The sequence below is a fragment of the Nocardia tenerifensis NBRC 101015 genome, from assembly GCF_000308715.1.
In the GTDB taxonomy this organism is placed as follows: Bacteria; Actinomycetota; Actinomycetes; order Mycobacteriales; family Mycobacteriaceae; genus Nocardia; species Nocardia tenerifensis.
Genome location: NZ_BAGH01000119.1, coordinates 1 through 57,315, shown reverse-complemented (window position 1 = coordinate 57,315; position 57,315 = coordinate 1). Strand labels below are relative to the sequence as shown.

At 64.9% G+C, this 57,315-nt stretch carries 53 protein-coding genes, 2 tRNA genes and 3 pseudogenes (1 of these 58 only partly in view); 25 read left to right on the top strand and 33 right to left on the bottom strand.

What is annotated here, in order from left to right:
- Positions 1-104: the 3' portion of a pentapeptide repeat-containing protein gene (locus tag ON39_RS45745; RefSeq protein WP_146251255.1), read on the top strand. 994 nt of this gene lie to the left of the window's left edge; 104 of the gene's 1,098 nt are visible here — the last part of the coding sequence; the start codon falls outside the window, past its left edge; the stop codon is at positions 102-104.
- Positions 105-134: 30 nt separating this feature from the next.
- On the opposite strand, the gene ON39_RS51730 is transcribed toward ON39_RS45745, so the two are convergent.
- Positions 135-824, bottom strand: coding sequence for a Gp37-like protein (locus ON39_RS51730; RefSeq protein WP_484192930.1), 690 nt, complete (start codon positions 822-824; stop codon positions 135-137).
- 255 nt (positions 825-1,079) lie between these two features.
- Between ON39_RS51730 and ON39_RS09815 the strand changes: the two genes are divergently transcribed.
- Genes ON39_RS09815 through ON39_RS09795 form a run of 5 tightly spaced genes read left to right on the top strand, consistent with a single transcriptional unit; the run spans position 1,080 to position 3,818 of the window.
- Positions 1,080-1,388, top strand: coding sequence for a WXG100 family type VII secretion target (locus ON39_RS09815; RefSeq protein WP_040733079.1), 309 nt, complete (start codon positions 1,080-1,082; stop codon positions 1,386-1,388).
- 9 nt (positions 1,389-1,397) lie between these two features.
- Entirely contained in the window at positions 1,398-1,697 is a 300-nt protein-coding gene (locus tag ON39_RS09810; protein WP_040733078.1) for a WXG100 family type VII secretion target, read from the top strand.
- The gene (locus ON39_RS09805; protein ID WP_040733075.1) at positions 1,697-3,097 is read left to right on the top strand and encodes a WXG100-like domain-containing protein; all 1,401 of its coding nucleotides are present in this window, start codon (positions 1,697-1,699) and stop codon (positions 3,095-3,097) included. The genes ON39_RS09810 and ON39_RS09805 overlap by 1 nt, the downstream gene beginning before the upstream one ends.
- Entirely contained in the window at positions 3,097-3,381 is a 285-nt protein-coding gene (locus tag ON39_RS09800; protein ID WP_040733074.1) for a hypothetical protein, read from the top strand. The genes ON39_RS09805 and ON39_RS09800 overlap by 1 nt, the downstream gene beginning before the upstream one ends.
- A complete protein-coding gene (locus tag ON39_RS09795; protein ID WP_040733072.1) occupies positions 3,378-3,818 on the top strand; it encodes a YbaB/EbfC family nucleoid-associated protein in 441 nt (146 codons plus the stop codon). Before ON39_RS09800 ends, ON39_RS09795 begins: the two co-directional genes overlap by 4 nt.
- Positions 3,819-4,890: 1,072 nt before the next feature.
- Here ON39_RS09795 and ON39_RS09790 read toward each other — a convergent pair.
- Positions 4,891-4,964 (bottom strand) — tRNA-Ile (locus ON39_RS09790).
- A gap of 118 nt (positions 4,965-5,082) precedes the next feature.
- Here ON39_RS09790 and ON39_RS09785 point away from each other — a divergent pair.
- Positions 5,083-5,514, top strand: a complete 432-nt coding sequence (locus tag ON39_RS09785) for a nitroreductase family deazaflavin-dependent oxidoreductase (protein WP_040733070.1) — start codon at positions 5,083-5,085, stop codon at positions 5,512-5,514.
- Between the two features lie 7 nt (positions 5,515-5,521).
- Here ON39_RS09785 and ON39_RS48590 read toward each other — a convergent pair whose 3' ends face one another.
- Both ON39_RS48590 and ON39_RS09780 read right to left on the bottom strand, forming a co-directional pair.
- Complete coding sequence (locus ON39_RS48590) at positions 5,522-5,671, bottom strand: hypothetical protein (protein ID WP_157195432.1); 150 nt, start codon at positions 5,669-5,671, stop codon at positions 5,522-5,524.
- Between the two features lie 54 nt (positions 5,672-5,725).
- Positions 5,726-6,733, bottom strand: a complete 1,008-nt coding sequence (locus tag ON39_RS09780; protein WP_040733067.1) for a zinc-binding dehydrogenase — start codon at positions 6,731-6,733, stop codon at positions 5,726-5,728.
- A gap of 547 nt (positions 6,734-7,280) precedes the next feature.
- Between ON39_RS09780 and ON39_RS09775 the strand changes: the two genes are divergently transcribed.
- Entirely contained in the window at positions 7,281-7,793 is a 513-nt protein-coding gene (locus ON39_RS09775; RefSeq protein ID WP_040733066.1) for a UCP032817 domain-containing protein, read from the top strand.
- A 13-nt stretch (positions 7,794-7,806) separates the two neighbouring features.
- Here the strand turns inward: ON39_RS09775 and ON39_RS09770 are convergent, their stop codons facing one another.
- The 3 genes from ON39_RS09770 to ON39_RS09760 all read right to left on the bottom strand — a co-directional run bounded on the left by ON39_RS09770 (position 7,807) and on the right by ON39_RS09760 (position 11,681).
- Entirely contained in the window at positions 7,807-9,582 is a 1,776-nt protein-coding gene (locus tag ON39_RS09770) for an SDR family oxidoreductase (RefSeq protein WP_051186478.1), read from the bottom strand.
- A gap of 25 nt (positions 9,583-9,607) precedes the next feature.
- A complete protein-coding gene (locus tag ON39_RS09765; RefSeq protein ID WP_040733163.1) occupies positions 9,608-10,717 on the bottom strand; it encodes a PDR/VanB family oxidoreductase in 1,110 nt (369 codons plus the stop codon).
- A gap of 61 nt (positions 10,718-10,778) precedes the next feature.
- A complete protein-coding gene (locus ON39_RS09760; RefSeq protein WP_040733063.1) occupies positions 10,779-11,681 on the bottom strand; it encodes a metal-dependent hydrolase in 903 nt (300 codons plus the stop codon).
- A 250-nt stretch (positions 11,682-11,931) separates the two neighbouring features.
- Between ON39_RS09760 and ON39_RS09755 the strand changes: the two genes are divergently transcribed.
- Positions 11,932-13,323: a WS/DGAT/MGAT family O-acyltransferase gene (locus tag ON39_RS09755; RefSeq protein WP_040733061.1), complete on the top strand. Its 1,392-nt coding sequence runs from the start codon at positions 11,932-11,934 to the stop codon at positions 13,321-13,323.
- 43 nt (positions 13,324-13,366) lie between these two features.
- Here the strand turns inward: ON39_RS09755 and ON39_RS09750 are convergent, their stop codons facing one another.
- The gene (locus ON39_RS09750) at positions 13,367-14,263 is read right to left on the bottom strand and encodes an alpha/beta fold hydrolase (protein ID WP_051186461.1); all 897 of its coding nucleotides are present in this window, start codon (positions 14,261-14,263) and stop codon (positions 13,367-13,369) included.
- Between the two features lie 220 nt (positions 14,264-14,483).
- On the bottom strand, positions 14,484-14,942 hold the full coding sequence (locus ON39_RS09745; protein ID WP_040733060.1) for a MaoC family dehydratase: 459 nt from the start codon (positions 14,940-14,942) through the stop codon (positions 14,484-14,486).
- Between the two features lie 137 nt (positions 14,943-15,079).
- Here ON39_RS09745 and ON39_RS09740 point away from each other — a divergent pair, with 137 nt between their 5' ends.
- The gene (locus ON39_RS09740; protein ID WP_040733059.1) at positions 15,080-15,826 is read left to right on the top strand and encodes a glucose 1-dehydrogenase; all 747 of its coding nucleotides are present in this window, start codon (positions 15,080-15,082) and stop codon (positions 15,824-15,826) included.
- An 8-nt stretch (positions 15,827-15,834) separates the two neighbouring features.
- Here the strand turns inward: ON39_RS09740 and ON39_RS09735 are convergent, their stop codons facing one another.
- Positions 15,835-16,854: a YdcF family protein gene (locus ON39_RS09735; protein ID WP_246003073.1), complete on the bottom strand. Its 1,020-nt coding sequence runs from the start codon at positions 16,852-16,854 to the stop codon at positions 15,835-15,837.
- 238 nt (positions 16,855-17,092) lie between these two features.
- Here ON39_RS09735 and ON39_RS09730 point away from each other — a divergent pair, with 238 nt between their 5' ends.
- On the top strand, positions 17,093-18,307 hold the full coding sequence (locus ON39_RS09730) for a lipase family protein (protein WP_040733056.1): 1,215 nt from the start codon (positions 17,093-17,095) through the stop codon (positions 18,305-18,307).
- Positions 18,308-18,367: 60 nt separating this feature from the next.
- On the top strand, positions 18,368-19,390 hold the full coding sequence (locus tag ON39_RS09725) for an FAD-dependent oxidoreductase (protein WP_040733055.1): 1,023 nt from the start codon (positions 18,368-18,370) through the stop codon (positions 19,388-19,390).
- 50 nt (positions 19,391-19,440) lie between these two features.
- Here ON39_RS09725 and mbp1 read toward each other — a convergent pair whose 3' ends face one another.
- Both mbp1 and ON39_RS09715 read right to left on the bottom strand, forming a co-directional pair.
- A complete protein-coding gene (gene mbp1 / locus ON39_RS09720) occupies positions 19,441-19,692 on the bottom strand; it encodes a microaggregate-binding protein 1 (protein WP_040733157.1) in 252 nt (83 codons plus the stop codon).
- 183 nt (positions 19,693-19,875) lie between these two features.
- Positions 19,876-20,508, bottom strand: a complete 633-nt coding sequence (locus ON39_RS09715) for a LysE/ArgO family amino acid transporter (RefSeq protein ID WP_246003068.1) — start codon at positions 20,506-20,508, stop codon at positions 19,876-19,878.
- A 73-nt stretch (positions 20,509-20,581) separates the two neighbouring features.
- On the opposite strand from ON39_RS09715, the gene ON39_RS09710 reads away from it, so the two are divergent.
- The 3 genes from ON39_RS09710 to ON39_RS09700 all read left to right on the top strand — a co-directional run bounded on the left by ON39_RS09710 (position 20,582) and on the right by ON39_RS09700 (position 22,828).
- Entirely contained in the window at positions 20,582-21,454 is an 873-nt protein-coding gene (locus tag ON39_RS09710; RefSeq protein ID WP_040733053.1) for a LysR family transcriptional regulator ArgP, read from the top strand.
- A gap of 131 nt (positions 21,455-21,585) precedes the next feature.
- On the top strand, positions 21,586-21,918 hold the full coding sequence (locus ON39_RS09705; RefSeq protein ID WP_040733052.1) for a histone-like nucleoid-structuring protein Lsr2: 333 nt from the start codon (positions 21,586-21,588) through the stop codon (positions 21,916-21,918).
- 178 nt (positions 21,919-22,096) lie between these two features.
- Complete coding sequence (locus ON39_RS09700; RefSeq protein ID WP_040733156.1) at positions 22,097-22,828, top strand: PaaX family transcriptional regulator C-terminal domain-containing protein; 732 nt, start codon at positions 22,097-22,099, stop codon at positions 22,826-22,828.
- Between the two features lie 33 nt (positions 22,829-22,861).
- Here the strand turns inward: ON39_RS09700 and ON39_RS09695 are convergent, their stop codons facing one another.
- Positions 22,862-24,493 carry an acyl-CoA dehydrogenase family protein gene (locus ON39_RS09695; RefSeq protein WP_040733049.1) on the bottom strand — a complete coding sequence of 544 codons (1,632 nt, stop codon included), beginning with the start codon at positions 24,491-24,493 and terminating at the stop codon, positions 22,862-22,864.
- 85 nt (positions 24,494-24,578) lie between these two features.
- On the opposite strand from ON39_RS09695, the gene ON39_RS09690 reads away from it, so the two are divergent.
- On the top strand, positions 24,579-25,598 hold the full coding sequence (locus tag ON39_RS09690; RefSeq protein WP_040733048.1) for a crotonase/enoyl-CoA hydratase family protein: 1,020 nt from the start codon (positions 24,579-24,581) through the stop codon (positions 25,596-25,598).
- Positions 25,599-25,600: 2 nt separating this feature from the next.
- Here ON39_RS09690 and ON39_RS09685 read toward each other — a convergent pair whose 3' ends face one another.
- The gene (locus ON39_RS09685; RefSeq protein WP_040733047.1) at positions 25,601-26,329 is read right to left on the bottom strand and encodes an AraC family transcriptional regulator; all 729 of its coding nucleotides are present in this window, start codon (positions 26,327-26,329) and stop codon (positions 25,601-25,603) included.
- A gap of 53 nt (positions 26,330-26,382) precedes the next feature.
- Here ON39_RS09685 and ON39_RS09680 point away from each other — a divergent pair.
- Positions 26,383-27,551, top strand: a pseudogene (locus tag ON39_RS09680) (MFS transporter).
- 2 nt (positions 27,552-27,553) lie between these two features.
- Here ON39_RS09680 and ON39_RS09675 read toward each other — a convergent pair.
- The 4 genes from ON39_RS09675 to ON39_RS09660 form a co-directional block, all read right to left on the bottom strand.
- Positions 27,554-28,495, bottom strand: a complete 942-nt coding sequence (locus tag ON39_RS09675; protein WP_040733045.1) for an enoyl-CoA hydratase/isomerase family protein — start codon at positions 28,493-28,495, stop codon at positions 27,554-27,556.
- Entirely contained in the window at positions 28,492-29,379 is an 888-nt protein-coding gene (locus tag ON39_RS09670; protein ID WP_246003066.1) for an SDR family NAD(P)-dependent oxidoreductase, read from the bottom strand. The genes ON39_RS09675 and ON39_RS09670 overlap by 4 nt, the downstream gene beginning before the upstream one ends.
- Before the next feature lie 187 nt (positions 29,380-29,566).
- The gene (locus ON39_RS09665) at positions 29,567-30,658 is read right to left on the bottom strand and encodes an IS630 family transposase (protein ID WP_040733153.1); all 1,092 of its coding nucleotides are present in this window, start codon (positions 30,656-30,658) and stop codon (positions 29,567-29,569) included.
- A gap of 42 nt (positions 30,659-30,700) precedes the next feature.
- Positions 30,701-31,162, bottom strand: a complete 462-nt coding sequence (locus ON39_RS09660; protein ID WP_083894349.1) for a GntR family transcriptional regulator — start codon at positions 31,160-31,162, stop codon at positions 30,701-30,703.
- Between the two features lie 311 nt (positions 31,163-31,473).
- Here ON39_RS09660 and ON39_RS47150 point away from each other — a divergent pair, with 311 nt between their 5' ends.
- The gene (locus ON39_RS47150) at positions 31,474-31,860 is read left to right on the top strand and encodes a VOC family protein (protein ID WP_083894348.1); all 387 of its coding nucleotides are present in this window, start codon (positions 31,474-31,476) and stop codon (positions 31,858-31,860) included.
- 613 nt (positions 31,861-32,473) lie between these two features.
- Here the strand turns inward: ON39_RS47150 and ON39_RS09650 are convergent.
- The 6 genes from ON39_RS09650 to ON39_RS09625 form a co-directional block, all read right to left on the bottom strand.
- Positions 32,474-34,006, bottom strand: a complete 1,533-nt coding sequence (locus ON39_RS09650; protein WP_040733042.1) for a PIN-like domain-containing protein — start codon at positions 34,004-34,006, stop codon at positions 32,474-32,476.
- A 58-nt stretch (positions 34,007-34,064) separates the two neighbouring features.
- The gene (locus ON39_RS47145) at positions 34,065-34,949 is read right to left on the bottom strand and encodes a protein NO VEIN domain-containing protein (protein WP_157195431.1); all 885 of its coding nucleotides are present in this window, start codon (positions 34,947-34,949) and stop codon (positions 34,065-34,067) included.
- A 38-nt stretch (positions 34,950-34,987) separates the two neighbouring features.
- Positions 34,988-36,826, bottom strand: a complete 1,839-nt coding sequence (locus ON39_RS47140) for an SNF2-related protein (protein WP_169335872.1) — start codon at positions 36,824-36,826, stop codon at positions 34,988-34,990.
- Positions 36,827-36,874: 48 nt separating this feature from the next.
- Positions 36,875-37,888: a hypothetical protein gene (locus ON39_RS09635; protein WP_157195430.1), complete on the bottom strand. Its 1,014-nt coding sequence runs from the start codon at positions 37,886-37,888 to the stop codon at positions 36,875-36,877.
- A 288-nt stretch (positions 37,889-38,176) separates the two neighbouring features.
- Positions 38,177-38,953 carry a hypothetical protein gene (locus ON39_RS09630; RefSeq protein ID WP_040733037.1) on the bottom strand — a complete coding sequence of 259 codons (777 nt, stop codon included), beginning with the start codon at positions 38,951-38,953 and terminating at the stop codon, positions 38,177-38,179.
- Positions 38,954-40,133: 1,180 nt separating this feature from the next.
- The gene (locus ON39_RS09625) at positions 40,134-40,970 is read right to left on the bottom strand and encodes a GIY-YIG nuclease family protein (protein WP_051186459.1); all 837 of its coding nucleotides are present in this window, start codon (positions 40,968-40,970) and stop codon (positions 40,134-40,136) included.
- A 233-nt stretch (positions 40,971-41,203) separates the two neighbouring features.
- Here ON39_RS09625 and ON39_RS47135 point away from each other — a divergent pair.
- A protein-coding gene (locus ON39_RS47135) for an IS5 family transposase (RefSeq protein ID WP_211336408.1) occupies positions 41,204-42,015 on the top strand; the annotation gives its coding sequence in 2 pieces (ribosomal slippage) (positions 41,204-41,534 and positions 41,534-42,015; 813 coding nt in all).
- 32 nt (positions 42,016-42,047) lie between these two features.
- On the opposite strand, the gene ON39_RS51400 is transcribed toward ON39_RS47135, so the two are convergent.
- Together ON39_RS51400 and ON39_RS47125 are read right to left on the bottom strand one after the other, a co-directional pair.
- A complete protein-coding gene (locus tag ON39_RS51400) occupies positions 42,048-42,488 on the bottom strand; it encodes a DNA mismatch endonuclease Vsr (protein WP_083894345.1) in 441 nt (146 codons plus the stop codon).
- 211 nt (positions 42,489-42,699) lie between these two features.
- Complete coding sequence (locus tag ON39_RS47125; protein ID WP_211336402.1) at positions 42,700-43,986, bottom strand: DNA cytosine methyltransferase; 1,287 nt, start codon at positions 43,984-43,986, stop codon at positions 42,700-42,702.
- A gap of 468 nt (positions 43,987-44,454) precedes the next feature.
- Here ON39_RS47125 and ON39_RS09605 point away from each other — a divergent pair.
- From ON39_RS09605 to ON39_RS09595, 3 genes and pseudogenes are all read left to right on the top strand, one after another.
- Positions 44,455-44,928 (top strand): annotated as a pseudogene (locus tag ON39_RS09605) (IS256 family transposase); the annotation flags it as partial.
- Positions 44,929-45,150: 222 nt separating this feature from the next.
- A complete protein-coding gene (locus tag ON39_RS09600) occupies positions 45,151-46,350 on the top strand; it encodes an IS110 family RNA-guided transposase (protein ID WP_040733031.1) in 1,200 nt (399 codons plus the stop codon).
- 16 nt (positions 46,351-46,366) lie between these two features.
- Positions 46,367-47,161, top strand: a pseudogene (locus tag ON39_RS09595) (IS256 family transposase); the annotation flags it as partial.
- A gap of 163 nt (positions 47,162-47,324) precedes the next feature.
- Here the strand turns inward: ON39_RS09595 and ON39_RS09590 are convergent.
- Both ON39_RS09590 and ON39_RS09585 read right to left on the bottom strand, forming a co-directional pair.
- A tRNA-Asn gene (locus ON39_RS09590) sits at positions 47,325-47,397 on the bottom strand.
- A gap of 21 nt (positions 47,398-47,418) precedes the next feature.
- Positions 47,419-48,372 carry an endonuclease/exonuclease/phosphatase family protein gene (locus ON39_RS09585; protein WP_157195429.1) on the bottom strand — a complete coding sequence of 318 codons (954 nt, stop codon included), beginning with the start codon at positions 48,370-48,372 and terminating at the stop codon, positions 47,419-47,421.
- A 158-nt stretch (positions 48,373-48,530) separates the two neighbouring features.
- Between ON39_RS09585 and ON39_RS48585 the strand changes: the two genes are divergently transcribed.
- Positions 48,531-48,671: a hypothetical protein gene (locus tag ON39_RS48585; RefSeq protein WP_157195428.1), complete on the top strand. Its 141-nt coding sequence runs from the start codon at positions 48,531-48,533 to the stop codon at positions 48,669-48,671.
- Positions 48,672-48,700: 29 nt separating this feature from the next.
- Here ON39_RS48585 and ON39_RS09580 read toward each other — a convergent pair whose 3' ends face one another.
- On the bottom strand, positions 48,701-49,483 hold the full coding sequence (locus ON39_RS09580; RefSeq protein ID WP_040733030.1) for a class I SAM-dependent methyltransferase: 783 nt from the start codon (positions 49,481-49,483) through the stop codon (positions 48,701-48,703).
- Positions 49,484-49,614: 131 nt separating this feature from the next.
- Here ON39_RS09580 and ON39_RS09575 point away from each other — a divergent pair, with 131 nt between their 5' ends.
- The gene (locus ON39_RS09575; protein ID WP_040733029.1) at positions 49,615-49,860 is read left to right on the top strand and encodes a hypothetical protein; all 246 of its coding nucleotides are present in this window, start codon (positions 49,615-49,617) and stop codon (positions 49,858-49,860) included.
- Between the two features lie 463 nt (positions 49,861-50,323).
- Here the strand turns inward: ON39_RS09575 and dnaG are convergent, their stop codons facing one another.
- The 4 genes from dnaG to ON39_RS09555 form a co-directional block, all read right to left on the bottom strand.
- The gene (dnaG, locus tag ON39_RS09570) at positions 50,324-52,249 is read right to left on the bottom strand and encodes a DNA primase (protein ID WP_040733027.1); all 1,926 of its coding nucleotides are present in this window, start codon (positions 52,247-52,249) and stop codon (positions 50,324-50,326) included.
- Positions 52,250-52,375: 126 nt separating this feature from the next.
- Entirely contained in the window at positions 52,376-53,635 is a 1,260-nt protein-coding gene (locus ON39_RS09565) for a deoxyguanosinetriphosphate triphosphohydrolase (protein WP_040733026.1), read from the bottom strand.
- Positions 53,635-54,315 (bottom strand): YdcF family protein, encoded by a 681-nt coding sequence (locus tag ON39_RS09560; RefSeq protein WP_040733025.1) that lies wholly within the window; start codon positions 54,313-54,315, stop codon positions 53,635-53,637. Before ON39_RS09560 ends, ON39_RS09565 begins: the two co-directional genes overlap by 1 nt.
- An 82-nt stretch (positions 54,316-54,397) precedes the next feature.
- A complete protein-coding gene (locus ON39_RS09555; RefSeq protein WP_040733024.1) occupies positions 54,398-55,075 on the bottom strand; it encodes an MBL fold metallo-hydrolase in 678 nt (225 codons plus the stop codon).
- A gap of 726 nt (positions 55,076-55,801) precedes the next feature.
- Here ON39_RS09555 and ON39_RS09550 point away from each other — a divergent pair.
- The coding region (locus ON39_RS09550) for a TPM domain-containing protein (RefSeq protein ID WP_051186456.1) at positions 55,802-57,315 on the top strand (1,514 nt) is incomplete at its 3' end.

The window sequence follows — 57,315 nt, the reverse complement described above, 5'->3', positions numbered from 1 at the left end:
GGGATCCCGTCAACCCTGCCCCTGAGCAGTGCCTGACATTTGTCCCTGATCCGCTGGCGCGGCAACAGCGCATTGACCGTCTGCGTTCCACGGTCGATCCGTAGCGGCGACAGCAACCAGCGGCGACCAAGGTCTCATGCAAGCACCCCCAATTCGTGTACACCAGCGACGAGGTCGGAGACCATGCGAGGGTGCGTTGGCCGCGGTCTTTGTTGCCGGTGGGATCGCCGACGACGGGGGCGCCATTCGGGGTATTGGTCACGATCCCAGGCCAAAGTGAGTTCGCGGACGCGGTCGAGGCGGATGGAGTAGGTGTCATCACCTGGCGCGGTGGCGCCGATGCGGTCACCGATGAACCAGTGCCCGCCCTCGCCGATGACGAAGGGTGCGCCGTCGCGCACGGTGATCTCGTGGGAGAACCACGAACGGGTGTCGTGGAAGCCTTTGCGCAGGGCCATCATTGCCGCGATCGTGTAGGCACGGCCCGGTGAGGCGGCGAGGTATTCGAACAGCCTGGACCAGCCCCAGTTCTGTTCTCTGGCAGTGGATTTGACCGCATGCCAGGCCAGCAGCGCCACTTGGTACAAATGGCGCAACAATGCGTCGGTGGCTTCCCCCGATTGGCGGGAGCACGATGGCGGCGGCCAGGAGATCGCCGGCCATCTGTATGGAGGCTGAGAGCCGCTCGTCGGCAGAGTGTTCCGGCGGCGAGGTCGTCGGCGAAGCTGGGCGGTGCGACGACGACCGACCAGGTCGACATGTCCAAACCGACCCCGCCCACGGCCACCCGCGAAGACGACTCCGTGGTCATATGCGTCGCCCACGCATTCCGCCGACACGGGCGCCTTCGGCGACAGCGCCGCCGCCGGTGTGAGCGTGATTAGCCAGCGGCGCCGGGGTGTCTTTCAGGCGGGGACCTTGACCGACGACCCCGGACGAAACCGCGCCCACGCCCGTACGGTCGACAGCGGGTTCCCCGCTTGCGCAGCAAGGTGAGGTACGAGTTGGAACCCGGCGGCCCAGTGGTGCGTCCTATAGTTCGTAGGCGCTGTTTCGCCTGCCCTACGAGGGGAGACTGCATGTCCGATGAACTCCAGGTCGAAGTAGCCCGGCTCCGTGATGCTGCTCGGTTCATCGCAGACAAAGCCCAGACCATCAAAGATGGGGTTGTGCGGCTGGATAACACCATCGGCAAGGAGCTTCTCGCCGATGGCTGGCAGGGCAAGGCCGCCTCTGCATACGACGAGTCCTGGGTCGAGTGGAAGCAGGGGGCGGAAGAGATCGTCGCTGCGCTCGAGGCCTCGGCGCGGAATCTGGTCGATGCGGCAATCCGATACGAGATGCGGGACGTCGGCAATAAGGACGCGATCGTCCGAGCTGGTGAGTAGGAGTAGATCATGGCGGGCGAGGACTACAGCTACCGGGTGAATCTCACCCAGCTCGACGACGCGATCGCAACGATGGCAAAATTCGGTGCCGACGTCGAGGGTTGGCTCCGTGAAGTGGACCAACACGTCGCAGATCTGCATTTGTCGTGGTCGAGCCAAGCCGCCACCGCGCAGCGTGCGGCGCACGATCGGTGGATGGCCGGTGCCGACGAGATGCGCGAGAACCTCGACGAACTGCGCGCGGTGGCGCGCCGGGCGCACACGAACTACACCGGAGCCGCTGAAACGAACTATGGGATGTGGCCTTAGTGGCACCGACGTTCCCGATCATCGTGTGTCGGCACGAGGACTACAACTCTGCCGGTGCAGCCTTCGGATCGGTCCGCGACGGCGGCACCGAGGTGCACTCAGCGCTGGTGCGGACGCTAACCGGCTACGCGGGAATGGCTGGCACCGATGACGCGGGCACCGAATGGGCCACGGCATACGACGAGGCGGTGGACCTTGCGTTGAAGGCGTCGGCGAAGCTGGTCGCCGCGTGCGGGCGTACCGGCGATCTACTTATCGCTGGTGCCTACAACCATGCATCGGGCGAAGCGGGTGCCAATCTCGGTGCGGTTTCTCCTCCTGCGACACCGACGTTGAGTTCTGAGCCGTGCCTGGCGCTGTTCACACCCTCGGCGTCCGGGGCGAGTGGTGATGAGCCGTTCGGTTGGTCGCTGGTCAAGGCTGCCGCCGGGTTGGCGTGGCCCGACGGTCATCAAGATCAGCTGCGCGAGGCGAAGACCGTGTGGTACGACGCGGCCGCGGCCCTGGGCAACTCCGCCACACCGATACCGGGGGCTATCGGGCTGCTCGAAAACCAGCAGTCACCCGAGATCCCCAACGCGATCAGAACATGCAACGAGATGGGAGTAGATCTCGACCAGCTGGCTTCGTCCTATCGGGCGATCGGTGACGCTTGCGGTGAGTACGCACAACACCTCGACGACGCTCATCACGAGATCTTGGCTGAGCTCCGGCAGATGCTGATCGAGACCGCGGCCGTGGAGTCCGTTATTTCGGTCGGTGCGTTCTTCACCGCAGGGCTGTCGGAGCTGGGTAACTTCGGTGTGGCGGCGCGAATCAGCATGTACACCGCGCGGATCGGCAGGATTATCACGGAGCTCGTCGCCAAGGTTGCTGTAGTCGCCCGCCGCGTGAGCAGTGTCATCTCCAGCCCACTCAAGGCGATGTTCGCCAGACTCGGCCGGTGGCTCGAACAGGCCGTCGCGAAAATCTGGCGGGGCAATGAGGCAGCACCCCAGTTGTTCTCCCGGAGTGCGGCAAGAACAAACATGGAGGTTTTGGAGCACGGCGGTGACGTGGCCATGACCGAAGAGTCGATCATTGCGCTCGCCCAGAAGGCCGGGATCGACATGACCGGAGTGGAGATCAACATCGTCCGCGACACCGAACAGGCCCGCTATCTCGATTATTGGGATGCTTGTGCGCAGACCCCGACCGAACGAGCGGGGCGCCAGATCCGCTTCGGCCCCGCATCTTTCATGGACGAGGAGACCATGGTGGCAACGATCGCACACGAAATGACTCACGTCCGTCAGCTACGTGAAGGGGTGGACCTCGGCACCGGGGCGATACGCGATCTCGAGGCCGAGGCATATGCCAGTGAAGCCGGTCCACTGGCCCGATTCAGAGGAGCGAAGTGATGAATGATGTCGACTTCACCGTCACCCACGTGTGGGATATCAAAGACCGCGCTGGACTATTGGTCACCGGCCGACTGGCCTCCGGTGACATCAAGGTAGGCGATGTCCTCTACGACTCGGCCAACGGCGCGACAGTGAGTGTGATCGGGGTCGAGTTCCATGGCGGGCGACATCCGGGAGAATTCACACTCGTTGTCGACCGTCGCGACACCAGTAACGTGCGGATCGGCCAGCTGCTGGTCAGTCAGCCCAGTCACGCATCAACCGATCCCCAGACACCATGACCAGCCTCGCCGAGTGGAACGAACGCACGCAACGTGAACTCGCCGAGATCCGCCGCGAAGGCGACCGCCTGGCGAAAGCCGCCACTGCCATCCGTGGCCGCGGTGAGGCCCGGGGCGTCGTCGTCGAGGTGAACGCCGAAGGCGACATCACCAACTTGCAGATCGCACCCGGTGTAATGCGGTGGTCGAGTACGCAACTGACCAGCACGCTGCTCGATTGCCATCGACAGGCTCGCGCGAACGCGGCAGCCGAAGCCGAAAGGATTTTAAAGGCCGTTGATCCCCGGCTGCAGAACCAGATCCGAGAACTAAAGGGCGAGACGACTCGACTTCCTCGCCGGGATGACTCCGGTCGGCCGATGACCGAGGAACAGATCCAGGCAGCCGATGATGCCTATTTCGACCGGATGAACCAAGGGTGGGGACACAGCCGCTGACCTGACGGACCGGCAGCCGATGCCGGGAACCGAGCGAACGGAGCTGGTGAGTGCAACGCGTCGAGTCGATCTCTGTCGACGGGCTGAGACTGGACACTGTGATCCACCCCGCATCTGGCGAAATGGACCGAGGGACGGCGCTCTTGGTGCATGGCATCGCCGTGGACATGGACGAGGGCGGCGGAATGTTCGTGCGATTGGCCGAGCAGCTATCAGTTGCAGGACACGATGTGGTGCGGTTCTCCTTCCGCGGCCACGGAAACAGCGGCGGTACACAACATCGTCGCCGTCGGAGATTGATCAGTCGCCATGAGGCGGCTGGGTGGCGAGGGCGACCGGCTCGCTCGACAGCAACACAATATGAACAAAATAGATACTGACTTCGCGTACGAAACCTCAAATCCGCCTAGCCGGGGCTGGACCTTGGTTCAACCCGTGCGGTACGGCAACGTTGCGGCCCGAGTAAAAGAACGACGGATCAGGAAAGAACGGATACGGGGAACCCCCACGCAGGTTACCTACGTCCGCCGTTCGCGGTCCCTGTCCACGGGCTTGTTGCTTCGGCAGGAGAACGGGCGACCACTTTCGATCGATGAGTTGCGGAAGTCTCTGCGTGCGTCGTGTCGGATCGCGTATGTCGGCGAGGGCAAGCAACGGCGACGCGTGCAACATGTGACCCCCTACCTGTATCGGCACCGGTATGCCAAGCGCATGAAGGCAGGCCAGGCACCGACTGCCCCATAAGGCCCGCATTTCCGCGTAAAGCTCACGCGTCATGGGTGGCCTGCGGGGTCATCGCCGACGGGGACGCATAGCGCCCTTGAGACGTGAGGGCGGCGGCGTTTACGGCGTAGCGCTTCCGTCACCACGACACGACTACAACTCGGTGTTTCGGTTCGACGACGAGATGATCGTTCAATATGCACGCCTACGGCTTGCCAGATGCCTACACACCGGCTGTGCATCTCCGTCAACTACCCGCCTTCTACTCGCAAAATGCATTGGTGAGTCAGCGTTGTTCTGGACAACACTCGCTGTCACAGCGAGCATCTTCGCTGGTAGATGGCCATTGTGGGGCGGGCGGGGCTCGAACCCGCGACCAATGGATTATGAGTCCACGGCTCTAACCGACTGAGCTACCGCCCCTCTTCTGCGGGTGTACCGCAGGCGTGGGGGATGCTACCGGCTCGGGTGGGGCTTGCACCACTTGGACCCGGGTGGCGGTTAGGGTTGGGGTCCGGCAATTGTTCTGGAGGGGTCGACCATGGCGAGTGTGTTCGCGAATGTGCTGAAGGCGCATCAGTGGGTGTATGAGCACAGTGGCGGGTGGGTGGGGCATCGGTTGCTGTTCGGCAACCCGACGCTGCTGCTGCGCACGGTGGGGCGTAAGACGGGGCAGCCGAGGACGTCGGCGTTGACGTACGGGGAGGACGGCACGAGCTATCTGGTGACGGCGTCGAACGGCGGCTCGCCGCGGCCGCCGGGGTGGCTGGCGAACGTGAAAGCCAAGCCGGAGTGTGAGATTCAGATCGGGCGGCGCAGGATGCGGGTGGTCGCGCGGCCGACGTATCCGGACGATCCGGACTACGCTCGCCGGTTCGCGATCGCCGACAAGGTCAACAAGGGCCGCTACAGCGAGTATCAGAAGATGACGAAGCGCCCCATCCCGGTGGTGGTGCTGACACCGGTGAGCTAGCGCCGGCTCAGTCGCCTTCGTAGTCGTCGTCGTAGTCCTCGGGATCGTCCCTGCCCCAACGTCTCTCGTCGGCCGGGGGTCTGCTGGCGATTTGCACGACGAGGATGACGACCGCGAGCACGGCCAGGACTACGCCGACAACGATCAGAGTCTCCACCCGAGGCACCCTAGCGCCGAGCCAGGGTGCCCGCTAGATGGTCGAGGGTAGGTCTCAGACGGTGGATCCGATGGTCAGCAGGGTGCGTCCGACGGCGGTCCTGGATTCGATGGCGGCGTGCGCACTTTCGGCGTCCTCGAGCGGAAACGTCTGGCCGATCACGACTTCCAATCGCCCGGCCGCGGCCTCGGCCAGCGATCGGTCGGCCAACGCGGACCAGTCGGTATCGGGGTCGGCGACGTCGAACAGGCTGTAGACGGTGATGCCCCGCGCCGCCGCCGCGTCGGCGTCCAAGGACGCGAATTCGCCTGCGGAGGCACCGTATCCGAGGAAGCGGCCCTTGTCCGCGAGGATCCCGAGCGCGGCCTCGCCCAGCGCGCCGCCCGCGCCGTCGAACACCACGTTCGCGCCTGCTCCGCTGGTCGCCGCCCGCGCCTTGTCCGCCCAGCCCGGTTCGGAGTAGTCCACGACGGCATCGGCGCCGAGGCGTTCGGCGAGCGCCAGCTTGGCCCGCCCGCGCGCGGCCGCGACGACGTGCGCCCCGGTGGCCCGCGCGAGTTGGATCAGCAGGGTGCCGAGGCCGCCGCCGGCCGCGGTGATCAACACCCACTCGCCCGGCTCGATCGCGGCACGATCGAACACCGCGAGCGCCGTCTTGCCGTCGTGCGCGAGCGCGACGGCCTGGGCCAGGCTCAAGCCCTCGGGCACGGCGGTCAGCGCGTCTGCCTTGGCCAGTGCCTTCTCCGCGTAACCGCCGATCGGCTGGCCGCCGCCGACCTTGCTGGCCGCGGTGGCGGTGGTGACGCGCTTGCCGACCCACGACGGATCGACGCCGTCCCCCACCGCACCGACCACCCCGGCGACCGCGCCGCCGGGCACATACGGCGTCGCCAACTGGAAGAACTCGCCACCCCACCCGCTGCGCAGCCTGGTGTCCAGGAACATCACGTCGGCGGCGGCTACGTCGACGAGCACCTCGCCCGGCCCGGGGACCGGCTCGGGCACCTCACGCATGGTGAGCACCTCGGGTCCACCGAATTCCACTGCCTGCACAGCCCGCATGACCAACCTCCATCACTGTCCTGTTTCCGTCTGACAGGACAAGCATGGAACCTCAAGTATTGTTGAGGTCAAGCCGAGTGATTATGCCCAGCGCGAAATCGCCCGGCCGTCAGGAGCTTCCGCCGCCACAGCTACTGCTGCTCCCTCCCCCGCAGCTGGAACTGCTGCCACCCCCACAGCTCGAGCTACTGCCACCCCCGCAATTGCTACCCCCACTGTCGTGATGACCACCGCCATGATGGTGGTGTCCTCCCCCGTGCCCGGAATCCCAACCGCCACTACAAGACCCGGCATCCGTCCCGGCGAAGCCCGCGCCCCCGGCCGCCCAGTACGGATCCGAGCTGTCGTAACCCCCGCCGTAACCACCGCGCCGCGCCCTGCGGGGCGGAACCCGCCTCCTGCTGCCGCGCACCGCCCGGACGATCACGCCGATGATCAGGAACGGCGACGCGACGACCAGCAGCACCACCAGAAGCACCACCAGAAGCAGGAGAATCTCACCCATCCATGAACCGTAACGGCCCCTCGCGCCTGCGTACAGTGAACTGTGCCGTCTTTCCGCCTCCGCAGATCCCGGCAGCGACCGATCGATCTCGCCGCCGTCAACGCCGCCGTCGCCGCCCTGGAGTTACCCGAGGCCGTCTACAAGACCTCGCCGTGGCAGCCACGGGAGCTCGTGGAGACCGGCCTACGCCAGTGGCTACGCTGCTGCGGCGCGGCCATGCGCGACGGACGGGTCATCGGCATGCCCTCGCACGCCGTGGACGAGGCGTGGCACGGATTCATCCTCTGCACCGAGCGATACGCCGCGTTCTGCGGGACCGCCTACGGCCGCTTCCTGCATCACTTCCCGGAAGGCGCTGGGCCGCCGAAGGTTTCGCACGGCTCGATGGGCGAGCAGCTCGGCCGCACCGTGGTGGCGTGGTCGCTGGTCGCCGAACCGGACGAGACCTGCGTGCTGTGGGACATGGACCGCAGGGTCGGCGTCGAGCATCCGTGGGGCGTCGACGCCGAGCGCGTCGCGGCCATCGAGGCCGAGCTGCGCGCCGTGGCTGAGTGAGCCTCAGCCGCGGCTAGGTGAGTTTCACCCGCGCCGCGACGAACCGGCCGAGCGCGGGCGCGAGCCTGCTGGCGTGGTACTGCAACCGCGCCTCCGGCGTCACCGGGACGATGCTGCGGTCCTTGCGCACGGCCCGCACGATCCGCTCGGCCACCTTCTCCGGCCCGTAGCGCCGCATCCGGTAGAGGTTGTCGTAACGCTCCTGCTTGCGCTTCTCCTCCTCGGCGCTGACGCCCGAGAACCTCGTGTTGGCAACGATATTGGTGTGCACGATGCCGGGGCAGATGGTGTGCACGGAGATCCCGCGGCCGGCCAGTTCCGCGCGCAGGCAGTCGGAGAACATGAACACCGCCGACTTGCTGGTGGAGTACGCGCTGAACCCCTGCTGCGGCGTGTAGGCCGCCATGCTGGACAGGTTGACGATGTGCCCGCCCAGTCCGCGCTCGGCCATCGCGGGACCGAAGGCGCGGCAGCCGTTCACCACCCCGCCGAGGTTGATCCGCATGACCCGGTCGAACTCCGCCGCCGAGGTGTCGAAGAACCCACCGGCCTGGCCGATTCCGGCGTTATTGATCAGAATGTCGGGCACCCCATGGGTTTCCAGCACGATCCCGGCGTGCGCCGTCACCGCGTCCGCGTCGGACACGTCGAGCTGATACGGGTGCGCCACACCGTGTTCGGCGGCGATCAGCTCGGCGGTCTGCTCGGCCGAACCGAGATCGATGTCCGACAGCACGATCTCGGCGCCTTGGCGCGCCAGGGCGAGCGCCGTCTCGCGGCCGATGCCGCTGCCGCCGCCGGTGATCACCACCAGCCGATCCTCGAAAGGTCTTGCGCTGCGGCCCACTTCGGCTCGGCGCAGCCCGCGCGGCGTAGCCGCCCCGTTAATTGTATCGATGAGCTCGGTGGTCGCGGTGGCCAGCAACTCGGGGTGGGAGAACGGCATCCAGTGCCCGGCGGGCACGTCGCGGCGCCACAGCCGCCGCACCCACTTGCGCTCGTCGTCGTACCCGGCGGGCCGGACCGCGACGTCGCGCCCCGCGACGATCAGCTGCACCGGCACCTCGGTGTGCCGCTCGCGCGGGGAGAGCAGGCGCTGCACGATGTTCGCCCGGTAGATCAGCAAGCCGTCGACCATGTCCTGACGGAACGTGGGTCCGAGCGTCACGTTGGACGGCGGCGTCTCGTTCATGATCGAGACGACCCGCTGCCACCGCTGCTCGGTGCCGAGCAGGCCGAACACCGCGCGCGGTAGCCCCGGCGTCATGAAGAAGAACGTGTAGGCCGAGGACAACGCCTGCGTGAACGGCTGCCAGACATTGCGCGGCGTCGGCCGAGAAAGCCTGTCGCGCATCCAGTTTCCGACGTGGTCGAGGTTCGGGCCGGACACCGAGGTGAAGGACGCGACCCGCTCGGCCGCGCGCGGCTCGCACACCGCCTCCCACACCTGCACCGAGCCCCAGTCGTGCGCGAGCACGTGCACCGGCCGGTCCTGGCTGACCGCGCCGGCGACGGCGAAGAAGTCCTCCGCCAGCGCGTCGAGCCGGAAGTCCTCGGTGCGCCGGGTTCTGGTGGATCGCCCGTGCCCGCGGGTGTCGTAGGTGACGACGTGGAACCGCCGCGCGAGCAACGGCACCACGGCGTCCCAGAGGTGGTTGGTGTCCGGCCAGCCGTGCACCAGCAGCACGGTCTCGGCGCTCGGGTCGCCGTATTCGTAGACGGCGAGGTCGAATTCGCCGCTGCGCACCGTCCGCTCGGCGGCCACGAGCCCGGGTTCGCTGGTCGTCATCGGTTTCTCCTTGCTGACCATAGGGTTACAGATCGAGCACCAGTCGCCCACCGGGCGAGCGGGATACGCAGACGAGCATCTCGCCCGCCTCGTGTTCGGCTGGGGTGAGCACGGTTTCGCGATGCTCCGGCTCGCCGGAGAGCACCCGCACCTTGCAGGTGCGGCAGAAACCCTGGCGGCACGAGTAGGGGCGATCCGGCCGCGACGCCAGGATCGTGTCGAGGGCGGAGCGGTCCGCGGCCACCTCCACCACCTCACCGGTGGAGGCGAACTGGATCTCGAACGGCACGCCGTTCACGATCGGCGGCGGGGAGAACCGCTCGGAATGCAGTTCCACGCCGGGCATTTCGCGCACGGCCGCCGCTACGGCCGTCGTCATCGGCGTCGGCCCGCAGCAATAAACGGCGGTGTCGGCCGTGACACCGGGTAGCAGCGCGGCGGCGTCAGGGAGGCCGTGCTCGTCGTCGGTGCGCACCGTGACCCGGTCGCCGAAGCCGGCGATCTCGTCGAGGAACGGGATGGTGTCGCGGTTGCGGCCAGTGTACACCATCGACCAGTCGAGGCCGAGCCGCCGCGCCAGCCTGGCCATCGGCAGGATCGGCGTGATCCCGATGCCGCCGGCGATGAAATGCAGACGGGCGGCCGGAGATCCATAACCCGGCACGGCGAAGGGGAAGGCGTTGCGCGGCCCGCGCACGGTCAGCGGCGCGCCGGCCGGAAGCTCGTCGTGCACCTCGACCGAGCCGCCGAGTCCGTCCGGAATGCGCCGCACCGCAATGCGATAGGAGCGCGTGTCGGCCGGATCGCCGCACAGCGAGTACTGCCGCAGCCGCCCCGAGGGCAGTTCGAGATCCAGATGCGCGCCGGGCCGCCACGGCGGCAGTTCCCGCCGATCCGGGGCGGCGAGCCGCAGGCTCACCACGTCCTGGTCGTGCGCCTCGATCCGGCGCCCGGTCACCACCAGCGCGAGCCGATGATCGGCCACGCGCGGCGCGAGGTCACGCCGGTTGATCATCGTGGTCCAGCGCAGCCGCGCCGAGGCGACCGCGTCGAGCACCCGCACCGCGCGGTCGGGTGCGCGCTTGCCGAACAGGTCCGCGGGCAGCTGTTCGGGAACGGGCCGCAGGCTCACGATCCCACCTCGCCCAGACCTCGAACTGCCATGCACCGCATCGGTTTCGGTCGCCGACGCATGCTCACGACGCGATCGCTTGCGCGGCAGGCGATTTCGCGAGATAGGCCACCGCCTGCGCGGTCGACCCGACCGACTCGGGGTCGTAGCCGGGCTTGACCGTCGACAGCGCGCTCCACAGCAGCGACGGCACGCCGGGCAGCGCCCCTCGCCACATCGCGCCGAACACGCGCGTGAGCAGCCGCGGGTAACCGAGGTCGGGCAACGAAGAGTCCTGGTGCACCATGAATTTGGTGCCGCGCACCACCAGCGTGAGGAAAATCGGGAAGACGAGCGTCATGATCGCCACCCGCCGCACATAGCCCACCCCGAAGTAGACGGCGACGTCGTGGGCGACGTGCCGATGCTCGACCTCCTCGGCCCCGTGCCAGCGGAACAGGTCCGCGATCCGCGGGTCGGCGCCGAACTTCTCCAGGTCCGCGTTGAGCACCCAGTCGCCGAGGTAGGCGAAGAAATGCTCGAGGCAGGCGATGAACGCCAGCCGCTCGACCAGCGTCTGACGCCGCTGGATGCCCTCGTTGTCCTTGGGGCCCAATGTCTTTCGGAACAGATACTCGGCCTGCCGGACGTAGGGCTCGGGATCGATGCCGTGCGCGACGAGCACCTCGGTCAGCACCTTGTCGTGCGTCTCCGCGTGCATGGACTCCTGGCCGATGAAGCCGAGCATGGCCTCGCGCAGCTTGTCGTCCTGCACCAGCGGCAGCGCCTCGGCGTAGGTGGCGCAGAACATGCGCTCACCCTCGGGCAGCAACAGGTTCAGCGAGTTGATCAGGTGGGAGGCGATGGGCTCGTTCGGCATCCAGTGCAGCGGCGTGCCGGCCCAGTCGAACCGCACGTTGCGCGCGTGCAGCGCGACCTCGCCCGGATCGATGTCCGGACGCCGCGCACTTCTACGAAGTAGCTTCATCGGCACTCCTCCCGCGACAACGTCGTCGCACGCCTTCCTTCACGGCCGTAGCAATGAGCATACACATACATGCAACCACGGGTTACATAAAGATGTGGCGAGCGCTCGGATTGAACACGAAGCGCCTACACCACGTGCCGGACACATGTCCCCCAATGCCGTTAGCCCCCTTGACAATAGAGCCGTCGACTGTGACCCACCTCGCGCCGGTTCGACCCAAAACTAGAACGCGTTCTAGTAGTCTATTGCTATGGAGCGACTAACCGGATTGGATGCCAGCTTTCTCTACCTCGAAACCGGAACCCAGCACCTGCACGTCTGCGCGCTGCTGATCCTCGACCCCAGTTCCGGGGACTACTCCTTCGAGAAGTTCAAGACCGAGCTTGGCCGGCGACTACCGCTGATCCCGCAGATGCGCAGGCGGGTGTACGAGGTGCCCTTCAATCTCGACCACCCGGTCTGGGTCGAGGATCGCGACTTCGACCTCGACTATCACATTCGGCGAATCGGCATCGCCGCCCCGGCGGGCCGGCGCGAACTGGCCGAGTTGGTCGGCGACATCGCCAGCCGCCCGATGGATCGCGACCGCCCGCTCTGGGAGATGTCGGTGGTGGAGGGCCTCGCCGACGGCAAGGTCGCGGTGATCTGCAAGTACCACCACGCGGCCGTGGACGGTATCACCGGCACCAACATGATGATGCACCTGTGCGATCTGGAGCCGAACGCGGCCAAGACTCCGCCCGCGGAGCAGTGGCGGCCGGAGCCGAGCCCGAACGACTGGCAGTTGCTGGCCAAGGCGGTGGTGAAGTTCCCGACCAAGGCGGGCATCGTCGGCATGGTGCCGAAAACCCTAGGGATGGTGGCGGGTTTCGCGCAGCGGCGGCGTAAAGACAAGGCGGGCATGGCCTTGCCGTTCTCCGCGCCGCGCACCCCGTTCAACCTGGCCATCACCCCGCATCGCGCGGTGGCGTTCACCGAGGCCGAGCTCGACGCCGTCAAGGAGATCAGGTCCGCGTTCGGCGTGAAAATCAACGACGTCGTGCTGACCGTCGTCGCCGGTGTGCTGCGGGCCTACCTGGAGAAGCACGACCAACTGCCGGACCGCTCGCTGATCGCGTCGGTGCCCGTCTCCGTGCACGAATCGTCGCGGCACACCGCGGGCATCAACAAGGTCTCCACACTGTTCGCGCGGCTGGGCACCGATATCGCGGACCCGGTGCAGCGGCTGCGCCAGGTCGCCGAGGACAACCGGGGCGCGAAGGAGGAGCACGACCTCATCGGCGCGGACTTCCTCCAGGACTGGTCGAAGTACGCCCCGCCGAACACCTTTCAGCTCGCGGCGCGGGTGTACTCGTCGCTGAAGCTGGCCGAGCGACACCCGGTCGTGCACAACCTCGTGGTGTCGAATGTGCCGGGGCCGCCGATACCGCTCTACTTCCTCGGCGTGCGGGTGGACGGTATGTACCCGTTCGGCCCGGTCTTTCACGGCGCGGGACTCACGGTGACCGTCATCTCGAACAACGGCGACCTCGACTTCGGTTTCATCGCCTGCAAGGAGCTGGTGCCCGACATCACCGAACTCGCCGACGCCGTGCCCGACGTCGTCGCCGAGTTGCTGGCCGCCGCACGAAAATTGGGCTGACACCCGCCTAGGCCCTGTTCGCCACCGCCGCCGAACAGGCGCCTCAGAGTCTCGCGGCGACCGCCGCGCAGCCGTCCAGCAGCGCGGGCACGAAGAGATCCGCCTCCAGCACGCACGCCGCGTGCCCACCTTTGAGCAGATGGATGCTCGCCCCGGGGATCATTGTCGCCATCTCCAACTGCCGATAGACGGGAATGGCGCGGTCCTGTGTCGTAATGACCACGGCGGTAGGCATTTTCAGCGTGGACAGCCACTCCGTCGCGTCGAAGCGACCGACCTCGCCGATCACCTGGGCGATGGCCCAGCCGCTGGTACTGCGCAACTCGGTGAGCGCCCAGCGATCCAATCTGCCGGGTGCCCAAGCGATCTCGGGCAGCTCGGGCAGCCGCCCGGCGAATTCCTCGAGGCGCCGGAAGGAATAGGGACCGACGGCGTCGGCGAAGGCGCCGAACGCTCGGTGAAAGGCCCGCTCGCGCCACTTCTCCTGGAACCGATAGGGCGTGGAGCACAGCACGAGTCCGCTCACCCGATCCGGGTGCCGATGTGCCGCAGCCAGACTCACCACGCCGCCCAGCGAGTACCCCACGCACACCGCCTGTTCCACGTCCAGGGCGTCGAGCACGGCGATCACATCGTCGGCGCAGTCGTCCACCGTGAACCGCTCGGAGCGGATGCCTCGGCCGTGCCAGCGCTGGTCGAACAGGATCACCCGGTATCGCTCGGCCAGCGCGGCCAGCGCGGGAAACCAGTTGAGGTAGGCGGTGCACCCCGTGCCGTGCAGGAGGACCAGCGTGGGCGCGCCCGCGGGCCCGGCGATATCGACCACGTAGGTGCGGCCGCGTCCCGGCAACTCCACCAGCCGGCCGCCCGGCACCTCGGCGATATCCGGCACCCGCCTGGCGAAGCGGCGCAGTGCCGCTGCGGATCGTGAGTTCGTCATCGCGCCTCCCGCCGGTCGCGGACAGAATTAGAACGTGTTCTACACGATGATGCCACACTGCGTCGCGCGGAGGGGCAGAGTGAAGCGCTGGGCCCTATGCCGAAGGCCCGGATACATCCAGTGGCTAGATCGTCGCCCGGCAAGGCTGAGGAGGAGCCGATACCGGGTTCAACGCGGCGATCCAGCCACCGGAGGCGTCAAATAGGACTTCGACGCAGGTCTAGACAAGCGCGCGCATGATCGACTCCGCGATGCAGACGGGTTTGTCCGAACCCTCCCGCTCGACCACGACCGCGAGCACTACCTGAAGCCCGCCGGGCACCTCGTCGACGCTGACGATCGTGGCTCGTCCGCGAATCCGCGAACCCACGGGCACCGGCGACGGGAACCGAACCCTGTTCAGCCCGTAGTTGATCCGCGCGCCCGCGTCGCTGATCCGGAGCAGTTGCCGGGTGACCGCCGGCAGTAGCGACAAGGTCAAGAACCCGTGCGCGATGGTGGTGCCGTACGGGCCCTCGGCCGCGCGCTGCGGATCCACGTGGATCCACTGCCGATCGTCGGTGGCCTCGGCGAAGGCGGTGATGCGGTCCTGGCCGATCTCGAACCAGTCGCTCACGCCGAGGTCCGCGCCCGCGGCATGGCGCAGCGAATCCATGGTGAAGGGGGTGGGCTCACTCATACGGCCCACCATAAAACCGAGCCGCCCGGCGGCGGTCCCGATGTGGCACCATCGGACGCGAGGCCAACAATCGCGGCACATTTCTGTAACGCGTTCTCAGTACGTTGGCGTGACGAACGAGCGATGGAGGTGCCTCGATGGGGCGGTTGACCGGCAAGGTGGCGTTGATCAGCGGCGGGGCCCGCGGCATGGGCGCGGCGCACGCCAAGGCCATGGTGGCCGAGGACGCGCGCGTGGTCCTCGGCGACGTGCTCGACGACGAAGGTGCCACCGTCGCAAAGGAATTGGGCGACAACGCCGCCTACGTGCACCTCGACGTGCGCGAGCGGGCGGATTGGGACGGCGCGGTCGCCGAGGCGGTGCAGCGGTTCGGATCGCTGAACGTGCTGGTCAACAACGCGGGCATCGCCAACGGCAACCTGCTCGTGGACTTCGAGCTGGCCGAGTGGCAGCGCATCATCGACATCAACCTCACCGGCACCTTCCTCGGCATGCAGGCCGTGACGCCGGCGCTGAAGGAGGCCGGCGGCGGCTCGATCATCAACATCTCCTCGGTCGAGGGCCTGCGCGGCAGCATCGGGCTGCACGGCTACGTCGCGACCAAGTTCGCGGTCCGCGGCCTGACCAAGTCGACGGCGCTCGAGTTGGCGCAGTACAACATTCGCGTCAACTCGGTGCACCCCGGACTGATCTCCACCCCGATGACCGAGGGCATCCCGGCGGAGTTCCTGCAGATCCCGATGGCCAGGGCCGCCGCCCCGTCCGAAGTCTCCGCGCTGATCACCTTCCTCGCCAGCGACGAAGCCTCCTACTCGACCGGCGCCGAGTTCGTCGTCGACGGCGGTCTCACCGTCGGCATCCCGCACAAGCCCTTCGACTCCTGAGGGCCGCCTCAGTCGCCGTAGTGATGCGGTAGGTCACGGGTCAGCACCAGCGCGAGCACCGGCAGCGCCGTCAGCGCGAGGCAGGTGATCGCGTTGATCCACTTGTACGACACCAGGATCGCCGCGAACTCGCGCAGGATCGCCGACGGCAGATAGTAGAAGGCGGTCCGCGCGCCGGTGACCTCGGCGTCGAGGCCGAGGCGCCGGGCCAGAATCGCCGTGCGCAGGATGTGGAAGTTACTGGTCACCAGCACCATTCGGGTGGTCTCGCCGCGCTCGCCCAGTAATCGCTTGGTGTAGAGCAGGTTCTCCCGCGTGGTCGTCGAACGGTCCTCCAGCACAACGCGGTCGGCGGACACGCCCCGGGCGACGAGGTAGTCCGCCATCGCCGCCGCCTCCGAGACGGCTTCGTCTAAGCCTTTACCGCCGCTCGTGATCAGCAGCGGCCTCCTGCCCGCCGCGACTTCCGCGCGGTAGACCTCCACGGCCCGGTCGAGGCGGCTCGCCAGCAGCGGCGGCACCCGATCGCCGTCCAGGCCCGCGCCGTGCACCACGATCGCGTCCATACCGGGCCGGTACGGCAACGCCCCGTAGAAAAGCGAATACAACAGGAAACTCGCGAAAAGGAATCCGATGTAGCTCACCGCCATCGTTCCCGACGCCAGAATCACGACGAACCAGATATCGCCGGTGAATATGACCACCGCGAGCAACACATACGGCACCAGCAGGACGACCCCGAGCCCGAGCGGCAACAGGCTCGCGAGCCGCAGCCCTTCCCGGCGAACCATCTGACCGCCGTTGACGATCAGCAACCCGGCAAGCACGAGCACCAGCAGCGGCGACAGCACGACGAGCAGGCCGGCCAGCACCACCGGCAGGTCGCCCTTGACGCCCGAGCCGATCACCCACACACCGGTGAAAGCAAGCCCCAACAGCAAGAACACCCCGTTACTCAGCCGCCGCCGATCCTTCCGGAACCGCAGCAGGAACACACCGAGCAGGACGAGTCCGACAACGAGCAGCATCACTCAGCCACCGTAACCGGCGCAGTGGCAACCTCGCAGCGATGCGTCGTCGCCCCGCGCACAGATCGGACGAACCGCACGGCGCGGCTCCCTCTCATATTTCCCTTTTTCCCATATCGTGTCGCTCGTCCGGACACCGGCCAAGCAATTGTGCACGACCGGTTTTCGGATTCTTCGACTTTCCACATGCCCAACAATCCCCCGTGAATGTCGTGATGAATGGGAGTCGCCCACAGCCATGTTTCGACGCATCCGTCCCGCGCTCGCCGTTGTCGCCCTGTTGATCTCGGTCGCCCATGTAGCCGTCGTGGCGGGTACCGCTGCGGCACAACCGATCTATCCGTGGCCGGACCCCGACCCCTTCTACGCCGCGCCGCCCGACCTGGATCAGGCCAAGCCGGGCGACGTGCTCGCCGTTCGCCCGATGCCCGGCCTGCCCGTGTTCCCCGGCAGCAGCGTCACGATGATCAAGTTCCGGTCCACCGACTCCAAGGGTGACCCGATCGCGGCCACCACCACCGTGCTGACCCCGGCCAATCACGTCCCCGGCGGCCCACTGCTGTCCTACCAGCACATCATCAACGGACTCGGCGCCCAGTGCGCCGTCTCCCACGTGCTGTACACCGGCGACCCGAATCTCGTTGTCCGCGAGGCGCCCGCGCTCAACACGGTGCTGATGCGCGGGTGGTCGGTGGCGCTGCCCGACCATCTCGGACCGAACAGCGCCTACGGGGCGGCGAAGCTCGGCGGAATGATCACCCTCGACGGGCTGCGCGCCGTCAAACAGGTCGCCGAGTTGGGCCTCGACGCCAGCCCGATCGCGATGTTCGGCTACTCCGGCGGCGGCATGGCGACGGGGTGGGCGGCCGCGCTCGCGCCGACCTACGCACCGGAGCTGAATATCATCGGCACGGCCGAGGGCGGCGTCCCGATGAACCTGGTGAAAATGATCGCGGGCCTCGGTTACTCCAGGCACCCGGCGTTCGGCCTCGCATTCGCGGCGGCCATCGGGCTCGAGCGCGAGTATCCGCAGCGGCTGCCGATCAGCGACAGCCTCAACGCCGCCGGCCTGGCGATCCGCGACCAGATCGCCAATGGCTGCACCAACGAGATTCTGGCCGCCGGCGCCGGGCACGGCGTCATGGACGTGGCCAGCTCCATCGCGCTGGTCGAGGACCCGGACGCACGCGCCGTGATCGAGGAGAACAGCCTGGAGCTGTACGACGGCATCCCGAAAGCACCTATCTACCAATGGCATTCACCGGTGGACGCGTTGATACCGGTGGACTCGATCGACAATACGATGCAACGGTATTGCGCGGCGGGCGTGCGCGTGCAGTCGGAACTGTTTCCGAGCCCGGACCACATGAGCACCGCGGTACTCGGCGCCCCGGCGGCGGTGGCGTGGCTCGAGGAACGGTTCCGCGGCGCACCGGCGCCGAGCAACTGCTGATCGCCGATCCCCCGAGCCGGGTATGAACCACGCCTCGGGGACGGCACCTATGGTGGGTGCATGGTCACGATCATCGGCGGTGGAATCGCGGGGACGCTGTTGGCCGGCGCGCTCGGACGGGCGGCGCCGGTCACGGTCTACGAGAGCCAGCCGAGCATCGGCGCGGGACACTTTCTGGCACTGGACGATCGGGCACACACCGCGTTGACGCGGCTGGGGGTCGGCCTCGACCGGCTGCACGGGGCCTCCCATCCCCTGGCCGCGCGGAGCGCGGCCGACCCCACCGGCGTGGTGCGCAGCGATTCCCGCACCGAGCGCCGGCTGTATCTGCGCGCCGAGCTCATGCGTGCCCTCACCGAATTCGCCTCCGCCACAGCGGCCGAACTGCACTACGACACCCCCGTCACCGAGCTGAACAGCACCGAGGGGACGCTGTTCAGCGGTGGGAAACCGATCCCGGCCGACGAGGTGATCATCGCCGCCGACGGCATCGACTCGCTCGCCCGCCGCCATCTCGAACCCGGACGCAGCGCCGAATACGCCGGGCAGATCGTCGTTTACGGGATCACCACCCGGCCGATCCGGCCGCACACCGACCCGTCCGTCCTGCACTTCGATCGCCGATTCGACGCCGAGGGCCGGCCGGTCACCACCTTCGGCCACTTCTGGAACGACGAGCTGTCCGTGTGGTTCACCCGCCTCACCCGCGAGCCGATGGCCGTGCAGGACACCGGATCTCAGCCACTCGACGGATGGGCGGAGCCGATCCTGGCCGCCGCCCCCACCCTCGACCTCGTCGAGACCATGTTGGCCGCCACCGAGACCGTGCACGTCTCCAACGCGCGAACGGTGCCGCTCGCCGACGCGCTTCCGCCACAGGCACCCGTAATCCTTTGCGGCGACGCGGATCACGCCATCACACCCGCCGCGGGAGTCGGCGCACGCGACGCCATCGAGGACGCGGCGGCGCTCGCCGAGGCTCTCCTCTCCGGCGGCTCGCCGGCCACCGCTATGGCCGAGCGGAGGGCGCGGATTCTCGCCGAGCGCGGCGCGGCCGCCCAAATGTTCCGCAAAACAACGTAAAGCGGCGGCGCGGGAGCAAATGCGTCCCGCGCCGCCGAAAGCTGTATCGACTAGGAGTCCTTGCCGCTCTCGTAGGCGCTCTGCTTGGCCTCGTCCAGGTTGGCCTCGGCGCGGGCCTTCTCGGCCTCGGCCTCCTTCTTGGCGGCCTCGCGCTCGGATTCGGCCTTGTCCTGCTGGGCGCGGCCCTCGCTCTTCAGGCCCTCGTTGCCCGTCACGATGCCCGCGGCCTCCTTGGCCTTGCCCTTGACGTCTTCGACGACGCCCTCGACGGCCTCGCGCGGTCCACTGTCGTGCTTGGTCATGATCACTCCTCCAACTCGCGGTGTGGGCGGTCATTCGCCGCATACCCGGCCCCCTCGGCGTCAATCAGCACGGGACATCATCGAGGCTGTGTCTCGCATCACGCCGCAGAGCCGGTCAACTCTGTTCTCGCAGAACAACACTCATCACCGGCCAGTCGGCAAACCTCGAGTTGTTGTCGAACCTCACGACGAGAAACCCGCGAGCAACAAACCGAGCGCCAGCAGCGTCATCACCACAGCGATGGCCGAATCCAGCACGCGCCACGCGATCGGACGGGCGAACAACGGTCCGAGCAGCCGGGCGCCGTAGCCGAGCGCCGTGAACCAGACGATGCTGCCGAGCATCGCGCCCGCGCCGAGAAACCAGCGGTCAGGGCTGGCATAGGTATTGGCGAAGGAGCCGAGCAGGACCACGGTGTCCAGGTAGACGTGCGGGTTGAGCCAGGTCAGCGCCAGGCACGTGGCGACCGTGGCGCCGAGCGCGACCGTCGTGCCCGCCGGACCCGCGGTCAGCGCCGACGACGCGAACGCCCGGCGGGCCGCGAGAACGGCGTACCCGAGCAGAAACGCCGCGCCCGCGTACCGCACCACCGTCAACACCGCGGGCACCGATTGCACGACGACGCCGAATCCCCCGACGCCCGCCGCGATCAACACCACATCCGACAGCGCGCACACCGTCACCACCGCGAAGATGTGCTGCCCCTGCACCCCTTGCCGCAGCACGAACGCGTTCTGCGCGCCGATCGCCACGATCAGCGACAGCCCGAAACCCAGACCGGAGAGGGCCGCCAAGGCGGCCGATGAAACATCCACAGCCACCGAAGCTAGGCAGCTCGTTATCTCCAGGCAAACTAAAGTTTCTGCACTACCATTACGATTTCTTAACATGGACCTGCAGTTGGATCAGCTCCGCGCGCTGAACGCGGCGGTCACCGAGGGCACCTTCGACGCCGCCGCCAAGAGCCTGCGGATCACGCCGTCCGCGGTGAGCCAGCGCATCAAGGCGCTCGAGGACGCGGCGGGGCGCGTGCTGGTCCAGCGCACAAAACCGGTGTGCCCCACCGAATCCGGGCTCGCCGTGCTGCGGCTGGCGCGCCAGATCGAGCTGCTCGCCGGGGACACCGCTCGCGAACTCGGCGACGCGCGCCGGCCGACCAGACTGCCCATCGCCGTCAACGCCGACTCGCTCGAGACCTGGGTGCTGCCCGCGCTCGCCGCCGCGCCGCCGGAGGTCTGCTTCGAAATCCACCGCGAGGACGAGGAACACACCACCAGGCTGCTCCGCGACGGCACGGTCATGGCCGCGATCACCTCCACCTCGGTCCCGGTGCAGGGCTGCAAGGTCGAGCGGCTCGGCGCGATGCGTTATCGGCCGATGGCCGAACCCGGATTCGCGCGCACCTGGTTCGGCGACGGCGCCACCGCCAAGGCCTATGCCGCGGCGCCGGTCGTGCTATTCGACCGAAAAGACGATCTGCAAGACCGCCATCTGCGCCGCCGCAGCCGCCAACCGCTGGATCCGCCGCGCCATTACGTCCCGTCCTCGGCCGGTTACCTGGCGGCGGTTCGGCTCGGATTGGGCTGGGGCATGTTGCCCGACCTGCAAACACACAATTATCGGCGCACCGAGCTGGTGGCCATCGACGGCGAGGCATTCATCGATGTCCCGCTGTACTGGCAGCAATGGCGGCTCGACTCGCCGGCATTGAGTGCGGTGGCCGCCGCGATAGCCGCGACCGCCGCGGAATCGCTGCGCTGACTACCGCGTATCCGATGATCGTGCACATGCACGCGCATTCGGGGCACAGTCCTTTTCTCCTCGCCGAGTTGGATGCGATACGGTATTAGTATTTCGAGCAATTACTCGTGACTACGCGAAGGACGCATCCCATGGCCAAGAAAGTCACCGTGACCCTCGTCGACGACTACGACGGCAAGTCGAAAGCGAATGAAACAGTTCAATTTTCGATCGATGGCGTGGCCTACGAGATCGATCTGTCCACCAAGAACGCGGGCAAGCTGCGCGTGACGCTGGAGCCGTGGGCGGAAAAGGCGCGCAAGACGGGCCGGGCGAAGCGTAAAGGCAGCGGCAAAGCGACTTCCGCGACCGATCGCGAGCAAACCGCCGCGATCCGCGAATGGGCCAGGAAGAACGGGCACAACGTATCGACCCGAGGCCGGATCCCGGCCGACATTGTGGCGGCATATAACAACGCGAACTAGCGGTACCACGCCGATTGACGCCTCGGCCCGAACCATCGCCGGTGCACGGCGGTCGCCGCGGACTTCGTGCGGGCGCTGTCCCGCGGCGCGACCGGTGGGTCATAGTGGGCTCGTCTGTAGAATTTCGGGTTCGTCGGCCGTCGGCCGGCCTCGACTCGGAGAGGACGGGTGTGTGGCGATGCGCGTACGAAAGCTGACCGCTCGGTCGGCCATTCTGAGTGCGTTGCTCGGCGCGCATCCCGCGGAAGCACCGGTGAGCTGGATCGTTTCCGTGGCAGAGGAACTCGGGCTGCAACAATCGGCCGTCCGGGTGGCGCTCACCCGGATGGTCGCGATGGGCGATCTGGAACGCGCGCCCGGTGTCTATCGGCTCTCCGACCGGCTGATCGAGCGTCAGCGCAGGCAGGACGCCGCGGTGAGTCCCGTGGTGAAAACCTGGGACGGCGAATGGTATTTGGCGGTGGTGACCGTCGTCGGCGAGGACGCCGCGGCGCGCACCGCCTTCCGCGACACGATGCGCGCGCGCAAACTCGGTGAATTGCGTGAGGGCGTGTGGACCCGGCCCGCTAACATCGAGATCGCGCTCGGGCCGGAGGCGAGCCGACGAGTTTCGGTGTTCACCGCGACGCCGCGGGAATCGCCGGTCGCGATGGCGGAATCCCTTTTCGCGCCACGGATTTGGGCCCGCGAGGCGGAGTCGCTGCTGCGCGAGTTCGCGAGTTCGACCTCGTTGCGGGAGCGGTTCGAGGTGGCGGCGGCCGCGGTACGGCATATTCTCGACGACCCCCTGCTGCCGGATCCGCTGCTGCCCGCCGACTGGCCCGGTTCGCGCCTGCGCGACGAATACGCGGCGTTCCGAACCGAATTCATGGCATTCGCCGAGCATCTGCTCGCGACTTCGGATGTGTAGTGGCTATCGATGCACGCCACGGCCCGGTTTCCGCTAACCCGTCTTGGGTGTCGCGCGCTGAATGATGGCGGCGCTGTCGATACCTGTCGGTAGGGTGCCGAAAACATCGCCGTGCTCGCCGCCGAGTCTGCTGACGGTGAACGCGTCCGCGACGGCGGGATGACCGTGGCGCACGAGCAACGAGGCCTGAAGTACCTGCGCCATATCGCCGACGACGCGGCGGGCGCGATGCTGGATGGTGTCGAAGTCACCGAATTGCCGTTCCAGCCGCGCGATCGCGGCATCGAGGTGCGCGTCCGCCCCCGCGGCGTGTTTGACTTCCTCGAAATAGGCGTCGAGCGTTTCCGGCTGTTTCGCCATCGCCCGCAGGGTGTCGAGGGCGGCGACATTGCCCGAACCCTCCCAGATCGACATCAACGGCGCCTCCCGATAGAGCCGAGGCATCCGCGATTCCTCCACATAACCGTTGCCGCCCAAGCATTCCAGCGCCTCCGCGGCGTGGATCGGGCCGCGTTTGCACACATAGTATTTGGTCACGGCCAACGCGATACGGCGCAACCGATCGGCGCCGTCCACCCCCGCCGTCGCACGGTCGGTGAGGTCGGCCAGCCACAGCGCGACCGTGGTCGCCGCCTCGGCTTCGATCGCCAGATCGGCGAGCACATTGCGCATCAGGGGCTGGTCGGCCAGCGTCGCGCCGAACGCGCTGCGGTGCGCGGCGTGGTGCGCGGCCGCGGCGACGCCGGTGCGCATCCCGGTCGCGGTGCCGAGGACGCAGTCCAGGCGGGTCAGGTTGACCATCTCGATGATCGTCGGCACGCCGCGGCCCTCGTCGCCGACCAGCCAGCCGACCGTGTTGTCGTACTCGACCTCGCTGCTCGCGTTGGAGTGATTGCCCAGCTTGTCCTTGAGTCGTTGCAGCGCAAAGGTATTGCGGGTGCCGTCGGGCAGCACGCGCGGGACGAAGAAGCAGGAGAGCCCGCCCGGCGCCTGCGCGAGCACCAGGAACACATCCGACATCGGCGCGGAGGTGAACCACTTGTGCCCGGTGATCCGATAGGTTCCGTCGGGCGTCGGGGTCGCGGTGGTCGTGTTGGCCCGAACGTCCGAGCCGCCCTGCTTCTCGGTCATCGACATCCCGGCGATCAGACCGCGCTTGGTCAGCGGCGCACGCAGGCCGGGGTCGTATTCCTTTGTGCACAAGAGGGATTCGTACTGCGCGGCCAGCTCGGGGGCGGCGCGCAACGCGGGCACCACGGCGTAGGTCATCGAGATCGGGCAGCCGTGGCCGGCGTCGACGGGGCCCCACACGCTCAACTTCGCGGCCCGCGTCAGATGCGGATTCGGCCGGGTGTCCGCCCACACCGCGCCGTGCAGTCCGAAGCCGACCGCGTGCGTCATCAGCGTGTGATAGCTGGGGTCGTAGACGACCTCATCGATCCGGTTGCCGTAACGGTCGTGCGTCTTCAGCATCGGCGGGTGCGCCTCGGCCAGATCGCCGAGTTCCAGAGCCTCCGCACTGCCCGCCAACCGGCCGACCTCGTGCAATTCTTCGAGGGCGTGCTCGGCGCCCGCGCGGCGCAGAGCCTCGAGCAGCACCGGTTGCTCGGCGGCGTCATAGTCGACGAGCGGGGGGACCTGATTCGTAACCACGTGGGTGGGCATGAAATCAGTATTACAGCGTTCCGACGATTGACACAAGTATGTAATATCTGTCAGCAGTTCACCATCGCCTAGTCAGGAATCCCACTTGTCAGATTTCGAGAATCACTCCGGTACCCGCCCCGCCGCTTGGTACGAGGGACTCACCGAGGCCCCCGACTCCCCGTTGGTCGACCGCCCGCTGCCGCCGGCGGAGATCACCTATCGCACCCTCACCTACGAGGTCACCGGCCGCATCGCGCGGATAACCTTCAACCGCCCCGAGCACGGCAACGCGATCACCTCCGACACCCCCGTCGAGCTCGCGCACGCGGTCGAGCGGGCCGACCTCGACCCGCGCGTGCACGTGATGGTGGTCTCCGGCCGCGGCAAGGGCTTCTGCGGCGGCTACGACCTGTCGCTGTTCGCCGAGAACGGCTTCGATCCCGGCGAGCCCGCGGACTCCCCCACCGGCACCGTGCTGGATCCCGTGGTTCAGGCCCGCAACCACAACCCTTGGGGCACATGGGATCCCATGGTCGACTACGCGATGATGAGCCGGTTCAACCGCGGCTTCTCCAGCCTGCTGCACGCCAACAAGCCGACCGTAGCCAAGCTGCACGGCTTCGCCGTCGCCGGCGGCACCGACATCGCGCTCTACGCCGACCAGATCATCTGCGCCGACGACACCAAGATCGGTTATCCGCCCACCCGCGTCTGGGGCATCCCCGCCGCGGGCATGTGGGCGCACCGCCTCGGCGACCAGCGCGCCAAGCGCCTGCTGTTCACCGGCGACTGCCTGTCCGGCAAGCAGGCCGAGGAGTGGGGGCTCGCCGTCGAGTCCACGCCCGCCGACGAACTCGACGAGCGCACCGAGGCGTTGCTCGAACGCATCGCCAGGATGCCGATCAACCAGCTCGTGATGGCGAAACTCGCGCTCAACAGCGCACTGCTGGCGCAGGGCGTCGCGAACTCCGGCATGATCAGCACCGTCTTCGACGGCATCTCCCGGCACACGCGCGAGGGCTACGCGTTCCAATTGCGTGCGGCGACAGAAGGTTTCCGGGAAGCGGTGCGGGAACGCGATGAGCCGTACGGTGACTGGAAGCGAGCGCAGTTCGAGGAATAGGTCTATTTCAGGCGTGCGCCGGGGGTATGGCCGAGCGTGCGACGGTAGACCTCGATGAACGCGCTGGCCGACGACCAGCCACAGCGGTGCGCGACCACGGTCACCGGTATCTGCTCGGCGAGTAGTTGCACCGCGTTGTGCAGGCGCAGCTGGGTGCGCCACTGCGGGTAGGTCATGCCGAATTCGGTGCGGAACAGGCGCGTCAGCGTGCGTTCGCCCGCGCCGACCGCGCGGCCGAGCCCCGCCAGCGTCCACACCTGGGTGAGGTCGAATTCGACCAGGGCGCAAGCCTTTCGGAGGCGCTCGTCGCTTGCGGCCGGCAACCGCAGCGGCTGTTCGGGGCTGCGGCGCAGCTGATCGAGCAGGACCCGGCGCAGGGCGACGAGTTCGGCGTCGGGCAGGTCGGGCGAGGTCGAGCAGGTGATGATCAGCTCGCGGACCAGCGGCAGGACCGCGAGCACCGACGGCGTCGTCCAGTCCGGAGCCAGCTCGGACGGGAAGCCCACTGTGTGGAACCGCGTCGGACCGTAGAAGTGGTGCTCGTGCCGGTAGCCGGCGGGGATCCAGATCGCCCGATCCGCCGGGGCGATCCAGCTGCCCGCCTCCGTCCGCACCTCCGCCACGCCCTCGCTCGGGTAGACAATCTGATGCTCGGCGTGGTGGTGGCGAGGGATGCGCGATCCGTTTGTGAGCGTTTTCGCCACCGTCGAATCCTGGCTGAAGATCGACATATCATGGCAGTTTATCGGAAGCCTGCTGGCTCGCGCCTTCCTAGGCTGCTCATATGGTGAGTACAGGGGTTGTGGGGCCGACGACGGTATCCGCGTGGAAACGCATGCGGTACTGGGTGATCGCGCACGCGGTGGACGATTTCTATCAGGGTTTGGTGCCCGCGAGTATTCCGTTCTTCGTGCTCGAGCGGGACTACAGCTACGTCGCCGCGTCGGGCCTTGCCATGGCTGCGGCGTTGGGCAGTTCCCTGCCTCAGCCCTTTCTCGGCCTGCTCGCCGATCGGTGGCGGTTGCTGTGGCTCGCGCCCGTCGGGGTGGCGGTCGCCGGGCTCGGCGCCGGGGCGGCCGGGCTCGCGCCGACGTATCCCGTGGTGTGGGTGTTGTTGCTGCTGTCCGGGGTGGGTGTCGCCGCGTTTCATCCGGCCGCCGGGCGGGACGCGCGCCGGGACGCGGGCAACAGCGCGTCGGCCATGAGCCTGTTCGCGGCGGGCGGCAGCGTCGGGTTCTTCCTCGCGCCCGCGCTCGCGACGCCGGCGCTCGTCTCCTATGGCGTCGGGGCCACCGCGTTCTTCATTCCGCCCGCGGTACTGATGGGATTCGTGCTGTGGCGGCATCAGTTGCGGCAGCTTGCTGTGGGCCACACCGCTAACTCGAACGGCGGCCGTGATCGATGGATGCCGTTTCTGGTTTTGACCGCCATTGCCGTTGTGCGCGCGATTATTTCGTTCGGGTTGAGCACATTTCTCGCGCTGTACTGGATCAACTCGCTCGGTGGATCGCGCACGCTCGGCGGGGCCGCGTTGACCGCCTTCATGGCGGGTGGTGTGGCGGGCACGTTGCTCGGTGGGCGTATCGCGGACCGCGTCGGAACGCTGCGTACCTTGCAAATCGGCAGTGCCGCAGCACTTCCCGCGCTCGCCGCGCTGCGGCTTGTGCCGAGTCCGCAAGTGGTCTCGCGGTGGCTGCGATAACCGGTGTGTGCGTGAACATTCCGTTCGCTGTGTTGGTCAAGCTCGGGCAGGACTATCTGCCGAGTCGGCCGGGCACTGCCGCCGGAGTCACCCTCGGGCTCGCGGTGAGCGCCGGCGGACTGTTCGTGCCGTTGCTCGGCATGATCGCCGATCACTCAGGGCCACAGGCTGTTTTGACCGTCATGTGCTTCGTGCCGCTCGCCGCGGTCGGGCTCACCCTGGTCCTGCCCCGGCCCGATGAGCGTGGGTGAGTTCAGAATTCGACGACGCTGCCCTCGATCCAGCGGGGCAGGCGGTCGGCGATGAAGGTGGCGAGGTCACGGCCGTCGCGATCGACCTCGCGGATTTCCTCGAGGTAGCGGGCCATGGCGCGCTTGGCGGTCTCGATCGAGCTGGTCTCCAGGAAGCCGGTGCGCTCGGTATGCATTCCTCTGTCTAGGCTTTCGGAGCCGCCCTCGTAGACGGCCCGTTTGAGGGCCGCGACGGCCACCGGTGAGCGGCGGGCGAGGCGGGCGGCGGTGCGGTGAGCCTCGTTCTGCAGTGCGGCCGGTGTGACCAGACGGTGCACGAGGCCGATGTCACGGGCGCGGGCGGGCGTGATCGGTGCGCCCTCCAGGCACAGTTCCAGCGCACGCGCCGCGCCCAGCACGCGCGTAAGCAGTTGCGTGCCACCGCCGCCCGGGATGATTCCCACCAGGATCTCAGGTTGGCCGATCTCGTAGGGGCCGTCGGCCATCAGGCGGATATCGCAAGACAGCGCCAGCTCGCAGCCGCCGCCGAGGGTGCGGCCGTTGAGCGCGGCCACGAAGACCTTGTCGGAGTTACGCATTCGGCGGCACACCTCGTGATAGCGGCGCAGATCTGCGATGCCGCCGGCTCCCGCGCGAGCCAGGGCGGCCTGTGCGCCGGGGAGACGGTCTGCGGCACGGCTCGCGTGTAGGGCTGCGGCGGCTTTGCGGCGGGTGAGGGTGATCGGCGAAGCCTGTGCGCCTTCGAGGATTTCGGCGACGTCGTAGTGGCTCACGAATACGTCCTCGACCGCACTGGTGAATATTACGGCGCGAACCGAGTCGTCTCCCTCGAGTGAAGTGAGCAAGTCTGCGAGGGCCGTCATGATCTCGCCGGTGAGGAAGTTGTAAGGCGGGTTGTCGAGCCACACGGTCAAGACCGCGCCGTCTCGGTCGGTACGGATCATGATGTCCCTTCGGTTTTCAGCATCGGGTCGAAGCGAAGTCCGAATCGGATCGCCGCGGTCATGATCCGCTGGTATCCCACGGGGAACATGCGCTGAACGAGGTCCATCAGCACCGCGTCGGCACCGATCCGCACTCGTGTTCTGCCGCTTTGGATCCCATTGACGATCGCCAACGCTGCCTGTTCCGGCGTCGTCCGCGCCAGCCGATCGAATATCTCGGCGTTGGCCGAGGCGGACTCCGCGCGGGCGACACCTGTGCCCTCGATCCGGGTGGACCGCGCGATATTGGTTCGAATACCGCCCGGGTGCACCGCCATGACCCGCACCGGCGACCCCGCCAGCCGCAACTCCATCCGCACCGACTCGGTGAAGCCGCAGACCGCGAAGTTGGTTGCGCTGTAGGCGGATTGGCAAGGCATGCCGAGAAGGCCGAAGACGCTCGACACGTTCACGATGGTGCCGCCGCCCGCTCGCTCCAGCACCGGAAAGAACGCGCGGGTGCCGTGCACCACGCCCCAGAAGTTGATGTCCACGATCCAGCGCAGACTCTCGTCGCTGATCGTCACGCCGTCGCCCAGCACGCCGACTCCGGCATTGTTGATCACGATATCCGTTCTTCCCCATTGCCTTTCGACGGTATGGGCGAAGTAGTAGATCGTGTCCTGGTCGCCGACGTCGACCACATGCGTACTGACCTCCGCCCCCAACCCCGCCACCCGATCGGCGGTCGCCTGCATGCCGATCTCGTCGATATCGGCCAACGCCAGCGGCGCACCGCGGCGGGCGAGTTCCAGCGCCGTCGCCGCGCCGATTCCCGACGCCGCGCCCGTCACCACCGCCACCTTGCCGTCGAGCCGCTGGCTATGCAGTCGTTTCAGTGCCACTCTGGTCAGAGTAGAGAATGATCACTCGCTATCTTGGGGTTCGGCTCGATGCCCGAAAAGACTGTTCGCGTGCACAATTGGGAGCCGGGGATTGGTACAGACCTTTAGTTCGTGCGACCGAGGAGGCGCTCGCCGCCGCGATCGCATTGCCGGGCTAGCGGTTGGAGCCGGTTTCGCTGCATTCTGGCTAGTGTGCTGAGTCGTTAATTCGTTGGCAGTAGTTGCCGATGGATTCGAGGATCTGGTCGGCGGTTTTGATCCAGACGTAGGGTCGGGGGCTGTCGTTCCAGGCGTCGATCCAGGCGCGGATGTCTTTGTTGAGTTCGCGCACGGATCGATGGGTCGAGCGTCGTAGTTTCTTGGTGGTCAGTTCGGCGAACCAGCGTTCTACGAGGTTGAGCCAGGAGCTGCTGGTCGGGGTGAAGTGCAGCACGAACCTGGGATGGCTTGTAAGCCAACGCTTTACCGCGGGCGTCTTATGGGTGGAGGCGTTGTCGAGGACCAGGTGGACGTCGAGTTCCGCGGGCACGGTGGTGTCGATTTTTCGCAGGAAGGCAAGGAATTCGGTGGCGCGGTGGCGGGCGTGCAGCGATCCGATGACCTTGCCAGTGGTCAGATCCAGCGCGGCGTAGAGGCTGGATGTGCCGTGACGGACGTAGTCGTGGCTGACGCGTGCGGGGGTACCTGGCAGCATGGGGAAGATCGGCTGGGTGCGGTTGAGTGCCTGAATCTGGGTCTTCTCATCCACGCACAGCACCAGTGCCCGCTCGGGCGGGTCGAGATATAGCCCGACCACATCACGGACCTTCTCGCAGAACAGCGGATCGGTGGACAGTTTCCACGAGTCCTGCTTGTGCGGAGCCAGCCCGAACGCCCGCCAGACCCGCGACACCATCGACTGCGATAAACCCAGATGCTCGGCCATCGACCGTGTCGACCAATGCGTCGCGGTCTTCGGTGTGGTCTCCAGAGTTGCGGTGATCAACGCCTCGATCCTCGCGTCGCCGACCAACCGAGGCCGACCCGGACGCGGTTCGTCGAGCAAGCCGTCACAACGCTGCTCGATGAACCGGTTACGCCACTTGCGCACCGTCGAACGATCTACCCCGATCCGTTGCCCCACAGCAGAATTCGAGCCACCATCGGCAGCGGCCAACACGATCCTCGCCCGCAACGCAAGCCCGGCAGAGGTCTTGCGGCGCCGCACCCAACCCTTCAATTCGGCACGTTCGGACTCGGTCAACACGATCTCCGCGACACGCGGACCCGGGGTCGGCACCACCACACCCTACAACTGGGTGTGAATTAACGACTCAGCACACTAGCGGCTAACCCTCGGAAGGTGGCCGTTGCTCAAGCCGAGTCGTTCGCCGATGTCGGCGATGCTCATGCCATGGTCGTGTGCGTCCTCGATCGCGGTCTGCCGAATGCCGGAGAGTTCGGCGATGCGCAACTGGTAGTGGGTGATCAGATTGCCGGCGAGTTGTGCGCGACGAATCGGATGGGCGACCGCACGGATCTCATCGACATCGTCATCCAGTGCCGGGGTTTCAGGCCTCGCTACCGGCCTTTGGCCGATGACAAAGGTGCCGCGCCGCGGAACCGTCCGTACGAGTTGCTGACTGGTCAGCAACTGAATGGCCTGCCGAATTACCGAGCGTGAAACCCCATGTCGTGCAGCAAGTTCCGCATGACTAGGCAGCTGAGCCTCATCCGTGAGTGCCCCATTGCGAATCTGCCGCGCATACCCCTCGGCGATGGTGACGTATGCCGGCTCGGCCATCCCGTCAATCCCTTCGTCTACGGTCCTGCGTTCGAGGGTACGGTGGCGAATCCGATCGCGCCGCGAACGCTGTGCCGCCCGCCGCCGTCACCACAGCCGCTACTCGACTCGCTTGCACCATGGATTCGGAGTGCACCGCACACCAGCTTGATCGCAACGAACCGCCGAGGACCCGACCCTGCCCTCGAAACCTCCCCGCGCCCAGCCACCACAGCCCGCCAACCCCGCCACAAATTCAAAGGCGCCCACCCGCCCCCACGACTACCGTGACTCCTTTGCCAAACCCGCCTCTCCCCTCCGGAGGAGCCGCCATGGCCAGCAAGTTCACCGAACTAGCCATCGACTGCACCAACCCCACCCTCCTCGCCCAAGTCTGGTGCGCAGTCCTCGACTACGAAACCCAATCCGAAGAACCCGACCTGATCACCATCGGCTCCCCTCAATTCCCCGACCCCAAATCCCACCTCGGCCCGATCCCTCCAACCCTCACCTTCGCCCAAGTCCCCGAACCCAAAACCACCAAAAACCGCCTCCACCTGGATATCAACCCCACCGACCGCTCTCAATCCGAAGAAGTAGCTCGCCTCCTCTCCCTGGGCGCCAACCACACCGATGTAGGCCAAGGAGACGCCCCCTGGGTCGTCCTAGCAGACCCCGAAGGTAACGAATTCTGCGTCCTCGCAACCCGCCACCCGTGATCGCTAACTTCTAAGCGAATCGCGCCGATCCGCCTGACATAACCTTGGAAAAGCGGCCACATATGCCGGTCTGGACTCGAACCAGAAACCCGCCGGTTGCGGATCCGCAGTGTGTCCTGTTCACAAGCTTATTCTCTCAACTGCGGTCTGAGCATAAATGGAAGCGTTCGCCCTGAGGGAGCTTTGCCGGAACCAGTCAGCTCCCAACGAGAAGCGTCTAGTTTTTCGTACCGCTCGGCGAGTGCCGAATGCCCAAGTAGGAACGTGCACATATAGACAATTTTCACCCCTCTAGACCTATTGCAAGTTTCACTAGCGCGGTCGTGGCGGCTGTGGCCAGAGCTTCGAGGCCATAACCTAGGCGAACACACGGCGACGAAAGCTGTGCGCGCGTGCTGGCTTCGATCCAACCGCTGCATGATTGCCCAAGCCGTTCGTGACGCTGCCCCAGAAAGGAGGAACGCCGCCCCCCAATCGAGCTGGAGTCTGGAGATCGCACACGTGAGCGGAATGCCTGCAGATTTGGTGCCCAGATACGCTTGCAGCAGATATACCGGTCGCGACGCGCTGACGCCCATCCCCGACACCGATATCATACTTCAAACCGTTAGCTTTATTCGAAATTTGTACCCGTTTGAAAATCTTTACCAAACATCGCCCGATATAATTCCGAGGATCGTCTTCCCTCGCTAACTACAAGGCGGCTGTGGCCCGCGGGCTTCGCCTCGATATCGCTGATAACCTCGGTCAATACTCGGCGGCCTGCCTCTCTCTGGCCTGATTTCACCAGTGCATCGGCAAGGAGACGGCCGATCTGGAACCTACGATCACTTTGCGCTCGTCGAGCATCAGCATACGCGCCCTCAAGGTATATAGCGGCCTCGGCGGGCTGCTGGGCTTTCATAAGGGCCCGCGCTATCGACATCTGAGTGTTCAAAACCGTAGACAAATTCGAACCGATACTGAAGTGGATATTGAGGACTCGCTTGAGAGTTTCGATATCACCCCGTGCTTCCGCAGCTGCGGTCACCGACCCAAGCATACCCACGCTCTGGAAATTTTCGGCGTCTTCCCCGACATCAGCTTCTACTTTTTGCACGAGAGTCAGTAATAGCTCGTATTCAACAGCAGAAGGATCCGACTGATCCGGTATCGATGTCGTCTCCACACGATCAATCGGCCCGAAGTTCACCATTTGACTGCTGGCATGTTCCCTAGCCGAGCGTACGGTCGAAATAGTTTCCTCCGCGACCTCGGCATCCAGATACTTATTAGCTGATCTCAAGAACCCTTCCAACGTGGTCTGATGATATGACTGCCCAGACTTCTCCGCCATTTCCGTGACCATCTCGATTCGCGGCCCAATCGTCCTCCCATGCAATTTTACGTAAAAATCTTCCTTAACATCGTCGGTGACAAAAAGAATTCTTCTATTCGTAGCTTTCGCGTGCTCTATAAGCTCAAACCATATGAGGCAATCCCCCAATGGATCAGGTTTACTTTTGAAGTCCTTATAACCGGGTGGAACCTTGTCCTCCATACGCGCCTGCGCGGCTTTCCGACGTTTTTCATCCTCCTCAGCCGTCAGCGGAGCGCCCATGTTCGACTCACCAATAATTGTATCTAGCGCATCACGCACCGGATCATCGAAGCGCACGTCATCGAATCCGATCGTATGCGCCGACCGAATAGTCTTAAATTCTTCCTCTAGCTTAACTAGATGCTTTTCAGCAAACGAAATGATGTCATCCTGCACCTCCTTGAAATACCGCTGAATCGTTTGTCGTATCTCACGATCGCGCACTCGCTGACCCGCCTTCAGCGAGTAATCGCCCAGCGTCTCCCGCATCGAATCGGTGATACTTTTCATCACCAACTCGGGCATCGCTTCAATGGCATCGAAATTTGCGTTGACATCCCAAGCTACGCCGAGCCTGTTCTTCTGATATTCATAAGCGACCTGGAAGGGAATCCACAGCCTCTCACCTATCTTTCCCAACGCTGCGAGGATCTGGCTCCGCTGAGAACCGCTGACGCGATAGAGAGAAAGCAGCACATTGGCATCCAGCGCGATTGTGCCGTGTTTATAGAAATCCCCGAGCTCATCAGAGGTCGGAGCATACCATTCCCGAAAGACCTTTTTCAACTAATTACCAACCTATCATCAGTACAACTACTACCGTTTTCTTACGATGTCTTGGCGGTCACAGATGAGTGGCAGCGCGAAGGGCCAGTCCAGGAATAATAAAATCCGGATCGGGAAGGATTTCAGAGTCCCGCCAAGCATTTAGCGGCACAGAGATCCGTGCAGACTTTTCCCATCTGAAGCTTTCGGTGTCGGCGGGTATCAACTGCTGCAAGGCTTCATGGCCAAGTTCACGGATAGATTCGATGTGATTTACCCCTATCTTGTCGGCCAAAAGAGCCGCATTGTCGAAGACAACCTGAACAAGCCTCCAACGGCTCGTGCAATAAACGGCAGTCTCGAATTCGTTCCGCGTAATATGAAATTCTTCCGAGGATGCCGAGCTCGCTGCCTTGACTTCGATGCAGTCGACATCCCTCCCTGGTACCTCTATGTCATAGCCGTGGGCGTCACTGAGCTTTGCGACATGAACCGGCTGTCTGCCCTCGTATTCCAGAGCAGCTACCAGCAGCAGCTCAGCAGCTTCTCCAAGAAATTTTGCTACCTTGTCATCGGCCTCAGCATTCACATCGGCCGCGGACCTCACCAGAATTTGATCAAGGCGAGGTTCCAGCCACTGCAGCGCCTTCAAATCGTCGGTTGGGATAAGCTCACGCTGCACGTGCCTCCCGTTCACCGCTAGATACAGCCAAAATGGCGGCCGCGCTCGTAGCAGCACTTGAGCGATATGTTTCATTGCGCGTCCATCGGGGAACCTCGCGGCAGCTATCAACCGTGGTGAGATCTGTATGTGAGCGTCCAAGGTCGCGAGGCCGCAGTCAATCAAGTGCTGTGCGTAGGTGTGCATCTCTGTTTGTGAGGCGTGCTGCAGACCGTGGATGCGCGCCGCGTCGACCCATTCGTCGACGTTGCGCCTGGCGGTCATAAGGGCGACGTGCGTCAACAACAGTGTGCTATATGCGGCACCGTGGATGGGCAGCATCAGCGTCCCGTCTGCAGCATTGCGGCGACCGCCGCGATGTCGTCATCGTTCCCGGCGCGCTCTCTGGCGTCGGTGTCAGGCTCGGGTAGAGCCACTTTCACAAGGCCGGGATCAGCCATCAGTTGGGCCAGGGCTCGTACCTTCTCTCGAAGGCGGCCGTCGACCAGCTCATCGATGGTCCCGCGACTCATGAGCAACGTGAATTTCGTTGTGACTGTGTCAGCGAGACCAAGCCGGTGAATTCGATCCTGACTCTGAAGAAAGTGGCCGGCGTTGAAGGTTCTGTCTAGGTAGATCGCGTGATGGCACCAGTGGTGCAGGCTTACGCCTTCTCCACATGCTGCGGGGTTTGCCAGCAGGACATGACAGTTAGAATCGAAACGAAATCGGTTAAACTCCATATCACGGGTGACCTGGTCGGTCTTAGCGATATCGGCGTAGGGTACCCCGCCGTGTACCAGCGCGGGCTGATGCACGCGAAGGTAGTTTGCGAGCAGCTTTAGATTTCGAACAAAGGTTGACCAGATGATTACCTTCTCACCTTTATCAGCGGCAGCATCGACGAGCGCCGCGACCTTCTTGTATTTCCAGGGGACTTCGAGATCTCGGTACTTCAGCAGAAGGTCGGCCACTGTCTCGTTCCCCATTATTTCCAGGGGCGGATGTTCGAATCCTTCCTGATCATCAACATCCGATCCAGCGGCGAGCAACATAGGATTTGTTGCGCCTTCAAGCAGATACATGGCTATCCGGCCAAGCCGATCGAACTTTCGGCGGTCCTGGGTGTCGAGCTTAAAGCGGCCCCGGTACTGTCCGATAAGCGAGTCGTAGATCGCCTGCTGAATCGGTGGCATCGGCTCGGTGACGATATCAAACGTCGTTGGCGGAAGGTCGAGTTCGGTCTTGGGCGTGCGCACGAAGTATCGGGAGATCGCGGCACTTGCGGCTGAGACTACATCCTCATCACGGCCAGCCTTCCGGTTGTAGACTGTGTCAGGTAGAATGTCGTGATCTTGTCCGGGGTAGAGGAATCTAACCGGTGCGACGAGGTCGTAGGCACCCTGTGGCGCCGGAGTCCCGGTCAAGACATCTCGCCGACGTGCGGCATAGGCCAGGTCGAGGACTGCACGGCCGTGAACGCCGTTCTCTCCACGTTTGATCCGGTGGGCTTCGTCTACAATCACCTGAGTTGGCTTGATTGCTACGTATTCTCGAATGCGGTCGTAGTCAGCAGCCACCCTGTTGTAGTTGGTTAAAAGCATCTCAGTGTCGTCTGGTATTAGAGTCCCAACTCCGCCGTGAACGAGAATTCCTGGTGCTGGTTCGATACAGGCGGCAGCGTCTTCTTTCCATGCTTGAAATGCGGCAATCGGCGCGATCACCAGCAGACGCTGTACTATACCGCGCGCTCGGTTGAGGATATAGTTAGCCAGGGCAACGGTAGTCTTGCCTGCACCGGGAACAGAGAAATCAGCACCATGCGGCATGCGTTGGACTGCAGCAAGATTAGCCGCCTGAAACGACTTCAGTTGGCGGGTAAAACCGGCTTTTCTTAGTTCTTCTAGCAAGTCCTCGATAGAGACCTCGATCGTCTGCGCCATCGCTGCCTGACGGTCTCGACGATCCCTGGACAGCGTCCGGAGTTGGTCGGTGAGGATCGGGCCGAAGTCAAACTTTTCGGCGAAGAGTGCTCGCACCTCCTGTAGCGACTTTAGTTCGGCAAAAAAGACATCGGCCCGCACATGGGACGTATCGACCGTTCCGCCCACAATTCCTCTGGACAGCGCTTCCTGCAAACGTGCCCATGCTCCGGGTTTGGTGTCCTCGCGCTTCTCCAACTTGACAATCGGACGCGTGTCTCGTATAAGCTCGGCAAAAATCATAAATCACCGAATCTTGTCGAGGAGCTCATTAAGCTCAGCGACCCTCTTGGCAAATTCGGCCTCATCCCATTCCGGGTATCGGCGAGCCCTGGGGAGTGCGGCAACTACACGTTTCAGCTCGTCGATCGCCTTGCCGGCACGTACCAATGGAGCTTGGAGCGCAGACTGATCACGGTCCTCCTCTTTGGCTTCATCTGCGGCAGTCATAATCGAGCTTCCGATACTTGTCAGTACATCTCGAACTTGGACTCGATCGCCATCGTCCAGAACAATATTGGCTTCGGGTCGCTTCTGGGCCACAAAAGCAAGCAGCCCGTGCAGAGGGGAGAAAGGCTCGCTGCTGCCCACAAGATCGTCGAGCAAGTCATCCGATGCCATCGGTGTTGCGGCGTCGGCGGCTTCAAGAATTGGACGCATCGTCACATCTTCGGCCATCTCGTTCAGTACGAGTTGTGCACTATCTGCGCGCCGAAGGTGCCGTAATTGTCTATAGGGCGTGCCGGTCAGTGCACCCAAGAAATATACAGCTCGCACAGAGTCGGCTTCTTGCTGCGGCTTGTTTTTAATGTACTTAGAAAGCTCGTCGAATACAGACTCGTTTTCCACAAAATCGAGGTGGAGGCGGGTGCCGCCTGAGAGCTCGACCAGCTGGTGTAGCTGCTGGAGCTTATCGTACATTCCTCGAACATCAGCGACAGTCCGGTGCATACGGTTGGCTACATGTTCCCAATTCTTTTGGGCACGATCGTAAAGCTCCTCAATGAGCATAGCTTCGTTGACCCAGGAGTAATCTTGCTTCAAGCTGTTGGCGACCTGGAGTTCGGCTTCCAGATCGACCAGCTCATATGTCGTTGCATCCGCTGGCAGCACAAGGCAGCTCACGTACCTCGCCGACAGCTCACCGGCTTCCCACAGCGCACGTAACCCTGCTGTGCGCCTGTTGCCGTTGATCAGAATGCCGTCCGCGGTGACGATCGCGGGCTCCTGCTGGCCCCGAGACTGCAGGTCTCGCTTCAACTCATCGAAGCTAGGCTGAGCGCACAGAATCCTGTATTGGGCGTCCTGCGCCACTGGGCCGAGCGGGTCGGCCGTGAAGAGGTCTTCTCGTCCTGCGAGACGCCGTTCCCGCTCCTGTTCAGCGCGAGTGCGATGGTTTGTGACTGAGAACCGTACCCAGGTTGTCTCCAGTTCAGCCTGTGGAAGATTCTTCTCGCTCCTCGGCCAGGCCGGCACGGGCACAGTGTTGGATTTAGTCCGCGCCTCTAGGAACGCTTTTCGGGCGGGGTCAAGATTGTGAAGCATTCGTCAGCTCCTGAACGTGGTTGCGCGGCCGGGGCCGAACCGCGAGGTGATGGTCGTCCTGATCGCACCCTGGCGACGCTGGAACCCGATGTGGCCGATGAACTGACTTGCCTGCGAGGGTGTTATGCCGAAAGCCTGCAACAGCGCCTCGGGGAAGACTCGGCGCACCTCACCGTTCCAGTTCCAAGCATCAGCGGCGCTATCGCGATCCGGCATCACGTATACACACGGAGGAGGGACGCTGCGCTCTCCTACTTGAAGGGCGTATCGGCTCTTCGGGCACGGACGATTCGGTGACCCGCATAGGCGGTCGTGGAAAATGACGCCTGACAGAGTATCGGGGCGCGCTCCGAGGAACTCGCCCAGTAGGCGCTTAACGCCCTTGTCAACGTGCGCCCCTGGCTCATAGCGTGTGCTGTCACACAGCCACCACAGGTAAGTTTCCCGGGCCCACTCTGGCACTTTCCACCGCTTGCTACTGTGAGCGCCATCCGGGCAGCCCTTCTGAATGATCGCGACATCGCCGAACCCCGAGAGCGTCAGGCGGTACACAGTATCTTTGCCGTAATCGGGCTTCTCAAGCCGCGCAAGGTATCCGTTCTCGACAAGCGTCTGCAACAGTTCGTAGAGGAACTCTTTACGCTCGGACACGCTGGCGCTCTGGCGACCACGGAGCTGCTCAATCGCCCCGGGCAGAGCCAGTCGGTACTCCTCCATCGTCAGCCCGTACTTGTTAAGCACGTCTGCGTCATCAGCTAAGCCTTGAATGAGCTGAGTCACGCTGTCAATTACGCCAGGCAGTGGAACACCTACATGGCGGCACGGTGCGGCCAACTCAGCATCCACTCATCTACCCCTGTCTCCCTAGCGACCCCATGAGAGCCGACTTCTATTGCGCTCCTGGACAATCGATCTTAACCACGCCCAGCAACAAACGTTGACGGACTCAACCTACTCTCCCCCACCGACACTTGCAGCTACCGCCAGAGGCTGCCGATAACCGACCCAGAAGTGAAACGAGACTGTTCTTTATGCTCCGCCGAAGGCCGATTGCTCGCTGACGTTGAACGGCCGCCACTCAGCAGGGCATGGACAGAGTCCGCGCTTCCCCAGACTGCGGCCCATATCGGTCCCAACATCGACAGGCGTCAGGGACTCGCGAACCGCGGCACCGCAAGCTGCTACCTAAGCCGCGACGTCAACTCACTTTCAGATCTACTGCAACGACGCAGGAGAATCCAAACGGGCGCGCCCCGGCTCAGAGGAATACCGCACGACGTTTCTAAAGCTCACGTTATTCGGGGAAGCATGATGTTCCCCGGTTCTCAATAGTGGTTTATTCGACTGTTGGTCACGAAGTCATCGACAGATGACCTGCTCGTTTCAAGGTCGGTTTCCTAAGAGTTCCTCCTGCATTCGGTGACCGCCGGCCGGCCCACCTCGCATGTAACTGCGGATTTGGCACAGTAATCAGACGATCGACATATGGCGCAAGCAGAAGCTGATCGAAACAGACAAGACACTGGGAGCGTCCACCGATGCGCAGTGCGAACCGGCCGTGGCGGACGCCCAAGCGTCTGAGCTCCCGTCGCTGCGGCCTCCGCTGTGTTCGTTCGTCGAATAGCTGACACCGGCGCCGATATCGTCGAGCCCGCCGTCTGCTCGGTTTGCATGGCCTCCGGCAGCTAAGCCGGACGCCGGTGCCGAGGTTTGAGGTGGCCTTGAGTTTTCTGCGAGGCAGGCTTCGAGCATGCGAGTCAGTGGTTCCGATTCAAGTACTCCATCCGCGGACACCTGTCGGACGATTCGAGGGGATGTATGAAATTCCATCGTTATCGACGCTGCTCGTTACAGTGAATGAGGAATCATCTCCGCACGTTATTCTTCTGGAACTCTTGGAGCAGAACGGAGACGATGACGGACACTGTCTATCGTCACGAGCATAACCCGTGCAAAATCTTTAATCGCTCAGGGCGTCATCTTCGTTGTCTTCCGCGTATTGCCCATCGTCAGTGTCGGCAACCTCTTCCAGCACCGAGCCGACGAGCTCTGACACTTTGATTGCCGTCGGTTCCGGTTCGCGTCGACCCTCTACATAAGCAAGCCTCTGTGCCGAGAGGTACGTGAGTCGAACAGCTTGAACAACAAGCGCCCGCCGAAGGCCCGGAGATACTTCGCCTCGTTCGCGCGCCACAGCTGCAAGTCTCGAGATCGCCTCCGCACGCCGAGCAATCCTGATGTCTGGATGTTCCCGCTCGTGCCGAATGCGCTCTGAAATCAGCGGCTTCCGAAGGGATGGCGGGAGGATACAGCGCGGCGAGACCGGTGGTATTTTTTCATTGAGGATTGCCTTGTATTTCGAGTTATTAATGGCGTCAAGGTATACGGTGTACTCACACTGGTTAAGATGATACAGGGCCCGAACGAAGCATTCCGGATCCTTTCTCTTGGGAGCGATATTCTGATACTCCCACAGCGGCCAGATCTCGACCTCAGCCACCTCGAACGTGTCGAGGATTCGCATCGCGACGGCGTCTGTGCGCTGATTGGTGAGGTGCCGCTGGACCCGGACACGCAGCTGCTCGTTTGTCTGCCCAACATAGATGGGCTCGCCGTCATAATCATAAAAGGCGTAGACTCCCCACTTCGCGTCCGCCCACACCCTCCCCTCGGAATCCCTTGCGCTCAAAAAATCCTTAAGCAAGGCGCGAAAGTTTTGCACGTCGGCCGCAGGCAGCTCGCTCCGCTTCGGAGCCTTCTTCACGTCGTTCAGCGAGGCTTTTCCATGACTTGACATCGGTTCCCTCTAACTCCAAGTATAAGGCTGACTGGTTTCCATGCGTCGTTGCCGTAAGTGCAAGCAGTCTTACACAGATCGACCGGCTGTAGAATCTTTTTTGCGCTTCGACAGTTCACCCGGCTAGAACTCCGGCATGTCCACTCCTTAGACCGTGTCTCACGTCGTTGTAGTTCGGTTTTCCGCGTGTCGTAACCAGTTGTGCCACAGGATGTCTGGTCGTGGTTGTCGAGTTGTCGCGGCGGTTGGTGCCCGATGAGTTGTGGGCGTTGGTCGAGCCGTTGCTGCCGAAGTTCTCCCCGCGTGTACAAGGTGGCGGTACGGCCCCGATCGATGAGCGGGCGGTGTTCACCGCTGTGGTGTATGTGTTGACCAGCGGTTGTGCGTGGCGGATGTTGCCGCCGTCGTTCGGTGTGACCGTGCCGACGGCGCATCGGCGGTTCACGATCTGGACCGAGGCCGGCTTGTGGCGGCACTTACATCGGGCGGTGCTGGACGAACTGGGCAGCGAAGGCTTGCTCGACTGGTCACGTGCGGTCGTCGATGCGGCGGCGGTGCGGGCGAAAAAAGGGGCGCTATGACCGGGCCGAGCCCGGTCGACCGCGGCAAGGCCGGATCGAAGATCCATGTGCTCTGCGATCGGGCCGGAATACCTCTGGCCGTAACCATTTCGGCGGCCAACACCAACGACGCCGAGGCACTGCGCCCGCTGGTCAGGGCGATCCCGGCGGTGCGGTCTCGACGCGGACCCCGTCGCCGCAAGCCCGCGAAGCTGCACGCCGATAAAGCCTACGACGGTGCGGAGTTGCGCGGCTGGGTTCGCGACCGCGGTATCGGGGTCCGCATCGCCCGCAAAGGCATCGAATCCAGTGAACGCCTCGGACAACATCGGTGGGTCATCGGACGAACAATTTCCTGGCTGACCGGCTACCACCGGCTCAACATCCGCTACGACCGCAAAGCCACGCACTATCTCGCCTTCCTCACCCTCGCCGCGGCACTGACCGGCTACAAGAAACTGACAAAGGCTCGATTAGCCACGTAAGACACTGTCTTAGCCGTTTCAGATGTAGCAGGTCATTGGCGTCGGCGATGCGATCTCGCGGCCCGCCGAGAGCTGGACCCGATCGTCGCCACCAGGTCCGCCATCGCTTCCTCGTTACGAATTTGACATTCCCAGATGACAAGTACAGTCCACTCGTCTGCTTCAAGTTCTTCGCGGCGGCGTACATCGCGAGCAACGTTGCCATCGAGCTTGCGAGTCCAGTACTCGGTATTCGACGCCGGCCGAGCAGCCGCAGGGCATCCAGGATGCTGATGCCAGAAACAGCCATGAACGAACAAGACAATTCGCCTACCGGGGAAAACGAGATCGGGTTTTCCAGGCAAGCGCCGGTCATGCAGGCGATACCGCAAGCCGACCGCATGCAGATAACGTCGAACGGCCATTTCGGGAGCGGTGTCTCGTGAGCGCACTGCACGCATAGTTCTGCTGCGCTGCTCTGCGCTCTCCTTCATCGACGCGACCTGTACTTGCGGCTCTTGCTGGCAAAGAGCATCGCCGAATCTGTCTCAACCTTCTGTATGGTCTCATTATATCGACTGACAAGGTGGGCAATGGCAAGACGACTACCAAAGTCAGTAACCAAGATTCCCACAGCAAGCGCCCTTTGGTCGTAACGGGTTCCCCGCCGTAAGTTCTGCAGTGCAGGAACTAGGTCGTCGGCACTCACGCCGTCAATTTGACAGGTGACTCGGATGCATCGGCGGCGACAACTTGGTTTGCCAGCACCGGTTCGAGAATGTTTTCAGCCAGAAATCGCACCACAGGCACTACAACACCATCACCAGCGAGATGGTACATATCGTTGTAGCTGTATGCCTCGGGCCACTTGTAGTCATCCCGCAAACCCATCAGGCGAAGGACTTCCAGTGGCGACAGGAGGCGAGATCGAACAGACTCGCCCTCTACGATCAAAATCGTTTGACGGCTACTGCCACCAGTAGGGGTACGCAGACATCCCGCAATGTCATCGAATCGAACCTCAGCACGTTGTATATTTTGACGCCTCTTCTTCCCATTCACTTCTACCCATTCGCCCTCCGGACGCATCCGCTTGTATACCGTCCCTACCCGACGGCCACCATTAATTGTGTCCAGCTTAGCTTGTTCGACTTTCTTTTTGTTAAAGTCGCTCATCAAATCAAGTAGGGCATTAGTTACGACTTCCGAGTGCCAGACGATCCCTTTTGGGACTTCTTTCTTTTCAACAAGCTTTTCCAGCGTCTGAAACCTCACCCGTTTATTGGGTGGCTCAGGCAGGTTCCACCAGACCCACTTGTCTTCTGCCGCCTTGACACTACTCATGAGTCGCCGATGTGCTGTCCTCAATGTAGATGGGTGCCAACGATCCGATGGAGCATCGGAAATCAGGTGTGTCGGAATCTGCACTTCATCGTGTACAGCGATAATGAACAGTCGAGGGCGCGACTGTGGAACCCAATGAACAGCGTCAACAACCAGGGCACCAAACCTATAGTGCTCCTTCGCGAGAACTTTTCCGAGCTCAACGAAGTCGCGTCCGTCGCTCTTGCCTGTAATCGTGTCTTTTAGGCCTGCGGTAAGGGCACCGACGACATTCTCAAGCACAACGAGTTTCGGCGCTCTATTCTCTGAGTTAAGCGCCTTCATCAGCTTCCAGAACGGGTGGAACGTGCCCGACCGAGCACCGCTCAAACCTGCACCGGCACCTGCCAAGGAGAGGTCTTGGCAAGGAAACGATGCCCACGCCAGGTCAGCGCGCCCTTCAGGCAGATCGGTCACGGCCAGCCCCGCAACGTCGCCGACCTTCAGATGGGCATCGCCCCAGTTCACCTTATAGCTCGCCGCCTTCTTGGTGTCGATGTCGTTCGCGAACACGCACTCCCATCCGCCGCCCAGGCCAGCGTGCGCCATCCCGCCACCAGCGAAGAACTCATAAAAGCTCGGCATCTCATCCTCTTCGTCTCGCTGCACCAAACGGCACCATCTACTTACTCTCCAACATGAGACATGCAGCCTCGCGCACCACGATTCGCATCGCGACGCCCGCGACCCTCTCGCATGGTCCCATCATCGGACTACAACCATGTAATTACCTGTCCGATTCCAGAACACCGTACCGTGACACGGCGACATACTCGGATCAACAGGCCAACACAGCAAGACATGTCCGATGACGCGACACCCCGATGAGTTGGGCGTTGGTATCGCCACACTTGCCCATCGGTCCAGTAGTCCGAGTGAACCCCGCGCTGCGGCGGCTCAGCTTACGCGGTTGGGCCCGGCAGCGACGCAACGCACGTACACGACACTCGCACGTGTACGCCCGCGACGCCACGTCGGTACAGCGAGAGCCGCTTGGACGGGAGTGTCGGAACAACGGCGGATCTTGATCCCGGTCCGATCGGCCGAACCTGACGGTTCGGCAGGAAGGACCGACTGATGTCGGAGACACTGGCCGCTGTGGTGAACAAGGACGCGGCGGACACCAAGAAGCTGGCCGAGCAGTTGCTGGCCCAGGCTAGAGAGCAGGGCATCGATCTGGTCGGGCCGGGCGGACTGCTGAACCAGTTGACCAAAACCGTGCTGGAAACCGCCTTGGAAGCGGAGATGACCGAGCATGTCGGATACGAGAAGCATGATCCGGTTGGTCGGGGAACACCTAACTCACGCAACGGGACTCGGTCGAAGACCGTGGTCACCGAGATCGGCCCGGTCCAGATCGATGTCCCACGCGATACCGATTCCTCGTTCGATCCGAAGATCGTGCGTAAGCGGCAGCGCCGCTTGACCGGGGTGGATGAGATCGTGTTGTCGCTGACCGCGAAAGGCCTGACCACCGGGGAGGTCTCGGCGCATTTCGCCGAGATCTACGGCGCCTCGGTGTCCAAGGACACCGTCTCGGCGATCACCGACATTGATGATGTGATGCGTTCCCGCTCGGGTCGTTGCTCTATCACTGACTGACGCCCTGCTGGGTTGTCCTGACCTTGGTCCGCCGGCTCGGGCGGGAACGTTCGAGCATGCCCGGCCGGGCGGGGATGACCTAATAGGGGCTTGCTTCCACCCTCGTCAATGTCTTGTCTGCCTGCGCGGTCGGCGTGCCTGTCGCCATAGAGAAGGGCAGGACCAGCGAGAATGACCGACACCGACGAGATCATCGGCGGCGCCGATACCCATGCCGACACCATTCATGTCGCAGTGATCTCCGCGGGTGGGCAACCCGTGGCCGATCGAGAGTTTCCCACAACGGAAACGGGATATCACTCGGCTATCGAGTTCCTCACCCGCCATGGTGTGCCACGCGTCGTCGGAGTCGAAGGAACCAGTAGCTATGGTGCCGGTTTCACCAGAGCGCTTGCCTCCAAGGGTATTCCGGTCCTTGAAGTTCACCGACCTGACCGAGCTGCTCGGCGATGCCGTGGCAAAACCGACACTCTCGACGCGTATGCCGCCGCTCGAGCAGCGCTGTGCGGACACGGCGTTTCGGAGCCGAAAGACGAGCGAATCGGTGTCGTCAGGGCACTTCTGAGCGCTCGTCGTTCGGCTGTGAAGGCTCGCACCGCCTCGATCAACCAGATCAAGGCGTTGCTGGTCAGCGCGCCGGAGGTCGTGCGTAGTCGGTTTCGCCAGCATCGGGCCAAACAGCTGATCGACGCTCTGATCGAAACACGGTCGAACACCCACGGTGATCCGATGGCCGCTGGGATCGTCACGGCCGCAAGGACACTCGCCGAACGGGTCGTCTTCCTCGATGACCAGGTCGAGTTCTTGACCGATGAACTCGACCAGTTGACTGCGGTGCTGTGTCCGACTCTGCGTTCGGCTTATGGTGTCGGCCCGGACACCGCCGCGCAGCTGCTGGTCACCGCCGGTGAGAACCCTCAACGGTTGCGAGGAGAGGGTTCTTTCGCTGCGTTGTGCGGGGCCGCTCCAGTGCCGGCCTCTTCAGGAAAGACAGTGCGTCATCGCCTTTCGCGTGGCGGCGACCGGGCCGCCAACAATGCCTTGCATCGCATCGCACTGTGTCGCATGGCCAGACATGCACCGACCCGCGCTTATGCGGCGCGACAGTCGCAGGCGGGCCGGTCAAAGCCGGAAATCCTGCGGTTGCTCAAACGCGCGATCGCGCGTGAGATCTACCGGCTGCTGACTCGCGCGGTGACCCCTCCCGACTATGCCGACCTGCGCCGAACGCGCCAAGAGCGCAATATCACGTTGACCGCCGCCGCCCGACATCTCGGTGTCTGGCCAGGCACCTTGTCTCGCCTCGAACGCGGCCAATCTCGCGACGACGAACTCGCCAACACCTATCGGGCTTGGCTCGCCGCAGCTTGACATCCATAGGAGCATCAAGGTGGTCGCGGAGATGACCGACTGGTGCAACCGGCCCCTCGATCACGTCTATCCGGTCGTGTTCATCGATGCGGTGCATGTGAAGATCCGCGATGGTCAGGTGGCCAATCGTCCGATCTATGTGGCGATCGGGGTCACCGTCAACGGTGAACGCGACATCCTCGGGTTGTGGGCCGGTGACGGTGGTGAAGGAGCGAAGTTCTGGCTGCAGGTGTTGACCGAGATCAAGAACCGTGGGGTCGCCGATGTGTGCATCGCGGTCTGTGACGGACTCAAGGGCCTGCCCGACGCGATCAACACCGTCTGGGATCGCGCGATCGTGCAGACCTGTGTAATCCACTTGTTGCGCAACGCATTCCGGTATGCGGCCCGTCAGTACTGGGACGAGATGAGCAAGGATCTGCGGCCTGTCTACACCGCCCCGACCGAGGCCGCGGCCAAGGAACTCTTCGCCGAGTTCGCCGGCAAGTGGGGGTCACGCTATCCAGCGATCGTCCGGTTGTGGGAGAACGCGTGGACCGAGTTCGTGCCGTTCCTGGACTATGACGTCGAGATACGCCGAGTTATCTGCTCTACCAACGCAATTGAGTCATTGAACGCACGCTACCGCAGGGCCGTGCGGGCGCGTGGCCACTTCCCAACCGAGCAGGCAGCGCTCAAGTGCCTGTATCTGGTGACGCGTTCGCTGGACCCGACCGGCCGTGGTCGGGCACGATGGGCGATGAGGTGGAAGCCCGCGTTGAACGCGTTCGCGATCACCTTCGAAGGCCGGATCACCCCAACCGGAAACTAACCCTCACCGGGATCAGATCCACCGGCAATCCGACACTCCCGCTTGGACGACCACATAAGAGCAGGGGAGAACGAACCCGCCAGGAGTCTGTAAGCAGTCAGGGTTCCAAACACAACTATGGCCCTGACCATGCGTGCTGTGACGCTGGTCAGGGGCCGTTCTGCTCCCCCATCTGGACTCGAACCAGAAACCTGCCGATTAACAGTCGGCTGCTCTGCCAATTGAGCTATAGGGGACTATCCTCCGGCTCGTCTGTGCTAGGCGGGCCGAGGAGAAACTTTAGCGTATGGGCGGGCGCGGGCCCAAATCGCGTCGCTACCTGGGGGGATGTGGGGTGGGGCGAGGGTGGCGGTGGGTGCTCGGTGGTCGGTGCCGGGGGTGCGGCGGACAGTGGCGTCAAGGGGGGTGAAACCTCGGGTGAGGATGTGGTCGGGGTTGGTGAGGGGGAAGGGGGCGGGCCAGGTGAAGGCTAAGCCGGTGCGGACGTCGTGGAGGGTTTGGGTGAGGGGGGTCAGGGCGGGGTCGGTGGAGGCGGTGTTGAGGTCGCCCAGGACTAGGAGGCGGGTGGAGGGGTCTCGGCGGACCAGGTCGGTGAGGGTGTGGAGGGTGCGGTCGCGGGCGGCGGTTTCGCCGAGGCGGATGGAGCCGAGGTGGACGGCGTAGACGGTCGCTTCGCCGGCGGGGAGTTCGATGCGGGCGCGGAGGGCGCGGGCCCAGCCTTGGCCTAGGTCGAGGCGTTCGATGTCGTGGAGGGGGTAGCGGCTCCACAGGCCGATGGTGCCGACGGTGGCGACGTGCGGGTGGCGAGGGTCGAGGGCGGCGGCGACGGAGGGGCGGTTGCGGTCGGTGAGTTCTTGGACGGAAATGACTGCGGCGTCGGTTAATTCGGCGGCTGTGCCGGCGGTGCCGAGGTTCTGGGTGGCGACGCGGAAGGCGGGGGTGGTGGTCGCGGTGTCGGGGCGTTCGACGAGTTGGGGTACGAAGAGCACGGACCAGGCCGCGATGGGGGGTACGACCGCCGCCGTGCCGATTTTGGAGCCTGTGCCGACGGCGACAGCGGCGAGTAGCACGGTGGGGGCGAGGAGCCACGGTAGGAAGCTGCCGACTATTTGACCGGCGGTTCCTGGCACCAGGCGAGGCTCGAGCAGCAGCGCGGCGAGGAGTGCGGCGGCCGCGGCGAGCATCAGGTCTTTCGGAGTGGCGTGCGGCATGCCGACCACGATGGGTCCGGCAGATGAGAGGTTGATGAAACGGGCGAAAGTAACAGTCCGGCCACCATCAGGGGTGAGTATGGATAAGACAGGGCTGAGCACTCGGCGAAGTGGGCACTCCTGGGCAACCCGCTGAGCAACTGAATAAGGAGGCCGACATGCGCGACACGACATGCGGCGATTGCTGGCGTATCGAAAACCTGACCTTCGCACAGCGTTTGGACCCGGCGCTCGTCCGCCGTGGCCAGCGCCATCTGTGCGAGGAGCATCGGGCCAAGCGAGAAGAGCTCGCCGCCTGAGCAATTCGGTGCCGGCCAAGCGGCACCGACTACCTCCGAACCCACCCCTGTGCGTCGTCGGCGAGGTTCCACCACGAAACATGGTCGGGGTCTTGGCTTTCCAACGTCCAGGCGGCGGTGAGCCGATCGAAGAAGGCGTCGTCGCCGGTCTTGCCGCCCTTGGGCTCGCCGATGAAGACGAGGCGCTCACCGCCCGCCTCCTCGAATCCGCGTAGCGCGCGGGAAGCCATGGGATCGCCCCAGCCGGGCGGCCAGCACAGGAACAGCACGGATTCTGGTTGCGGGGCGTACTCGTCCAGGCTCCCGATTTGCTGCCACACGTGGGCTCCGGGAAAAGACACGTTCTCGGACGTGTCGGGCGGGGCCGAATCGAACGCCGTGACGTTCACGCCGAGCCGCGCGAGTTGCGCCGCCCAGTATCCGTTGCTGGCGCCCAGCTCCAGCACGGGGCGGCCCTGCGCGAAGTGTTCCAACCAGCGCAGCGTCTCCGGCGACGGCACGGCGTAGGCATACACCGCCTGCAAAATCGTCTGCGCGTACGCGAGACGCGCGCTCCCGCCGCTCACCACCCGCCCGACCACGGATGGCCTGACGATGTCCCAGTAGGGGTTCGCCGACTCTCCGCCGGTCATGAAGTGCACGAAACGCAGATCGAATGCCGCGTCGGCTGCGTCGTCGCCGGCGCCACGTAGCCTCGGCGCCGTGTCGAGATAGTCGGCGACCTGGGGATACTCGGTGCGGAGTCGTACATCGTCGTCCAGCAGCGCCGCCAGTTCGTTCCGACGCTCGGTGGTCAGCGAGAGGCCAGTCATGTGGTCGATTCTCATTGGGCGCTGTGAGTTTCGTGGCCGGTCCAGCACTAGCCGCCATCCGGATCGACACGGCCACGGCGCGTCGGGCAGGATAGACCCGGCGACAAGGCAACTGGGAGGAGCACATCGAGATGCTGCGGTTGATCATCGGCGTGGCGGCCGGGTACGTACTCGGCAGCAAGGCCGGGCGGGCTCGCTATGAGCAGATCAGCGCGGCGACCCGTGCGCTGTCGGCCAGCCCGGTGACCCGCAAGCTGGTGCTCGTCGGCCGGCAGAAGCTGTCGGACAAGCTCAGCACCAAGCCGCGCCTGGAGCCCATGGAGCCGCTCGACGAGCGCACCACCGTCCTGGTCCCGCAGGACCAGCTCCGCCGCTGAACCGCGCAACCAGCGCTGGCTGCGGGGGGTTCGCATACCTCTTGGAGGGCGAGCAATCCTTCCCGAGGCTCGTCTGTGCATCGAGCAGAGTCATATGGCCGCTAAGTGATCTTGAGCAGCGACCATATGACTCTGTCGATCTTCATGCTCTAGACGCGACCACAGTTAGATGACCACGCTGGGGCTGAGCACGCGCTCCTGACCGCTAGGCGAGGTAGGTGGGTGGGTGGGTGCGACGCTACGGTGGGAAGAAGGTCCGTTCACAGACCGTGCACACCGTTCACAAGGCCCCGACCCCTTGTGAACGGTGTGGAGGCTCTGTGAGATCAGTGGCAAGTGTCTGCCGGTCGGGCTTGTCGGCGTTCGGGTACTCGGGCCAACTGGGGATAGGAACATTCGCCGTGGACCAGGCCGTGGGACTGATCCAGCTCGTGCCCAGCTCATAACTCGCCGACGCGAGTTCTCAAGCTCCCGTGGCGAAGTCGTCGTGGCTCCCCATCGCCTGTGTCAACAGACTCTTGCGATACTGCTCCAACGCCACCAGATCACCGAACAACGCCATATACGCCTCGGGCTGCTCGGTGGACGACACCCGTTGCAACTTCGACTTCAGCTCGGCGATCTGCCGCCCGACCCACGCCTCCTGCGTGCGCGCCAACACCCCTGCGACGAACCGCGGAATACCCGCCTCGTTCTTGACCGGCAAGGGCTCGTTGGCCAGCTCGGAGAGCAATGCCCGCATGGTCAGGTCGTCGGTGCGGTCCGCGACGGCATTGACCCACTCGGCTCCTCCGAGTCCGGCCCCGGTGCCGCCGACCTCGGCGATCAACAACCGAACCGCCGCGTAGGCGGGGTGGGTGAAGGCGTCTGCCTCGAGCGAGTCGAACACCGCCCCGGCCATGGCCGGATACTGCAACGCCGCGGCGAGTACCTGACGCTGCGGCATGAGGGTCGGATCGTTCGGATTGGGCCGCGCCGCAGGGTGTTCGGCGACCACCTCGGGCTTGGGGGCACCGGGCGCCTGCCGCCCGTTCGCACTGCCACCACCGGAACGGTTGCGCTTGGCCTCGTCGCCGACGCGGCGGACGACGGTCTGGATGTCGTCCCAGCCGACCCAGCCGGCCAGCTTCGTCGCGTACGCCTTGCGCAGGGCGTTGTCCTTGATCTGCGCGACCACGGGGATCGCCCGGCGCAACGCCTCGACCTGGCCCTCGGCAGTGTCGAGGTTGTGGTCGGCGAGCAGGCCGCGAATCACGAACTCATACAGGGGGGTTCGCCGCGCCACGAGGTCGCGGACGGCGCCGTCGCCGGAGTGCTGGCGTAGCTCGCACGGGTCCTGGCCGTCGGGGGCGACGGCGATGTAGGTCTGCCCGGCCAGCTTCTGGTCGCCCGCAAAGGCTTTCAGCGCCGCCGCCTGGCCCGCCGCGTCGCCGTCGAAGGTGTAGATGATCTCGCCGCGCCAGAAGTTGTCGTCGAGCATCAGCCTGCGCAACAGCGCGAGGTGCTCGTCGCCGAAGGCGGTGCCGCACGAGGCGACGGCGGTCTTCACGCCGGCCAGGTGCATGGCCATGACGTCGGTGTAGCCCTCGACGACGACGGCCTGATGCCCCTTGGCGATCTCCCGCTTGGCGAGGTCGAGGCCGAACAGCACCTGAGACTTCTTGTACAGGATGGTTTCCGGGGTGTTGATGTACTTCCCCGACATGGTGTCGTCGTCGAAGAGCTTGCGCGCGCCGAACCCGATGACGTCGCCGCCGAGGTTGCGGATCGGCCAGAGCAGCCTGCGATGGAACCGGTCGATCGGACCGCGCTGCCCCTGCCTGGACAGGCCCGCGCCCTCCAGCTCCTTGAACTCGAAACCCTTGCGCAGCAGATGCTTTGTCAGTGTGTCCCAGCCCGCGGGCGCGTAGCCACAGCCGAACTGCTGGGCGGCGGCGGCATCGAAGTTACGGTCGGTGAGAAACTTTCGGGCCGTCTCGGCGCCGGGCTCGCGCAGCTGGGCCATGTAGAACTCGTGCGCGGCGGCGTTGGCGGCGACGAGCCTGGCCCGGGTGCCGCGGTCGCGCTGCACCGAGGTGCCGCCGCCCTCGTAGTTGATCTGGTAGCCGATCCGGTCGGCCATCTGCTCGACCGCCTCGACGAAGCCGACGTGGTCGATCTTCTGCAGGAACGCGAAGACGTCACCGCCCTCGCCGCAGCCGAAGCAGTGGAAGAGGCCGTGATTCGGCCGCACGTGGAACGACGGCGACTTCTCGTCGTGGAACGGGCACAACCCCTTCATGGAGTCGGCGCCGGCGCGCTTGAGCGCGACGTATTCCCCCACAATGTCTTCGATGCGGACGCGGTCACGTATCGCCGCTATATCGCGATCAGGGAGTCGTCCGGGCACGGCAGTGAGCGTACCCGTCGAGACCGACCTTCTTCACCTACGGGCTCCGGCTCGACGGCGCGGTTGGCGAGAAAGACGTAGGTTAAATCACATTCCCGCGCCGCACGCCCGACGCGACTCCGCGTATCACCGACCGAGCGACGCCGCGACTCGCTCGAGCCTGCTCTCGGTGTAGGACGCGATCTGGTCCACGATCACCCGCACCCGCGCGGTGTCGTCGGTAGCGGCGTCCCACCACGGGAGCAGCAGCGGGTCGAGACTGCGCGGCGCATCGGCAAGCAGCCCCTCGGCGACGGCGTGGATGCGCTCGCGCTGGGCCTCCTGGCGGAGCCGGTGGTCCGGATCGGACATGACGTAGCGAAGCGCGACGGTTTTGAGCACGGCGACCTCCGCCGCGACCACATGCGGGACCTCGAGGTCGGCGCCGTAGCGGGAGAGCCGGTCGCTGCCCGCGGTCTCGCGGGTCGCGGAGATGGCGGCGGTGGCGAAGCGGCCGACCAGTTCGCTGGTGAGTCGTTTGAGCGCAACCGAACTGGCGAGCGTGCCGTCGTAGTCGGTGACCGCGGCGACGACCGGCAGTTCGGAGAGCCGCTGGGCGGCGGCGACCAGTTCGTCCGCCGACAGCGAGTAGTGCTTGTGGTGGCCGAGGCGGGCCAGCGCCGCCTGCTCGGCGGGGTCGGCGAGGGCGCGCAGGTCGATGCGGCCCGCGATCACGCCGTCCTCGACGTCGTGCACGGAGTACGCGACGTCGTCGGACCAGTCCATGATCTGGCACTCCAGGCTGCGGCGGCGGTCCGGCGCGCCCTCGCGGATCCACGCGAGCCGGTCGAGGTCGATGTCGTAGGCGCCGAACTTGGTGCCGGAACCCGTTCTGCCCCAGGGGTATTTGAGAGCGGCGTCGAGGGAGGCGCGGGTCAGGTTGAGGCCCGCGCTCGCGCCGCCGGCGTCGAGCACCTTCGGCTCGAGACGGGTGAGGATGCGCAGGTTCTGCGCGTTGCCCTCGAAACCGCCGTGCGCGTCGGCGAAGACGTCGAGTGCCCGCTCGCCGTTGTGGCCGTAGGGCGGGTGGCCGATGTCGTGGGCGAGCCCGGCCAGGTCGACCAGGTCGGGGTCGCAGCCGAGGCCGTCGGCGATGCTGCGGCCGATCTGGGCGACCTCGATCGAGTGGGTGAGCCGGGTGCGCGGGGTGTCGCCGTCGCGCGGACCCATGACCTGGGTCTTGTCGGCGAGGCGGCGCAGGGCCGCGGAGTGCAGGACCCTGGCGCGGTCGCGGGCGAACTCGGTGCGATGCCCGGTCTCGAACTCGCTGCGCGGCGGACCGAGCCCGGCGGTCTTGGGGCGCTCGGCGACCAGTCGCTCGTAGTCGTGCTCGGTGTATCCGCGCACTACTGACCCGCCGTGTAGGCGAAGTCCGCCGCGAAATGAGTGAGCTGATACCAGAGCAAAGCGCCTGTCTCCCTGGCTATTCCGTGCGCCTGCGACTCGCGGGTGTAGACGGCGGGGCCGGTCCTGGTCGGCGCGGTCCAGGCGTCGAGGCCCTCGTCGCGGGCCATGGTGCGGGTGCGCAGCGAGTGCCACGGGTCGCTGACCAGCACCGCGGAGTTCATGTCACGGGCCTGCATGGCCGTCGCGACCGCCTCGATGCTGCGCAGGGTGTCCGAACCGGTCTCGACGGCCAGGATCTTGTCGCTCGGCACCCCACGCGACTGCAGATAGTTCTTGCCGGACGCCGCCTCGGTGTACAAATCACCCTCCTGCTTGCCGCCGACGGTGATCACCCGCGGCGCCACGCCGAGCCGGAACAGCCGATAAGCCTGATCCAGTCGCGCCTCGAACACCGAGGACGGTGTGCCGGAGTACTGCGCGGCGCCGAGCACCACGATGGCGTCGGCCGTCGAATAATCATCGATGCGCGCCACCTGCCACACCCGAAACGCCGTACCGCCGACCAGCACCACCCCCATCAAAGCCGACCCGACGATCAACCGTCGTAGCCAACGCAACACCCCCACCCCGTTGCCTCGCTGCGGGACGGGGCCGGGTGCCGCATCGGCTCGAGCGCGCATCGTTGGCGAATCCACTCCCCAAGTCTGCCAGTACGTGCGTTTCACTCCAGCTATTCGGGCGACTGACCGTCTCGAAGCTCCGTTACCAGCCGCGTTCCCGCCACTCGGGCAGGCTCGGGCGTTCGGCGCCGAGGGTGGTGTCGTCGCCGTGGCCGGGGTAGACGACGGTGTCGTCGGGGTAGCGGGCGAAAAGCTTGGTGGTGACGTCGGTGTAGAGGGAGTCGAAGTCGGCCGGGTCGGTGGTGCGGCCGAGGCCGCCGGGGAACAGGGAGTCGCCGGTGAAGAGATGGACGCGTCCGTCGCCGTCGGTGAGGGCGAGGGTGACCGAACCCGGGGTGTGGCCGCGCAGGTGGATGACCTCGAGGGTGAGGTCGCCGACGTCGATGCGGTCCCCGTCGGCGAGCAGGCGGTCCGGGCTGACGGGGAGCGGGCCGGCGTCGAGTTCGTGTGCGGCGGTGGGCGCCCCGGTGGCGGCGGCCGTCTCCTTCAGCGCCTGCCAATGGTCGGGGTGCTGATGCGTCGTGACGATCACGCCCACCTGGCCCGGCGCCACATGGTCGATGAGTTCGCGCACGCGGTCGGGCTCGTTCGCGGCATCGATCAGCAGCGCCGCCCCGGTGGTCGCGCATTGCACGAGGTAGCAGTTGTTGTCCATGCCGCCGACGGACATCTTGACGATGCTGGCACCCGAGACGTCACGCTGCTGCGGATCGGAACCCGGCGAGACGTGACCGGTGTACGGGCGGTCTATGGTGATCACACGTCGATGCTATCGAGCGACGACCGCTCGTGCAGTTCGCCGCGACCGTCATGTTGCTGCCGTGTGTCGGCTTTACAGTCCACACACCGGGCGCCTCGCCGAAGTCGCACTCTTTACTGGGAGCGCACCTATTGCAGGGTGCTGATTCTGGAAGGATGTGGCTGCTTCGGGCGGGCGCGCCAAAGCGCTGCGCCGACTCGGCACGCAGGAAGACACGCCAAAACACGAGCGCGAGGCTCATCGCCGAGACACCACCTCGTTCCCGGCACGCCGCAGCTCCGGGCTGCCCGGCTACCGCGGCACAGCCTCGGGCGCACGAACACGGACGCTCCAAACCTCGCTTCAACCTGGCACACGGATGCCGATACTCGAGCCTCGCTTCGAAACAACGCCAATACTCCAGCTCCCGCTCGGACCGGCCGCCCGAACAGGGATACTCCAGCCGTCGCCATGATCCGGCCACGCCGACGCGAATCCCCAACCGGCCGCTCCAACATGGATTCTTCAGGCCCTGCTCCGAGCCAGCCGCGCCAAGGCGGACACTCCAACCCCCGCTCCGACCGGCCGATCGAATGGGGATACTCAGCCCTCGCTCCGGATCGCCGGGATTACGCATGCCGTCGCTCGAGACCGGATGCCATCGGAGGCAGGTGGGCGAGCTCGTCGCATATCCGGTTGGGCGCTGACCAGCAGCCCGAGGACTCGGTCGCGCGATAGATTCATGGCATGTCGCTGCCGAATCGTGTTGCCCGCTGGACTTCCTGGCTGGTGCTGAGTGTGTTGCTCGCGGGAGGTGGCCTGCTCGGCGCGCCGACCGGGGTGGCGGAGGCTCCGCTGCGGATGGACACCTATGTGGTCGATTCGGCGAAGGTGCTGAGCGGCGGGCAAATGGATCGGGTGCGGTCGGCGGTGGATCAGCTGTACGCCGATCAGCAGATCCGGCTGTGGGTCGTCTATGTGCGCGATTTCGACGGCCTCGGGCCGGAGGCGTGGGCGCAGCGCACGGCGGCGAAGTCCGAGTTCGGCGGCCGCGATCTGCTGCTGGCGATCGCCACGCAGGAGCACTCGTACCGGCTCGACGGTGAATTGCCCAGCGGCGTCAGCGATTCCGAGCTGGACAGCCTGCTGACGCGTGAGGTGGAGCCCGCGCTGCGCGACGGCCGGTGGGCCGACGCGGGCATCGTCACGGCGGACGGGCTGCGGTCGGACATGCAGAACGGCGGCCTCGACCTCAGGTTTCTGCTGGTCATCGGCGCGCTGGTCGTGCTCGTGGTCGGCGGCCTGCTGCTGTTCGCGCGCAAACGGCGTCGCGACCGCGCGCGGGCCGACCTCGCCGTGGCGCGCGAGGTGGACCCGGACAACACCACCGCGCTCGCCGCACTCCCCCTGGAGGCGCTGCACGCGCGCTCGCGCGAGGCGCTGGTCGAGATCGACAACGCGATCCGCACCAGCGCCGAGGAGCTGGAGCTGGCGACGGGCGAGTTCGGCGCGACCGCGACGCTGCCCTTCACCACCGCGCTCGAGCACGCGAAAACCGCGGCCTCCAAAGCGTTCTCGATCAGGCAGCGACTCGACGACGCCATCCCCGAGACGCCGGACGAGCAGCGCACCCTGCTCGTCGACCTGATCGGCACGGTCGGCCGAGCCGATCGAGAACTCGACGCTCAGGTCGCCGAGTTCGACGCCATGCGCAACCTGCTGATCAACGCCGCCGACCGATTGGACGGGCTCACAAGGGATCTGGTCGAGCTGAAGAGCCGCCTGCCCGACGCCGAGGCGGAGCTCGCCCGGCTCACCGCCGCACACCCGCCCAGCGTGCTCGCCCCCATCCACGACAACGTGACCATGGCGCGCGAACGAATCGCCTTCGCGGAGCAGAACATCGACGCGGGCCGGGCGGCGCTCACCCAGCCGGTGGGCAAGCAGGGCGGCGCGGTCGCCGCGATCCGCTCCGCCGAGGCGGCCGTCGGCCAGGCCCGCGCCCTGCTCGACGGGGTCGTCAACGCGGCCGCCGACATTCAGCAGGCCCGCGACGGACTGCCCGCGGTGCTCGATGAGCTGCGCCGCGATATCGCCTCCGCCACAGAGCTTTCCGGCTACGGCGGACCGGAACTGGCCGCCGCGACCGCGAGCGCACAAGCGGCTCTGGACAAGGCGACGGCCGCCGCCTCGGCCGACCCGCTCGACGCCTTCCACGACGCGGTGGCCGCCGACGGTGAGCTCGACCGCGCCATCGCCGC

Bases quoted from the DNA above. Each gene is read 5' to 3' on its own strand.
- ON39_RS09700 (WP_040733156.1), top strand. From the start codon at position 22,097: ATGCGCGTACGAAAGCTGACCGCTCGGTCGGCCATTCTGAGTGCGTTG.
- ON39_RS09780 (WP_040733067.1), bottom strand. From the start codon at position 6,733: ATGCGGGCTGTGCAGGCAGTGGAATTCGGTGGACCCGAGGTGCTCACC.
- ON39_RS09750 (WP_051186461.1), bottom strand. From the start codon at position 14,263: ATGACGAACTCACGATCCGCAGCGGCACTGCGCCGCTTCGCCAGGCGG.
- ON39_RS09815 (WP_040733079.1), top strand. From the start codon at position 1,080: ATGTCCGATGAACTCCAGGTCGAAGTAGCCCGGCTCCGTGATGCTGCT.
- ON39_RS09745 (WP_040733060.1), bottom strand. From the start codon at position 14,942: ATGAGTGAGCCCACCCCCTTCACCATGGATTCGCTGCGCCATGCCGCG.
- ON39_RS09810 (WP_040733078.1), top strand. From the start codon at position 1,398: ATGGCGGGCGAGGACTACAGCTACCGGGTGAATCTCACCCAGCTCGAC.
- ON39_RS09800 (WP_040733074.1), top strand. From the start codon at position 3,097: ATGAATGATGTCGACTTCACCGTCACCCACGTGTGGGATATCAAAGAC.
- ON39_RS09770 (WP_051186478.1), bottom strand. From the start codon at position 9,582: ATGACGACCAGCGAACCCGGGCTCGTGGCCGCCGAGCGGACGGTGCGC.
- ON39_RS09725 (WP_040733055.1), top strand. From the start codon at position 18,368: ATGGTCACGATCATCGGCGGTGGAATCGCGGGGACGCTGTTGGCCGGC.
- ON39_RS09585 (WP_157195429.1), bottom strand. From the start codon at position 48,372: ATGCCGCACGCCACTCCGAAAGACCTGATGCTCGCCGCGGCCGCCGCA.
- ON39_RS09575 (WP_040733029.1), top strand. From the start codon at position 49,615: ATGCTGCGGTTGATCATCGGCGTGGCGGCCGGGTACGTACTCGGCAGC.
- mbp1 (WP_040733157.1), bottom strand. From the start codon at position 19,692: ATGACCAAGCACGACAGTGGACCGCGCGAGGCCGTCGAGGGCGTCGTC.
- ON39_RS09675 (WP_040733045.1), bottom strand. From the start codon at position 28,495: ATGATCCGTACCGACCGAGACGGCGCGGTCTTGACCGTGTGGCTCGAC.
- ON39_RS09705 (WP_040733052.1), top strand. From the start codon at position 21,586: ATGGCCAAGAAAGTCACCGTGACCCTCGTCGACGACTACGACGGCAAG.
- ON39_RS09795 (WP_040733072.1), top strand. From the start codon at position 3,378: ATGACCAGCCTCGCCGAGTGGAACGAACGCACGCAACGTGAACTCGCC.
- ON39_RS09740 (WP_040733059.1), top strand. From the start codon at position 15,080: ATGGGGCGGTTGACCGGCAAGGTGGCGTTGATCAGCGGCGGGGCCCGC.
- ON39_RS09600 (WP_040733031.1), top strand. From the start codon at position 45,151: ATGACCGACACCGACGAGATCATCGGCGGCGCCGATACCCATGCCGAC.
- ON39_RS09560 (WP_040733025.1), bottom strand. From the start codon at position 54,315: ATGCGCGCTCGAGCCGATGCGGCACCCGGCCCCGTCCCGCAGCGAGGC.
- ON39_RS48585 (WP_157195428.1), top strand. From the start codon at position 48,531: ATGCGCGACACGACATGCGGCGATTGCTGGCGTATCGAAAACCTGACC.
- ON39_RS47150 (WP_083894348.1), top strand. From the start codon at position 31,474: ATGGCCAGCAAGTTCACCGAACTAGCCATCGACTGCACCAACCCCACC.
- ON39_RS09625 (WP_051186459.1), bottom strand. From the start codon at position 40,970: ATGTCAAGTCATGGAAAAGCCTCGCTGAACGACGTGAAGAAGGCTCCG.
- ON39_RS09660 (WP_083894349.1), bottom strand. From the start codon at position 31,162: ATGGCCGAGCCGGCATACGTCACCATCGCCGAGGGGTATGCGCGGCAG.
- ON39_RS51400 (WP_083894345.1), bottom strand. From the start codon at position 42,488: ATGAAGGAGAGCGCAGAGCAGCGCAGCAGAACTATGCGTGCAGTGCGC.
- ON39_RS09580 (WP_040733030.1), bottom strand. From the start codon at position 49,483: ATGACTGGCCTCTCGCTGACCACCGAGCGTCGGAACGAACTGGCGGCG.
- ON39_RS09760 (WP_040733063.1), bottom strand. From the start codon at position 11,681: ATGAAGCTACTTCGTAGAAGTGCGCGGCGTCCGGACATCGATCCGGGC.
- ON39_RS09785 (WP_040733070.1), top strand. From the start codon at position 5,083: ATGGCGAGTGTGTTCGCGAATGTGCTGAAGGCGCATCAGTGGGTGTAT.
- ON39_RS09735 (WP_246003073.1), bottom strand. From the start codon at position 16,854: ATGCTGCTCGTTGTCGGACTCGTCCTGCTCGGTGTGTTCCTGCTGCGG.
- ON39_RS09685 (WP_040733047.1), bottom strand. From the start codon at position 26,329: ATGTCGATCTTCAGCCAGGATTCGACGGTGGCGAAAACGCTCACAAAC.
- ON39_RS09755 (WP_040733061.1), top strand. From the start codon at position 11,932: ATGGAGCGACTAACCGGATTGGATGCCAGCTTTCTCTACCTCGAAACC.
- ON39_RS09695 (WP_040733049.1), bottom strand. From the start codon at position 24,493: ATGCCCACCCACGTGGTTACGAATCAGGTCCCCCCGCTCGTCGACTAT.
- ON39_RS09730 (WP_040733056.1), top strand. From the start codon at position 17,093: ATGTTTCGACGCATCCGTCCCGCGCTCGCCGTTGTCGCCCTGTTGATC.
- ON39_RS09710 (WP_040733053.1), top strand. From the start codon at position 20,582: ATGGACCTGCAGTTGGATCAGCTCCGCGCGCTGAACGCGGCGGTCACC.